A 57671-nucleotide genomic window follows, 5' to 3' on the forward strand; every position below is an offset into this window, starting at 1 on the left:
CACAACCAGCGTACCGGCTGCGGCATACGCGAGCAGCACGGCAGGACCTGCCTCGGCAATCGCATGGCCTGAACCTACGAACAGGCCTGCGCCGATCACACCGGCAATCGACAGCATCGTGATGTGTCGAGGTTTCAGCCCCTGTTCGAGCCCGGAAGAGTTAGCGGTACTGCTCATAAAACCACCTTTTGCAAGACGAGCGATGCACACCGAAGCGCTCGTAAAAAGAAAGCAACGGTGCCGTTCTTTATTCTTTACGCAAAAACTGCGCCAAAATATTTCAAAAGCGACGTCGCATAGAGAACAGAGGGCTCGCAGCCCTGAAAGTGCGGAAATGCCAGGAAGGATTTTTTATCAAGCCTGCAAGTTTTGTTACCTAACACCTCAGGACATACCCATATTGGCGCACCGAAAACACACACCAAAAACCAGACAAGCTCGCATATGGTGCGCAAGACCGTAAAAGCTACTTCCAACACCCAGCCAAAGCTGGCAACATCGCGCCCTTTTCGCGCATTCAGGCTATAAAGCGGGCATCAAACAGACGCATCCATTGCCTTGCGGCGACAGTCTGCTGCGATGATGCGACACCCCGCCGCATAACACTGCCCGCCAGACCTGACGCTGTTGGTTGTCTTTCGAGCCCTGTGCTAGCTTGGCGCTCGCCCCACTCGAAGGGCGTACAAAATATATGAGGTCCCCCCACATGGCCGAGGCCACGCCCGCCCTGGAAATCCGCAATCTGCACAAGCGCTATGGAAAGCTGGACGTGCTCAAAGGCATCTCGCTGACTGCTCGTGACGGTGATGTGATATCAATCCTGGGCTCATCCGGTTCCGGCAAGTCCACGCTGCTTCGCTGCATCAACCTGCTGGAAAACCCTCATCAGGGGCAGATTCTGGTGGCAGGCGAAGAGCTGAAACTCAAAGCCGCCAAGAATGGCGAGCTGGTCGCCGCCGACAACCGGCAGATCAATCGCATGCGCAGCGAGATCGGTTTTGTCTTTCAGAACTTCAATCTGTGGCCGCACATGAGCGTGCTCGACAACATCATCGAAGCACCGCGCCGTGTGCTGGGCCAAAGCAAGGCCGAAGCCATCGAAGTCGCTGAAGCGCTATTGGCCAAGGTTGGCATCGCCGATAAACGACACGCTTATCCGGCACAGCTTTCCGGTGGTCAGCAACAACGCGCTGCCATCGCACGCACTCTGGCAATGCAGCCTAAAGTGATTCTGTTCGATGAGCCCACCTCCGCGCTGGACCCGGAAATGGTCCAGGAAGTGCTCAACGTCATCCGCGCACTGGCCGAAGAAGGCCGGACTATGCTGCTGGTGACCCACGAAATGAGTTTTGCACGACAAGTTTCCAGTGAAGTCGTCTTTTTGCATCAGGGACAGGTCGAAGAACAGGGCACACCACAGCAAGTATTCGAGAACCCGCTGTCGGTAAGGTGTAAACAATTCATGTCGAGCAACCGCTAACGGAGCAACCCCCATGCAGATGTACAAGAAGTTCCTGCTGGCAGCCGCTGTCACTGTCGCATTCACCAGCAGCGCTTTTGCTGAAACCCTGAAAATGGGCATCGAGGCCGCTTACCCACCGTTCAACAACAAGGACGCCAGCGGGCAAGTCGTCGGCTTCGACTACGAAATCGGTCAGGCCCTGTGCGCCAAGATGAAAGCCGAGTGCTCCGTCGTCACCTCTGACTGGGACGGCATCATTCCGGCGCTCAACTCCAGAAAGTTCGACTTCCTGATCTCGTCGCTGTCGATCACCGAAGAGCGCAAGCAGGCTGTGGACTTCACCGACCCGTACTACTCCAACAAGCTGCAGTTCATTGCGCCGAAAGACTCGCAGATCAACACCGAAAACGTCGAAGCCGCCAAGGCATCGCTCAAGGGCAAGATCATCGGAGCCCAGCGCGCTACGTTGTCCGGTACCTGGCTTGAAGACAAGCTGGGCGACAGCGTGACCGTCAAACTCTACGACACCCAGGAAAACGCCTACCTCGACCTGGCATCCGGCCGTGTCGACGCCATGCTGGCCGACAAATACGTCAGCTATGAATGGCTGAAAAGCGATGCAGGCAAAGGTTTCGAGTTCAAAGGCGATCCCGTCGAGCAGAACGACAAGATCGGCATCGCTGTGCGCAAGGGTGACCCGCTGCGCGAAAGGCTGAATGATGCACTGAAAGAAATCATCGCTGACGGCACCTACAAGAAGATCAACGACAAGTACTTCCCGTTCAGCATTCTCTGATCTGCCTGACGTGACCGTCGCGCCCTCTCTGAAGGCGTGACGGTCCGTCCCTAGCAAAGCCTGCCCATGAATATTGACCTCCAAGGATTCGGCCCGGCCCTTGCGGCTGGTGCGCTGATGACTGTTCAGCTTGCCCTTTCGGCCCTGTGTCTGGGCCTGATACTGGGGCTGCTCGGCGCCCTGGCAAAAACGTCGCCTTACAAGCCACTGCAATGGCTGGGCGGTACTTACTCGACGCTGGTGCGCGGTATTCCTGAATTGCTCTGGGTGTTGCTGATCTACTTCGGCACCGTCAACGGCATGCGCGCCCTGGGCGAAATGCTGGGTATCCCCGGCCTTGAACTCAACGCCTTTGCCGCGGGCGTCATAGCCCTTGGCCTGTGCTTCGGCGCCTATGCGACCGAGGTCTTTCGCGGTGCCATCCTGGCCATCCCCAAAGGCCACCGCGAAGCGGGTCTGGCGTTGGGCATGTCGCGTTCGCGCATCCTCTTCAAACTCATCCTGCCGCAGATGTGGCGCATCGCGCTGCCCGGCCTTGGCAACCTGTTCATGATTCTGATGAAAGACACCGCACTGGTTTCGGTGATCGGCCTGGAAGAAATCATGCGCCACTCGCAGATTGCCGTCAGTGTCACCAAGGAAGCCTTCGTGTTCTATCTGGTCGCAGCCTTCATGTACCTGGGCCTGACGATACTGGCCATGGTCGGTATGCACTTCCTGGAAAAACGTGCCGCTCGCGGCTTTGTGAGGAGCGGGTCATGAACTGGGAAGTCATCATCAAGTGGCTGCCAAAGCTGGCACAGGGCGCAACCCTGACGCTGGAGCTGGTGGCGATTGCGGTCATCGCCGGCCTGATCATCGCCATCCCGCTGGGCATCGCACGTTCGTCAAAACATCTGCACGTACGCGCCCTGCCTTACGCCTACATCTTCTTCTTTCGCGGCACACCGTTACTGGTGCAGTTGTTCCTGGTCTATTACGGGCTGGCGCAATTCGAGGCCGTTCGCAAAGGGCCGCTCTGGCCGTATCTGCGCGACCCGTTCTGGTGTGCCGTCATCACCATGACCCTGCACACCGCCGCTTACATCGCCGAGATCCTGCGGGGCGCGATTCAGGCCGTACCGGTGGGTGAAGTCGAGGCGGCGCGGGCGCTGGGCATGTCCAAATGGAAAGCGCTGTTCTACATCATCCTGCCCCGCGCAGCACGCATCGGCCTGCCGGCCTACAGCAACGAAGTGATCCTGATGCTCAAGGCCAGTGCCCTGGCGAGCACCGTCACTCTGCTGGAACTGACCGGCATGGCACGAACCATCATTGCCCGCACTTACCTGCCGGTGGAGATTTTCTTCGCAGCGGGCATGTTCTACCTGGTCATGGCTTACGTGCTGGTCCAGGGGTTCAGATTGCTGGAACGGATATTGCGCGTAGACGCCAGCCAAGGGCGCTGATATGAAGGGGGCTGGCTTTCATATAGTCAGCCCCTCTACACGGTCACCATCATGCCCTCTGACACTTGCTTGCAGGATGAACACCTTCGCAGCCGCTTTCGGGCGCTGGACAGCTTTCTGTTCGCGTACCAGTCGTTGTGGCGACCAAAGCCTTTCACACAAGCGCACATGCCGTGGGAACAGCAATATTCGGAACTGGCCACATGGCTGCGCCAGCGCACGCTGGATCAAGCCGAAACCGCGCACAATCACCCCGAACGTCTCGATGCGCCCTACCCCTTCAAGCAACTGGCGGACGAAGCCTTTGAGCTGGGGCAACTCGGCGAACTGCCAGCCTATCCGCTAGAGCCGGTGGAGCCACGCCAGAGCGTCGATGTGCCGGGGCGTAAATGGCAACAGATCGAAGCCTTTGCCAGCCATCTGCAATTCCGGCAAAGCGCCACCCATTGGCTCGACTGGTGCTCGGGTAAAGGGCATCTGGGCCGTCGCCTGACACAAAGCGGACAGAAAGTGACCTGTCTGGAGCGCGATCCGGCCCTGATCGAGGCCGGTCGTAAACTCAGCGCACGCCAACAAATCGAAGCTGAGCATGTGGAACAGGATGTCATGGCAGATGACACCTGGCGCCACCTCAAGCCCGAACACTCGCCCGTCGCCCTGCACGCCTGCGGCGATCTGCATGTGCAGTTGATGCAGGCCGCCAGCCAGACAGGCTGCATACAAATGGCCATCGCCCCGTGCTGTTACAACCGCACGCGGTTCGACGAGTATCAGGCACTTTCCAGCGAAGGCCGCAGCTCAGCCTTGAAGCTGTCGCGGGACGAACTGGGCCTCCCACTGAGCGAAACCGTTACAGCAGGCGCTCGTGTCCGCCGCCAGCGCGACACATCCATGGCCCGGCGACTTGGGTTTGACCTGCTGCAACGCCAGTTGCGCGGCATTGATGAATATTTGCCCACACCCTCGCTGCCTGTCAGTTGGCTGGACAAACCCTACAGCGATTACTGCCACGAACTGGCAGACCTGAAAAACCTTCCAGATCCGGGCCAGCAGGACTGGGCAGAACTGGAGGCCGCAGGCTGGAAGCGACTGGCCGAGGTGCGCAATCTGGAACTGGTGCGCAACCTGTTCCGTCGACCTCTGGAGTTATGGCTGGTCCTGGATCGAGCCATGTACGTGCAAGAGCATGGTTACAGCGTCAGCGTCGGCACTTTTTGCGACAGCCAACTCACCCCGCGCAACCTGCTGGTTCTGGCACAAAAGCAATGACTCGAATCAACGGAACATCCTGTGGATAACTCTGTTGATGAAAATTCAGACAAGCGTTCTAAAACCTTAGTGCGCCAGTTACTGAAGCGCCTTGTTTTTTCCTGACACCCCGGTCAGAAGCCGCAGAAAACGGCACTTCGCGACAAAACGCGAACATCCGCACGGATCGGCGGAAAAATCGTTTTCATTCTGAACGGGTTGTGCATAAAGGCTCTGGGACGAGGTGTTTTTGAAGACGGCCTTCCCGAGCAAGCTCCCTCCCACAGTCTCAATATGAGGGGCTTGCTCGCGAAAGATCGTGCATCAACTCGCTTCCACACACTCCAGTGATCGCTCCACCATCACTTTGGCCATTTCTGCCATATGCATGGCGGCAAAAGCCAGGTCGCGCTGCGAACCATTCAGATCGTCTCCCAGCTCATAGGCCGTTGCCGATGCACATCGCAGAAAATCCATCGCATGCAGCAACGTCGCCTCGAGACTCATGAAATCAAATCCTTTGTCGTCTCCTTTTGGCGGACGACTTGTCGGCAGATAACAGGCCATGGCCCGCTTGACGACTGATTGATCGAAAACCGGCGCAGTGGACGCCTCGTTGAAAGGTGGATCAGGGGTAATCTTGACCATGCGTTTAGCTCTCCATTATGGAGCTGCCAACAGATCGCTACTAAACGAAAGGGTGGCAGCTGTACGCGAGTTAGTAGACCGGTGAGCTAAGAACCGGCGCACCCGGAGGTGCCAAGCGCACAGCCGCCATAACAGGCAGGCATGAAACGCCTGACAGAATGCGGTTGTGTTACGCCTTAACCCACTGGGCTACTAAACCCGATCGCTGATAAGCAGCGACCGACGCAGACTAGAAGCACAAACAGAGAGGCGCAAGCGGGCTGGGATTCTCTCGGAAATGTCTGTCAAAAGAAAGGGAACGGACCTGCAAGTTCAGGCCAAAAACGTTGCAAGGCATCACAAGACAGGCGATGAGGGGTGGCAGCCGTACACAGGTTAGTCGACCGGTGAGCTAAGAACCGGCGCACCCGAAGGTGCCCTGCGTACAGCCGCCATCAAGGAGTGAGCAGCGAGGTTTTATCTGCGCGCCAGTTCATGTTTGACGCATTGTTCATAGTAGGTTTGCTTGATGGCAGCGGGTTTGAGGCGAGACGAGCTTTTATAGGTCTGTTCCGTGATGCCCATGGCGGTCATGCGCATCCAGGGTTGAGGGAACTTGCGGGTCTGTAGTTTGTTGCGAGCACCATAGAGAGAAACCCCGGCAAGCTTCGACTCCTGAGCCCCCGCCGCAATACCCGAACCCCATGTGCATATCGAGCGAGTGCTCTTGGTCAACTCCTTGGCCTGAACCCCGAGCGAAACGCCGGCCAGGACAAACACCGCAACGGTCAATGCAAAACTCCGCATAGCGCCAGCACCCAAGCTTCTGAAAGGAAAGCGAGTTTGCCAACGAAACAGAAATCAAAGGGCCAGCTATGTGCTTCTTTTCAGGGATGTTTTTTGAATGTGGCGCTGGTTCGCGAATGAATTCGCTCCTACGGACAAACAGGGTGGCTGGGCTCCCACAAGAGCCCACTTCCAAGGCCTCAAAACCTTGGTTTGACGGTCTTCCAGTCCGGCTTGTAACGCTGCATCTGTTTCACATCATCGCGCTGACGGATGCCGCAGCTCAGGTATTGGTCGTGTAGCTTGCCCAACTGGTCGTAATCCAGCTCCAGCCCAAGGCCCGGGGCGCGGGTGATTTTTACGCAACCGTCGACAATGGGTAGCTTGCCGCCTTTTATCACCTCTTCATCCGGCTCCTGCCAGGGGTAATGGGTGTCGCAGGCGTAATCCAGATTGGGGACCGAAGCGGCGACATGGGCCATGGCCATCAGGCTGATGCCCAAGTGCGAGTTGGAATGCATGGATACGCCAAGGCCAAAGGTCTGGCACATCTTCGACAATGCCTGGGTATCGCGCAGGCCGCCCCAGTAATGGTGGTCGGCCAGAACGATCTGCACGCTGTTCAGCGCCACGCTACGGCGGAACTCATCGAAGTCGGTCACGACCATATTGGTGGCCAACGGCAGACCGGTACGTTTGTGCAACTCGGACATGCCTTCAAGCGTTGGCGTCGGGTCTTCGTAATATTGCAGATCATCGCCCAGCAATTCGGCCATGCGAATGGAGGTTTCCAGCGACCAGTTGGCATTGGGGTCGATACGCAGCGGGTAACCGGGGAATGCCCTCTTCAGGGCCTTGATACAGGCGACTTCATGCTCAGGTTCCAGCGCACCGGCCTTGAGCTTGATGCTCTTGAAGCCATACGCCTCGATCATGCGCCGGGCCTGGGCGACGATCTGCTCTTCGTTCAGGGCTTCGCCCCAATTGTCCGGCTTGTAGGGCGAATCGATGTGCTGCGCGTACTTGAAGAACAGATAGGCGCTGAACGGCACTTCATCACGAATCGCGCCGCCCAACAGATCCACCAGCGGCACATTCAGGTAATGGGCCTGAAGGTCCAGAAACGCGACCTCAAATGCCGAGTAAGCGTTGCTGACCGCCTTGCTGGCATGGGAGCCGGGCGCCAGTTCCGCACCGGCCAGGCTGTCGGTCTTGTTGGCGGCTACAGTGGCCTGCACGATGGCGCGCAACTGGTTGAGATTGAACGGATCAAGGCCGATCAACTGGTCTTTCACACGCTCCTGAATCGCCAGCGCCGGAGCGTCACCATAGCTCTCGCCCAAACCTATATAGCCGTTGTCGCTCTCGATCTCGATGATCGAGCGCAGCGCAAAGGGTTCGTGAATGCCGCTGGCATTGAGCAGCGGCGGATCGCGAAAGGCGATGGGGGTCACGGTCACTCTTTTGATTTTCAAGGTAAGGCTCCTGATCCTGGTATCAGTGTGTTGCCGCGCGCTCAGGCACGGCCGCTTCGACGGGTTTGCCATGGCGGCTGACGGGCGTTGTGCGAGCAAAGAAGATCACTACGGCGGCCAACAGCGAGGTCGCTGCCAATCCGTACAGGCCACCCTCGATCGAGCCGGTGGTCTGCTCCAGAATTCCGAACGTCGTAGGCGCGACGAAACCGCCAAGATTGCCGATGGAGTTGATAAGCGCGATCACCGCTGCCGCGATGCGAGCGTCCAGATAGCTTTGCGGGATCGGCCAGAACAGCGCGGATGCAGCCTTGAAGCCGATGGCGGCAAAGCAGATCGCGACGAAGGCAAAAACAGGCCCGCCGGTTGTCGACATGAACATGCCAAACGAAGCGATAACCAGCGTCAGCGCAACCCAGGCCTGTTGAAACTTCCATTTGCTGGCCATGGCAGCAAAGCCGTACATCGCCACGATGGAGATGATCCAGGGCACCGAGTTGAACAGCCCGACCTGGAAGTCGCCCAGGCTGCCCATTTTCTTGATCATGCTGGGCAACCAGAAGGTCGCGCCGTAGATCGTCAGGGCGATGGAGAAGTAGATGAAGCAGAACAGCGCGATCTGCCGGTCAGCCAGCAGTTTGAACATGGAGGGTTTGGCGATCTGTACCGACTCACGCTCGCGCTGCTCTTGGGCAATCGCGGCAATCAGTACGCTTTTCTCTTCCTCTCTCAGCCATTTAGCTTCACTCGGATGGGATTGCAGCCAGAACCAGACAAAACCGCAGAGCAGAACGGAGGCAAAGCCTTCGATCAGAAACATCCACTGCCAGCCATGCAGGCCGAGCCCCGAAATATGCAATAGCGCGCCGGAAACCGGCCCGGAAATCACCGAAGCGATGGCCGAACCACTGAGGAAAACCGCCATGGTCTTGCCACGCTCGGAAGACGGCAGCCATTGGGTGAAGTAGTAAATGATGCCGGGGAAAAACCCGGCTTCGGCCGCACCGAGGATAAAGCGCAGGACATAGAAACTGGTTTCGCCACGCACAAAGGCCATGGCCATGGCCGCTGCGCCCCAGGTGAACATGATGCGCGTCAGCCAGACGCGCGCACCGTAGCGTTGCAGCAGCATGTTGGAGGGCACTTCAAACAATGCGTAGCCCACAAAGAACAATCCGGCACCCAGCCCGTAGGCTGCGGCGCCAATACCCAGGTCGGTTTCCAGATGGCTGCGCACAAAGCCGATGTTGACGCGGTCGATGTAATTGACGATGAACATCACCACGAACAACGGCAGCACATGACGTTTGACTTTGGCCGCTGCCCGGGCAAGCACATCGGCATCAGTGGGGCTCTGGAGGCTCTTCAAGATACGACTCCCGTTCATTGTTTTTTTAGGGACGAGTCGATCATGGACGCGGTGATTGTTCCCGTCTAATCTAACTTGGCATTCCATTGATACCCGGATTAGATCAATGTTCGAGCTTACTCAACTGCGCTGTTTCACCACTGTCGCGACTGAACTCAACTTCCGCCGCGCCGCCGAACGGCTGAACATGACCCAGCCGCCGCTCAGTCGGCAGATTCAGTTGCTGGAACATCACCTGGGGGTCGACCTGTTTACCCGTAACACCCGCAATGTCGCCTTGACCGCAGCAGGCCGCGCCTTCTTTGTCGAAGCCCAGAACCTGCTGGAGCGCGCCCAACAGGCTGCCGCCACGGCCAGGCGATTCGCCGAAGGTGATATCGGCTCAGTGAATATCAGCTTCGTCGGCAGTGCGGTGTATGAGTTTCTGCCCAAGGTCATCGCAGAAGCGCGACTCAAGCAGCCCCACGTCAGAATCAACTTGTCGGAAATGAACACTTATCAGCAACACGAAGCCCTTCGTGCGCGCCGCATCGACCTGGGCATCGTGCGCACCCCGCTGCTGGAACCCGGTTACGCCACTGAATGCCTGGTGCGCGAACCCTTCGTGCTGGCCGTGCCTTGCAGTCATCGTCTGGCCGACAGCAAAAGCGTGTCGGTCCAGGACCTCGATGCGCAGCCGTTCCTGATGTACTCCCACTCAGCCTACCCGCCGTTCAACGAACTGCTGACCGGCATGCTCCGCTCTGCCCGCGTTGCTCCGGAATATGTGCAGTGGCTTGGCTCGTCACTGACCATCCTGGCGCTGGTCAATGCGGGAATGGGGCTGGCGCTGGTCCCGCGCTGCGCAACCAGCGTGGTATTCAAGAACGTGGTGTTTCGGAATATCGATCTGGGGGAAGGTGTACAGAGCGAACTGCACCTGATCTGGACCGAAAACAACGACAACCCGGCCTTTGCGATGCTGCTGGAGGGGATCCGCAAAGCTGTGCGCGAAGGATGGGGCGACAGCAGTCATTAGGGTTTACGTACCGGACGAGGGCTTATAGGATAGCCGCGCTAGTTTTTTCTGTTAGTTCCCTTGGACAATAACCGCAATTGCCTGGCTATTGAGTCAATAGCCATAGCGTATGTCTGTGGGAGCCAATCAGGAAACATAAAGAAACAATTAAATACGAGTACGCTTCCTTGCGCGCGTTTCCAAGCGATTACTGAGTACATGACGATGAGCAATCCTGATTCTGTATCTGATAAAACACCTACCTTCAGCATTGCCATAGTCAATTACAAGACTCTCGAAATCACCAAGATTTGTCTGGATCTGCTGCAACAGCACCTGGGCGGCACCCCGAATCAGGTCTGGGTAGTGGACAACGATTCAGCCGATGACAGCACCGAATACCTGCGCACTCTGGACTGGATCAACCTGATCGAGCGTAAAAGCCCTGGCCCGGAAAGCGGCCATATCGCCCACGGCAAAGCCCTCGATATGATCCTTGAGCGGGTCGAAACCGATTACCTTTTCCTGCTGCACACCGATACATTCATTTTCGACAAACACGTATTTTCGATGATGCTGGACAAGATCATCCAGAACCCGAAAGTTGCGGCTGTTGGCTGTGTAGAGCAACTAAATCGTGGCACCGCCAGAACCATCTGGCGCTTCAGCTCCCGACTGTTCAAACACCACTTCCGCCGCCTGAAACTCTCTCTGGGCCTGCGCTCCAAACAGCCCAAGCCTTATCGCGAAGAACACCTGAAAAGCTTCTGCACCCTCTGGAACACCAAGCTCATGAAGCAGCACGGCCTGCACTTCCAGATGGATGATCGGGTACCGGGTTATACCCTGCAGGACACCATGGTCGAGCTCGGCTATGACATCGAGTTTCTGTCGCCACGCAAGATATTCAGCTACCTGGACCATATCCAGGCAGGTACTGTCTCGGCAGCCGGTGGTTATGACACGACCCATCGACGGGTCAAGATGTACAACGATATCCTGCGACGTATCAACAAGAGCAATGCCAACGGGCAAAGCGCGTCGACAATGAACACGTGATGACTTTCCAACTATTGGAGCGGCAATGACTGCAACTCAACAAACACTGCCGATCACCTTGGCTCCAGAGCTTGATTTTGACCTGGCTGCCGCTGGCGAGCTGGGTCAGTCGCTGACCGATACCTATACCCAGGCTGCACCCTTTGCGCATATCGTCCTCGACGACTTTTTACCGCAAGACCTGATCGCCAGCATCTGCGAGCACTTCCCCGCCGAGCCGACCGACAACGAAATGCTCTACGAGCGCGGCTACAAAGGGCAGCACAAAAGGCAGATCAGCCCCAATGAATGCGACCCTCATCTGAAGAAAGTCTTCAACGCCTTCAACTCGGCGCCCATGCTGCACTTTCTTGAAAAGCTCACCGGCATCGAAGGCCTGATACCTGACCCGTATTTCACAGGCGGCGGCCTGCATGAAACCAAAAAGGGCGGCTTCCTGGGCGTGCATTCGGATTTTCGGCTGAACAAAAAGCTCAATGTCGATCGCCGGATCAACGCCATCATTTACCTCAACCCGGACTGGAAAGAGGAATACGGCGGCAACCTGGAACTCTGGGATGTGGACATGCGCACATGCCTGAAAAAAGTCCTGCCCATCTACAACCGCTGCGTGATCTTCAACACCGACGCCGACAGCAACCACGGCCACCCGGAACCCCTGACGACGCCCGAGCACATCACCCGCCGCTCAATCGCGCTTTATTACTACACCGCCTCAAAAGGGCCGGTCGACCCCACGCAAAGAAACAAGACCCACTACAAGCCAAGACCCAAAGACCTGCTAAGCCCCAGGTACTACCTGAACAAACTCATCAGAAAGAAAAACTGAGGGGGGCGTCGCCAAGGTCAAAACTGATCGTTTCTCAGATTGGAAAACTGCGCATTGCGATTCTGTAGCTTGCGCAGTGTCAGTTTGTAGACGCTGGATTTGACCTGGCTGCCCATCGGCGTTTCTTCGAGCAGGATCCGGTTCGAGGCATAGGCACAGCCCGTGCTGAGCATCTTGTACTTGAGCTGGTACAGGCCGGCATCCATCTTGGAGAACGCGAACACCGCACCGGCCGGGATGAATGCATGCCGAAAGGCATTACGGCCCACTGCATCCGTGACCTTGGCGTAAACCGCCGACTCACCGCCCGTATTGTCGATAATGATCTGCGACCAGCCGTTGTCCTTGCGCAGCGGCATATCCTTCACATAACCCGCCTTCTGCGGCCATGCAGCGCCCATTGGATCGAGATCCGGTATCACGCAGTCGGGCTGTGCCGGGTCCACCAGCTTGATCGGACTCCCCACTGGCGCATCCACTGGAGCAGGCGCTGGCTTGACCCACGTGTGAGCAACCGGCAAGGCCTCGGTAGGCACGTAGGCTTTGCCTGCATCCGGGTCATATCCCATCCAGACACCGGCCCCGCAAAAAATCATGAACACCAACGCCCAGCGCAGCACGCTACGCCGACGTTTACGGCCTGTTGGCCTGGATGGCGGCGGGCTCGCCTGAGCCGCCCGAGGCGGCGGAGAAGCAGGCTGAGGCCTGTGGGCAGGACCTGCGGCCGCATAAGCGCTGGCAGCGCGCGCACCACTGGTCTGAAGCTGCCGACTCCGGATATAGGCTTCCCTGGCCTTCTGTTCCTCATAAGCGAGCTGCGCGTCATAAGCCGCGCGCTTTGCAGCATCTGCCAACACATCATGAGATGCATTGATAATGCACATCAGATCCGAAGCGTCGGGAGCCGGGTTTCTGTCCGGATGCAGCTGCTGCGCCAGCTTGCGATAAGCCTTCTTGATCTGTTCAGGAGAGGCATCGCGAGCGACCTTGAGCTGCTCGTAATGAGTAAGTGTTCTTTGCATATGTCTTGCAATCCATGGCGGCATGCCATTTAACAAGCTCTATATCGGCAAGATTTCCTCTTACATCAGTCTCATGTGGCCAGCGGACAGACTGAAATGCCCGGATCCTTGGATCCGGGCATTTTTGAAGCATTAGTTCAGATTAAAAATGACCACTTTCCAGACAACCCCCGACCAGCGGTTTACTGCACTACCGTAGCCAGGTCTCGATCCCTCGAATACCAACGACAATCCTTGTCTTGTCGGCTGAAAAGCCAACAACCCTTTCCGTTACTGCCAGTGGTCCGGGCCGTTGAAACCAAGCTTATGCAAGCCCCGGCAGCCCCGCAAACGGTGGCAAATGGCCGATCTCTATCCCGAGAGGAATACCAGTCCGAATGGCCACTATTCCTCAAGTACCTGATTCAAAAGGCCTACTCAAAAAGTCCGAATACCACACAAGCATCAGCCACCCGCCAAAGCGCCCAAGACAACGCCCACCCTCCTCACTTTCAACACCACCCTCCAGCCCCATCGCCCAGCAACCGGGGAAATCGCCTACGCACCGACCTCCAGCTATCCTGCATTCAGGCCATGAGCCACAAGGGTTTTCAGTTTTTTTCAACCGAATCAGACAGCTAGGCTTTACAAGCGCAACAGACTCTATATACTCGCAGCCCATTACGCCGGTATAGCTCAGTTGGTAGAGCAACTGACTTGTAATCAGTAGGTCCCGGGTTCGACTCCTGGTGCCGGCACCATACGAAGTACCAAGAAAGGCTCACCGAAAGGTGGGCCTTTTTTGTTTGTGGCGCAGTTTGTGGGAGGGAGCTTGCTCGCGACGGGGCCAGTGAAACTCTCGACCCCATCAGCCCAGACTTTCACCAGCTGTAGGACTCTTCTGAACTTCGAGGATACCCGCAGCAACCGCTTGTAGATGCCTGACGCCGCGACTACCTTCCTGCCTGTCGCGAAACCAGCGACCGGGTTTAGTCGCCCGAACATCGTCAAGCCAGAATGCGCCCCTATCCCGCGCCCGCATCCTTGAGACCGGCGTGATGTTTTATGGTGGCTATGCACGGGGCACCTTCGGGTGCGCCGGGTGCTTGACGTCCCGGTCGACTAACCCGCGCATAGCCGCCACCTTTCGTTTAGTCGCGAAACGTGATGGCTCAACCACGTCAAGGAGTCACCATGATCAGCACTACGCCACACCCACCTCGCGACATTAGCGTCGGCCTGTTCAACGTAAAGCCAGGCATCAAGATTGAAGATGCTCTGGTGCTTGCCTCTGAATATCTACTTTGCGCAGGGGCAACCGCTTACGAGACTGTGGATAACAGCACAAAGGAGTTTCGGCCATTGGCCCAGGCAGTGGTGCATCAGATAGAGGCAGCGCGGGCATTGGTTCAGGCGGCGGTGGCGGAGTTGGAAGGTAGGAAGAAGGCGGTATGAAAGTCTGTATGAGTTCGTGCCCTGTGATGGATATCTACTTTTAACAGGGTCTTCCCTTCCTAGGTGCCCTGAGGCACCTATCAGCTTGGCCATTTCTTGCGCCAACCTTCGCCCGTCTCTTTCTTCAGGAAAAAGACGGGCGCTCCTACTGCTGCAGCCCAACTCGTATGAGGCTTTGCGGCATTCCCCCTCGTAACAATCGGCGTGACAAACACCGATGTCACCAACAACAGCGCTGTAGATGATGGTGCCGCAGACCAGGGAATGGACTGCACCTGACTGACAGTCAGGCATGCCCCGGTCATCGCAGTGCTGCGCTCACCCGGCTCAGGATCTTCAGGCGCTGGTCTCGTCAGCCAGTGCTGCCTCCACCCGCCCACCGGTAACGGTGCTCAGGAGGCCAGATCATGAGATGCCCAAGCTCCCGGTCGTAAGGAGCCGCAAGTCCCGCGTTAGTGGACAACCCTCACAGGTCGCAGGGGCCTTGATCCCTGATAACACTCAACATTCTTGGCGGGATGACGTGGGGCGAGGATCGGAGAACGGAAGATGAGGTGACCGATATGGCATTGGTGGGTAGACGCGATGGCCGTAATTTCGGCTATGGCAGGCAATTGAGCTACGCAGGACCGCAAACGCTGAAAGACATGTTCGGTGGCGATCATTACGGCACTGTGAAGGCACACTGTGATCGTTGATTAGCATTCGTGAAGTGGTGCCGCTCCGAACAGGGGCCTGGTATCAATGATGCCAGGGAGATTGATCGGAAGGTGTTGGCCGATTATGCGGCGTATCTGAGCGACGTGGTTAGGCGCGGTGAGCTTGCTGTCAGCACCGCACAAAACCGGCTAACCAGCGTTAACAGAACCATGGCGGCGCTTCGCGGTGATCAGTGCGTGAAATTGTCCAGCCCGAGCAAGGCGTTGGGCATGCAGCGCACTGGCGTTCGCGAATCGGTGCCGCAAGGCCAAGACCGCGAACAGGTTCAGCAGATCGCCCATGCGCTTCGCCTCCATCATCAGCAACGGGCCGCCGCGATTGTTCTGCTTGCGCGAGCCACCGGCATGCGTTTGCGTGAGGCCATCTTGGCGGATCTGCCACGACTAAGCCGTGAGGCTAATAACCTAGGCAAGATCAATATTCAGGATGGCACCAAAGGCGGCCGCGCCGGGGCCTCAGCGCCCCGTTGGATTACGGTGAACGACCATGTCCGCGAGGCGCTTGGGTTTGCACAACAGGTTTCGCCTGCGGGTAGCCGCAACATGATTGCGCCAGACGAAAGCTATCTGAATGTTCTGCAGGGAATCATCCGCCCAGCGCGGGACACCCTGCATGCACTCAATCTCAAGGGCCTCCACGAGCTACGTGCGGCGTACGCATGTGAACGCTATGAGCAAATCACCCAACACCCCGCGCCTATCAACGGCGGCCAATGTTGCCAGGTAGATAAGACCCTTGATCGTGAGGCCCGAAGGCAAATCAGCTATGAGTTGGGCCACGGTCGGATCGATGTGGTCGCGGCCTATATTGGAGGACGCAAATGAGTAAGCCATTCGATATGGAGCTGTTCATGGCTGGCGTTCTGACTGGTTCGCACACGACACGACAACGACACCTGCGGCAGGCGAAGATTATTCAGAATGAAATTGCAGAGCGCTGGCAGCGAACGACACCCTGGGCTTGGCAGCAGAAGCATTTGGTTTGGTTTCTTGTGGCCTATCTCGGCAACTGCGATGAGCAGACGCGGTATTACTATCTGCTCACTGTCCGGCTACTCGCTCGACGCCTGAAAGCTCCATGGGTTTTCAATCTATGACTGACACCAGATCTTGGCAGTTACCCTGGCGACGCCGTGGGGCATGCCCCAGTTCTGGATGGATCCTCCCCTCAGCCACCTCAGAGCGTGGAAGCTAGAGTTTGGAACAGATGGGAAATGAGACAACGAATACCATCCCGACCTGATGCATGTGCCACTGCCCAAATGTAAACCAGAAACCACTCCGTGATGATCCGAGGGCGCTCTCCCTACAACGGCATGAATTGAGATTTTCGCGGCTCACTCCTCAGAATGATGGCCCTGTGATACCTTCATTGATCTGTAGGAATTTTCCGAGGGATAGGAGAGTCGCGTGCAAAGACCAACACGATTTCAAGTAATAGGTCTATTTGGTGGGCGTGATATTGATCTACCAATAGATTCAGATGCCTTAATATTGGTAGGACCAAATGGGATCGGCAAAAGCTGCGTAACAAATATTTTTTATTTTTTCATATCCAGACAGTGGGCTAGACTCGTTGAGTATGACTTCACAGAGGTAGCCCTATGGTTTGGCGATGAAGAAATCAGAGCAGCGCACGTAGATATCTCTGGACTTTCTCAAATGGAGAAAGTTCTGAAAGATTTCAACCCAAACTCACGGACAAGTGTTTTACTGGAAAGACTTCGCATATCGGGACTACTTGAAGATTTTATGCGAGCCAGGCCTTCAGTAAAATTACGTGAGAAGGTTGCGATCACACTAGGGGTGGCACCTGAAGAAGTCCGACAGCTCCAATACTCTATCCAACGTCGAATTTCGGCTGTTGGAGAAGAAGATCTGTTTTCCTCCCCCAGAGGCGATATTGACAAAAAAATAGCAAGTAAATTCCCTGGAAGGGCGCTTTACTTACCAACTTACCGGCGCATTGAAAAAGACCTTAGGGATATTTTCCCAGAGTTAGAGGATCGAGTCAGACCTACTGGTCACAGCTCCGGTCACTTAAGGCATTCACGCTCGGCAAGCCACTACGTCGACCTCGTCAGCTTCGGTATGGAAGATGTGAGAGCGAACATTGATGCAAAAACACGATTCTTACGCGATTACTCTCTCGCACAGTTTAATGATTTATCGGGCCTGTATCTACGCGACGTAATCAAGGGAACAGCGGATCAATATTCCCCCTCTCAAATTTCAAATTTAGACGAAAACGCTTTGGCAGTTATTCTAGGAAGGGTCAGCGAGCAAGTTCTGTCAGCCGAAGAAAAAAGCCTTTTACGTTCTAAAATCCTGGACATGAAAGGAAAACAAAGAGCGCAGCTCGAGGTTAACGATCTCTATTTAGCCCACTACTTCTCTCGACTGATGAGTGCTAGCGCTGATATTTCCCTTCAAGAAGCTGAGATAATATCTTTCGTTGAGGTCTGCAACGCATATTTGAACCCAGGCAAGCAATTAGTTTATGACGATACAAAGTTCACTGTCCAAATTATAGACAACGCTGGCCGTCCTATTGACTTAAGCATGCTTTCATCCGGAGAGAAGCAAGTAGTCTCTCTATTCTCGCATTTATACCTCGATGATACTGAGGAGCAAATAGTAATAATAGATGAACCCGAGCTATCTTTGTCAGTACCATGGCAAAAAAGATTCCTCACCGACATATTGAACTCAGGGCGATGCGGATTCGTCTTCTCGGTAACGCACAGTCCGTTTATTTATCAAAACGGCCTGCGTACTTCGGCAGTAGATTTGCGTCTAAAAACTTCGAGCTCCGCTGAGATTGGATGACATGGAAGATTACGCCGCTTATCTCGCAGAAGAAGCCAAGTCGGACATCGCAGCAATGCATCAATTCAGGATTTTATACGACCCTGCGCAAGGAGCTTATCATTTCTTCTTTGAGGGAGAAGAAGACAGTTTATTTTATATGCCGGAGGCAAGGCGGCGCATTTCACAGAAAGAAGCCCACATATATGATTGCGGCGGAAAGAAGAATGTAATAGAGGTTAGAGATGCTATTAAGGCTGACGGCTATCAGCTTGATGGGTGTCTTTTCTTTGTTGATAGGGACTATGATGACCTACTAGGCACTCAGATAGGAGTGGATCAGTATACCTATCTTACAGACAATTATTCCGTAGAGAATGACCTATCATCAATAAGCGCAGCTCGCATATTACTCATGGATGTATTACGCCTATCTCGCGCCGATCCTGAATTCGCAAGAATTGAAAGCCGTATCCTCTCATCTTATCAATTATTTTATAAAGAGATCCGTTCTCTTGTGAGCTGGATTCTCGCGGCAAAAGAAGAGAGCTGCAAGCCGAATCTAAGGAATACCAACGGTTTAAAAGGTATTGTCTCAATGATTAACGGCGCCCCCACCCTAACAAGAAGTGGTTTTATAGAGTTCAAGAAGAAAGTTTCATCGGGTGAAAAACTACCTAATTTGGCCACAGTGATCAGGTGGCGGCGCAAGCTAGACTTGGCCAACGCGGGCCAATGGGCTCGCGGAAAGTATGATTTATGGTTCTTCCACACGATCTTACTTGTAGCTCTGGAAGAAGCGAACCTACGCCGAGCAGCAGCAGGAGGTAGAGCAATATCAATTCCTGCATCGCTTAAAGAGGGGCGTTTTTTTGAAATCCTGGGCGGCAGAATAACACCCCCTGCATCTTTGCAAACTTTCTACACAGCTCGCTTGCACTAGTAGCCTCAATTTTATGCGGACATGTTACAAATGTCCGCTTTTGGCTTTCCACTTATTCCATCTACACAAAATCTGACCAACTTAAGGATATTTTTAGAGATACAGGACTTTTATCGCACTAAAAAACCTATGAAAAACATAGTGTTATGAGAAATTTCGACTCCTGGTGCCCATACGAAGTACCAAGAAAGGCTCACCGAAAGGTGGGCCTTTTTTGTTTGTGTGCAGTTTGTGGGAGGGAGCTTACTCGCGACGGGGCCAGTGAAGCTCTCGACCCCATCAGCCCAGACTTCCACCAGTTGTAGGACTCTTCTGAACTTCGAGGATACCCGCAGCAACCGCTTGTAGATGCCTGACGCCGCGACTACCTTCCTGCCTGTCGCGAAACCAGGACCGAGTCCTTGAAACCGGCATGATGCTCTATGGTGGCTGTGCATGGGGCACATTCGTGTGCGCCAGGTTCCTTGATTCCTGGTCTGTCAACCCGCGTACAGTCGCCGCCCATTCTGATTGACAGCAGAAGGTGTCGGCTGCGGCAATTCATTTTCATGCACATGCATAGGGAGGGGCTGTTCTATTAAAAAATTTGCTTTTGTGAATGAAGCCGCAGCGCGCGAGTACAAGGATCTGCCGGAATGGGTACAAGATGAGTTCGGCAAGGATCTGAGGCGCATTCAGTATGGCGCTGAGCCAGCACTTGCTATCAAACACTTAACGAACTCTGTTGGTCCTGGCGCAGTGGAGCTGATTATCAACGGGAGCCCAGCCTTTCGATGCGTCTACATCGTCAAGTATGAGGATACTGTGATTGTGCTCCACTCATTTGTGAAGACCACAAACGGTACAGATCAACAGGCGATGAAAGTAGCAGAGCAGAGGCTTACGGATTTCAAAATTGAGCTCCGTAAGCAAGGAATCAAATGCTAGAACGCTGGGAAATCACGATCTTAGCTTCATCACCCGCAACTTCGCTGGGTAGGGTGAAATTGATCTGAAAGCCTAATTTATCGAGCATGTCCATCATGGCGTCGATTGTGAATTTTTCTATTTTTCCCGTAGCTAGCTCTGAAACACGGGATTGAGCAACGTTTAGCCTCTCAGCGGCCTCACTCTGTTTGAGGCCCATTTTTTTGATGCAATCTGTGATGAAAATGGACAGATCCATTTTCACCGCCATTTTGCTTGCCGTTTCGGCATCGTGCGTTGCGTGGAACGGGCTATCAAAGAACTGGAGTGCCATTTTTCCTTTACCCTCGCATCGGGGGGATTATCTATAATTTACGATAATCAGGTTAGCCACAGGTCAATTTTGATGCAACCGTTATTTACGGTCAGCGTACAGTCGCCACCCTTCAGATTGGCAGCAGAGGGTGGCAGCCCAACCAATCAGGAAACAACAACCCTCTCAACCTTGGCCTCATCAATTGCATCAACCGCAGCAGCACTCGTACCCGCCGACTTCCGTTTCCGTGCATCGCGAAGCTGCATCCAGAGCAGGCTTGCGGCGAGGGAGGCGGCAACGGTGAGGGTCAGCCACAACACGATCAGCAGGTTGAAGGAAACGCCATTGTTCAGTTCGCGGAAGATGCCGAGTGCAAATGCGGTGTACCAGGAGATCGCGGACAGAGCGCCTGAAACCAGGAATATGGCGATACGGCTACGCGAAACGCCATCGAGGATCGGTCGGCTCATGTCGCGCAACACGACGGGCAATACGAAGACATGGATAAGCATGCCATTGAGTGTCAGGGCCGAGACGATGCATATCTTTGCCCAGAGTTTTGGGTTGCCGAGCTTTTCCGGGGATTCAAGGCTGTAGAGGGCGAGAAACCCAAGGCCGGAAAGCCAAAGAAGGCCAAGGCCTATGGCGACCACGGTGCTGATGAAGGTGAAAGTGCTCTTTATTTCAGCCGGCAAACTGCCCTTGCGCATCCAGCGAAGGATCCAGTAATCCAGCATGGTCGCGCCGCCCAGGCCGAAGCACAGGCCAAGAAGGTGAAGGCCCACCAGAACCGTCAGTACGCGCACGTGCGGGAGCGGGTCCGGTAAGTCGATCCGCAGTTCACGTGTGTCTGCCAGAGCGGGCTCAGAGACAATTATTGCCAATGTGGCAGCCATTAAAGGCATGACTAAATCAAGCGGGCGAGCAGTTCGTTTATGCATTGTCATTACCCCGGCCAAGCAGACCTTATCCGTAAGAAAACCAAATCCTTGCCGAAGAATAATGAATAGCAGCTAAAAGAATAATTAAAATTCTATATTGTTGAGTTTGAAAAATATTACTTGATTTTTATTGCCGACAAATGAGTAATTGGAAGTTTTTTACTTTTTCTTCACAAACTATCGATACCGAAATATTTTCTTACAAATCCTGTATCAATCTTTAGCTTTTTACCCATACTTACTCTGACGTAAGTACTTTAAATCTTCTGAAAACAAATTAACAGTTTCATTTTTCAAATGTCCTGAATTTCCGATTGGGCATGGCCACCCTGCTTGCTTGCTGGCGACGCAGGCGGGCATGGGTGCGGCCATCCCATAAATGACTGTGTGCAGAGGAAACCTTTGCGCCGGGAGCGGCATATGACCGCATTCATATAAATCCGTTCGCGGCTACCGCATGTGTAAAGATTTTTATCACTTACATCAATTATGAAGGCTTTTATAACGATTGTTATCTAGCCTCTTCAAACCTCTGCCAGATCAAGCAGCACCCGAGAGAATCGGGTCGGGCAAGTCGAAGAAACGACAGCCTGAAGTTTCAATTGATTCACAAGGCACGCTACGAGTGATGCAAAACTTCCAGCAAACCGACGAAAAGCGGAATAACTGGCGTTTAATGATGTGAATAATGAATTAACAGGCACTTGGGAGTCAGCCATTCGCGTCCTCCCGGATGCGTATCCCAGTGCTGCTGAAGATCCGTCGCAATGCCAAATGGGTGCTGGAAACCCCACCTCTTCACATGCCTGACAGATCAATACGCTGCCGCGCCCGAGCTTTGCCATGTAGCCGAGCAGGTAGAGGGCGTGGACAAAAACCGTATCCAAACCATGATCACTGATACCCATTCAGCATCACCGAAATATTAAGAAACATTCCCTGCGACCGATATAGCGTTATTACTCCAATCGTCTTGGCTCTCACGAGAATACAAAAATGTCGTTACGGAACCTGGGTATCGCATCAAGGGCCACTCTGGGGTTTGCGCTGATCGCTCTGATCGTGGTGCTGCTCGGGCTGTTGAGCTTGCAGAAATTGCAGTCGTTGAATAAATCGAGCAGTGATATCGGCAAGATCTGGCTAACCAGTACACGCTTGCTCGGCGAGATGGCTGACACCACGACTCGCTTTCGTACCATGTCATATTTCATCCTGGTCAATCGCTCCAAGGCTGATGTCGACAAGGCCGAGGCTCGGCTCAATACGCTGACGCAAAAGGCCAATCAGATTGCAGACAGCTACACATCGTTGATCAGCTCCCCGGAAGAAGCTGAGACGTTCAAGCAGTTCAAGGGTGCCTTGCAAAGTTATCTGCAAGCGCAAGACCGCCTGCGCAAGATTTCGTTGGCGGGTGAAACCGATCAGATCAATGGCTTGATTGTCGGCGATCTGAAGGTCTACTCGGACCAGATGGCACCGCTCCTCGAAAAACTGATTGCCTTGAATACCGCCGGCGCCAACACGGCCGTGGAAGATGCCAGTAATCAGTACCAGAATTCTCGCTTCATCATTGCCGGGGTGATTATCGCAGCAGCCTTGCTGACGGCTCTGCTGGCGGTGTTGCTGACTCGCAGTATCGTGCGTCCGCTCAAGGATGCAGTCCAGGTGGCGGAAGATGTGGCTGCGGGCGACCTGAGCAAAGACGTTGTAGTGCAAGGCAACGACGAGATCTCGCGCTTGCAGCAGGCCTTGAGCGGGATGCAGCTCAATCTGCGCAAGACCATCCAGCAGATTTCCGGGTCAGCCACACAACTGGCGTCTGCGGCAGAGGAGCTGGATGCCGTGACCAATGAGAGCAGCCGCGGGCTTCAGCAGCAGAATAACGAGATCGAGCAGGCAGCCACCGCGGTCAATGAAATGACGGCGGCAGTTGAGGAAGTGGCGCGTAATGCGGTGTCGACCTCCGAGGCTTCGCGGCTTTCCAGTCATTCGGCGCTGGAAGGACGTAACCGGGTCAGTGAAACCCTGTCATCCATTCAACAAATGACACGGGATGTGGCGGTGACGTCCGATCAGGTCCGTTCGCTGGCTCAGCAATCCCAAGCGATTGGCAAAGTGCTGGATGTGATTCAGGCCATTGCGCAGCAAACCAACCTGCTGGCTCTGAACGCGGCCATCGAGGCTGCGCGTGCCGGTGAGGCAGGCCGTGGGTTTGCGGTAGTGGCCGATGAGGTTCGGGCACTGGCGCATCGTACCCAGACATCGGCTCAGGAAATCGAAGTCATGGTGGGCGGCATCCAGAACGATACCGAACAGGCTGTGATATCGATGCAGAACAGCAGTTCCAAGGCCGAAGCGACTCTGGATGTTGCCCAAAGCGCGGGGCAGGCGCTGGAAGAAATCACCAAGGCCATCAATGAAATTTCCGAACGCAACCTGGTCATTGCCAGTGCCGCCGAGGAGCAGGCACAAGTGGCGCGTGAGGTTGATCGCAACCTGGTGAACATTCGCGACCTCTCGTTGCAGAGCACGACCGGTGCCGATCAAACCACCACTGCCAGCCATGAGCTGTCACGCCTGGCAGTGGATCTGAACAAGATGGTGACCCGCTTCAAGGTTTCATGAAGCGTCAGGGGATGAGGATGACCTTCTCTCCCCTGCCCTCGTTCACTTCGGCATAACGCGCCAGCCCTTCGCTCAAGGGCGACTCAAGCAACCCGCTCGGCAATTCCAGCAACCCTTGATCGAAGAACTGCCCGAACTGGTTGAGCATCCCGGCACAGGCCTGGCAGTCGTAGAGCAGCGAGTTGATGCCGACCACTGAACCGCCCTTGCGATACAGCGCCAGGGCTGGCAGTTGCACATGCCCGTCGACAGGCGCGGCGATGATTGCGATGCGGCCGAAGGTGGCCAGCGCCGGTACGGCAGCGGGCAACCAGAAGCCGGTGGTGTCGAAGATCACGTCTGCGCCACCCTTGAAGGTTTCGTTGACCTGGCTGACCAGGCCTTGCGGCGTGTCGAGCAGAATCCCGTCGAAACCTGCGGCTTGCAGGTTTTCCAGATGCTCGGGACGACGCACCGCACCCAGCACCTGAGCGCCAAGTATCTTGCCCAGTGCCATGGCCGCGCTGCCGACCGCGCCGTTCGCTCCAATCACCAGCAAACTGGTATCGCGCGCCACAAGGCTGCGTTGCAGTGCGTCCCATGCGGTGGTGTAAGGCACGCCGAGGCTGGCGGCCTGAACAAAGCTCAGGGCCTTGGGTTTCAAGGCAACGCCTTGGGCGGGCAAGGTCAGAAACTCGGCGTGGGAGCCATCCCGAAAAAATCCCGGTTCCTTGCCGGTTCCCCAGACTTCCTGGCCCAGCAGCGCTTGAGGGCCTTCGATAACCACTCCGGCGAAGTCGCGTCCCGGGATACGTGGCAGTGTGGTGTAGGGGAAACGTCCCAGTACGTTCTTCACATCGCTGGGGTTCAGGCCTGCGGCTTTCACCTGGATCAGGACTTCGCCTTCACCGGCTACGGGCTTGGGCAGTTCGACGAACTCCAGGGCCGCGAGGTCGCCGGTTCGGGAAAATTGCAGGGCTTTCATGGGTGTCTCCGCTCAAACGTATGGAATGCGCAGAGTGTAGGGAAAGGTTGAGGGGGCTATCGGCCAAGGGCTTCTGGCTATCGGTCAGGTAGACATATTTATGTCTTTCATAGAATCGCGCTTACAGATAGCGCGAAGGTGCCATGCCCAGCTCGCGACGGAACATGTCGCTGAAGCTGCTGGGTGTATAGCCCAGGGACCGAGCGATACGGCTGACCGGCACACCCTGAATGATTTCCGCCACGGAGGTCGCCAGTTGCACTTGTCTGCGCCATTCAGCGAAGCCCATGCCCAGCACGCCTTGAAACAGACGGGCCAGAGTCCGGACGCTGGCACCAGCGTTTGCAGCGTGTTGCTCGAACGGGATATCCAGCGATGGTTCGCTCATGACTGCCTGGCAGATATTCATAAGACGCCGGTCGGAGCCGTCGGGCATCGGGACTTTCAATAGTGATCGCTTGGCTCGCTTGAGTTCCAGCAAGGCCAGATTGACGAGCGCATCGTAGTAGTGCGGCTCACGATCACGATCCAGTGCGACGAGACTGAGGATAAGCTCACGCAACAAACCTCCGGCCTCGAAAACCTGGACCGTACTGTCCAGTGTCCGGGCCAGGGCCGGTTGCAGGTAGAGGGTGCGCATTTCCAGTTCGGACACCACGCGGATGCCATGCTCGACACCCGGCGGTAACCACACAGCCCGCTGTGGCGGTACGACCAGCGCTTCCAGCGGTGTCTCGACCCACATCACCCCGGACATCGCATACAGCACCTGACCCCATACATGTTGATGCGGCTCGGTGTAATGCCCACGTGGATAGGTGCGCGCCAGAGGTTGCACGGGAATGTCGGTATCGGTGAGGTCGGGAGGTACGGCGAGGGCCATGGGCTTGACCGGCTGGTGCGGGAGTCGGTGCATGGTAGCCGACAATGTTGATCGGCCCCCCATAAAAAATGCCCCGATCCAGAGACCGGGGCATTTTCAGACAGCGGTTACACAATCACGTCATTAGAAAACGTTGATTGGGTAGTCGACGAAGATACGAACTTCGTTACCTTCGCTGTTGTAAGCCTGAGCGTCAGCGGAAACACGCAGGATCGAGCTACGCAGGCGAACGGACAAGTCCTTGGCCGGGCCGCCTTGTACAACGTAGGTCAGCTGGTTGAAGAACTCACGCTCTGTACCATTGCCGCTACCAACGGTGCCGTCGTCGATGTTGTCACCGCGAACGTAGGCAGTCTTGTAGCTCAGACCTGGAGTGATCAGGCTGGACAGGTCGACGCCGTAGGCAACTTGCCACGAACGCTCGTCCTTGCCGTTGAAGTCAGACCAGTAGGAGTTGGCCAGGTAGATGGTGTTGCCGCCATCACCGAAACCACCGGCATTTTTATAGCCGCCGTAGTTGTAGGCAGTCTCGCCGCTGCTGCGTTGGTGAGCCAGGGTGAAGGAGTGAATACCCACTGCCCAGGTCGCCGCCAGGCTCCAGATCTTGTTGTCACGTGCGCCAGCGGCTGCAGCAGCCGAGTAGTCCTTGTCCAGCTTGGTCTTGTAGCCGTTGAAGTCCAGAGTCAGAGACTGGTCTTGTGGCAGAGCGAAGACGTAGTTCAGGTTCAGGTACTGCTTCTTGAAGACATCTTCGTTGTCGGAAGCATAAGCCGCAGCGCTGAACGCGTCAGTGAACTTGTAGCTACCACCGAACACGTTGATGCTCTTCAAGCCACCGCTGTCACGACCTTCAGCACTCTTGCGAGCTTCCTGAGTGAAACGGCCAGCAACGACTTCCAGACCCTCGATCTCTTTGGAAGTGATCATGGTGCCGGTGTAACTTTCTGGTAACAGGCGCGAGTTATCGTAGCTCAGCACTGGCAGCTGAGGCATTTGATCGCCGTACTTGAGCACAGTGTTGGAAACGCGGAATTTTACCGCTGCGCCAGCACGTGTCAGGTTGTGGTTCGATGAGGTAGGAATATTGTTGCCATTGGCGTCAACGCCATCGCTACCTGGTTTGAAGAAGTCGATACCGCCAGCGCCGCTACGACCGTTACCACCGTCCAGACGCAGGCCGTACAGGCCGAATGCATCAACGCCCACACCCACTGTGCCCTGGGTGAAGCCGGACGTGAAGTTACCGATGAATGCCTGGCCCCATTCAGCCTTGTCTTGCTGCCTGTTCTTGTAATCGCGGTTGATGTAAGCGTTGCGCAGATTGATGGTCAAGTGGCTGTCGTCAATGAAGCCCTTGGATTCTGCTTGCCCCTGCGCCATTGCCTGGCTGGCGCTGATAATGCCCAGAGCGAGCAAACCGATACGTTTATTAAACATCTTATTTTCCTTCATTACGGATTTACACGCGCCGTGGCGGCTTCCCTAAGGTTGACCGTGGATTCTAACTTTGGGCAAAAGTATAGAGACCGAACGAAATCATCGCAGTGGACTACAGATGGACGTACATGGCTTATAGCCACAAGCGGTGGGACGTGAATCCTAGTCCCAAGGCTTGAGGGGTGTCAAACACGGAGATGGCCGCTGTGCGAGGGCCCACACAATAGTCAATCTTTTAGCACGCCTAGCAGAGCTTCCAGTTCTGCATCATTAAACAGGCCGGCTGGATATCGCTGCAAAAGCATTGCACGCACATCCGGTCGGGGTTTCGGGAGTTTGGTCGTCCTTAACCAATCCGCCATCATCTGACGAGCCTCGTTACTAGCAGACAAACCACGAGCATGATGCTGGTTGATACCTGCGTTCATAATGACAACCTCTTGAGCCATGAGGGGCTAAATCTACGGACGCTTTGTGACAGAAAAACGAAAAAAACCTCCCGTTATTTACCCGCCGTCGGGCCAGCCTCAAGGTAATTGCTACAAAGCGTTACCCAAAAAAAAGCCCATCGGTGGATGGGCTTAGTGCAGCAAAAAAAGGACCATTTGCCAGTTACGCATGTAAGCAAATGTTACCGAATTGATTTCCGGGGCGCAGGCTGCTGCTGCGTCAGGCAGTGAATATTGCCTCCACCCAGCAGCAATTCACGGCCAGGAGCCATTACCACTTCATGCTCCGGGAAAAGCCGTTGCAGGATTTCACGGGCCTTTTCGTCCATCGGGTCGTCGAAACTCGGTGCAATGATGCCGCCGTTGACGATCAGGAAGTTCACATAAGAGCCTGCCAAACGCACCGAAGGGTCGCGTTCCTGACTACCGTGCACCTTATCAACGCCTGCGCATTCTTCTTCGGTCGCGAACAAAGGACCGGGAATGGGCATTTTATGAACGATGATTTCGCGGCCTCTGGCATCCCGAGTGTTTTCCAAAATACTCAACGCTGAGTGACAACGTGTGTAGTTGGGGTCTTTGGGATCATCGGTCCAGGCCAGCAAAACTTCACCGGGACGCACATAGCAACAGAAGTTATCCACATGCCCGTCGGTTTCGTCGTTGAACAGGCCGTCTGGCAACCAGATAACCTTGTCCACCGCCAGGTTATCGCTGAGTACCGCCTCGATCTGCTCCCGGGAAAGGTGCGGGTTACGGTTGCGATTGAGCAGGCATTCTTCAGTGGTAATCAGCGTGCCTTCGCCATCGACATGGATCGAGCCGCCTTCCAGCACGAAACCTTCGGTCACGTAACGCGGGCAACGCTCGATTTCCAGGACCTTGCTCGCCAGTTGCGAGTCCAGATTCCACGGTGAATACAGGCCACCGTCAAAACCGCCCCAGGCATTGAAGTCCCAGTCCACGCCGCGCACTTCGCCTTGGTCATTGATGACGAAGGTCGGGCCGGTATCACGCACCCAGGCATCGTTGTTGCTGATTTCAACCACGCGAATGTTGGGCATGTCGAGGTGCGCACGAGCGTTGTCATACTGGCTGGCCGAAACCGCGACCGTGACCGGCTCGAAACGGGCAATCGCCTTGGCGATGGCGACGTGTGCAGCCTGCGCGGGCTTGCCGCCCAGGCGCCAGTTATCAGGACGCTCAGGCCAGACCATCCAGACCTGACTCTGAGGCGCCCATTCAGCGGGCATGTGGAAGCCGTCAGCGCGCGGCGTGCTCTTGAGCGTCGTCATGGCGATCAGGACTCCAGCGAGCCGTCGAGGGTCTTGATCGCGCCGTACAGGTTCGGGCGGCGGTCACGGAAAGAACCCCAGGCGCTACGAATGTGCTCCAGTTCGTCCAAGTCGAAGGTGTGGACCAGCACGCCTTCTTCGGTTTCGTCGAGTTCAGCGACTTTCTCACCGAACTGGTTGGCAATGAACGACGAGCCGTAGAAGGTGATGTCGTAACCGTCCTGCTCTTCGTTGCCGATGCGGTTGCTGGCAATCAGCGGCATCAGGTTGGCGCCGGCATGGCCTTGTTGCACACGCTGCCAGTGATCGCGGGAGCTGATGGTCTTGTCATGCGGCTCGCTGCCGATGGCGGTCGGGTAGAACAGGATTTCCGCGCCTTGCAACGCCATGCTGCGGGCGCACTCCGGGAACCACTGGTCCCAGCAGATGCCCACGCCGATTTTCGCGTAACGGGTCTGCCAGACCTTGAAGCCGGTATCGCCCGGGTTGAAGTAATACTTTTCGTGATAACCGGGACCGTCCGGGATATGGCTCTTGCGGTAGATGCCCAGGTTGGTGCCGTCCGCATCGATGATCGCGATGGTGTTGAAGCGCGCACGCCCGGCCAGCTCGAAGAAGCTGATGGGCAGGACGACTTGCAGCTCCTTGGCGATCTTCTGGAAGTGCTTGATGGCAACGTTGGATTCCACGCTGGTCGCCAACTGCAGATAGTCCGGGTTAGGCTTCTGGCAGAAGTACGGCATCTCGAACAGTTCCTGGATCAGGATGATCTGCGCACCCTTGGCCGCAGCCTCACGCACCAGCTTCTCGGCGGTTTCGATATTGGCTTCCAGATCCCAGGAACAAGCCATCTGGGTGGCGGCGACGGTGACGATACGGCTCATGGAAATGCCTCCTGGGCGGGCTCATGACAATCATGGATGACGTAAAAACTGCGTAGGAGCGAATTCATTCGCGAATGAGCGGAACGCCGCCCGATTCGCTCCTACGGATATCAGTAAACAGTTGCCGTTTTATAACGGATAAAAATCGGCTTTTAAAGTGGATAACGGCTCAAAACAAAATAAAAACTCAATTTAAGCCGATACCAATCGAATTTATTCCAGCTCGCTCAACACTTTGGACACACTCTCGACAAAAAATTCCACACTTTGCCGGGTGGTACACATCGGCGGTTTGATCTTGAGAATGTTCAGGTAATCGCCGGTCGGCTGCATGAAAATGCCCAGTTCGCGCAGGCGGTCACACAGTTGTGCGGTTTCTTCGGTGGCAGGCTCCAGAGTCTGGCGATCCCGGACAAACTCGACGCCCAGATAAAACCCCATGCCATGCACCGCGCCCACCAACGGATGTTTATCGGCCAATGCTTGCAGGCGCGCCTTGAAGTGGTCGCCGACCTGCCGGGCGTTTTCCCACAGGTTTTCTTCCTCCATCACATCCAGCACCGCCATGCCGATACGGCAACTGACCGGGCTGCCGCCGGATGACGAGAAGAAATACCCCTCAGCCTCCAGCGCTTCGGCAATTTCGCGGCGGGTAATGACGGCACCCAGAGGGTGCCCATTGCCCATGCCTTTGGCCATGGTGATGATGTCCGGCACCACGCTCTGCTCTTCAAAACCCCAGAAGTAATGGCCCAGGCGTCCGTAACCCACCTGAACTTCATCCGCAATGCACACGCCGCCCTGCTCACGGACTTTCCGATAAACCTGTTGCAGATAACCCGGCGGCAGGGAAATCCCTCCGGCATTGCCGTACACCGGCTCGCAGATGAACCCCGCTACCTGCCGCTGCTGCCCGGCCAGTTTCGCCAGCGTCTGATCGACACTGCGCACATAGTCCGGCGTGCTGTCGCTGCCACGATAAGGACCGCGGTAGGTATTGGGGGCCGTCACCGGATGTACCCAGTCCGGACGGGTGCTGAGCGCCTGCGGGTTGTCGGCAATAGAGGTGGAGATGGCATCGGTGGCCACCGACCAGCCGTGATAGGCCTCCAGCACGCTGAGCATGTCGCGCCCGCCGCTGTAGGCCCAGGCCAGACGAATCGCCAGATCATTGGCCTCGGTGCCGCTGTTGACCAGGAACACACGATCCATTCCTTCGGGTGCCAGCTTGAGCAGGCGCTCCGAAAACTCGACGATGGAAGCGTAATGAAAACGGGAGTTGGTGTTGAGCAACGACCACTGGCGAGCGGCTTCGTGTGCCATGCGCGGGTGACCATGGCCCAGCACTGCCACGTTATTGAGCATGTCCAGGTAGGAACGGCCCTGCATGTCGATCAAGTGATTGCGCCAGCCCCGTTCGATCTGCGGCGGGGCCTGGTAATAATGCTTCTGGGAACGGGCGAAACTGGCATCGCGACGGACCAGCAGTTGAGGGGCATCCTGGACAACAGGCGCATCACAGTCGAACCCCAGCAAGGTCGCGGGTGACGGGCTCAACACCCGCCACGCAGCGGCACGGGACGCGGTAGTAAACAGCGGGGGGCTCAGCTCGGCATCGGTGCAGAGTTGCAGCAGCAGGGAGCCACCGCCCTGCCCGATCACATCTCCGGCCGCAACGAGGCTGCCCGGCTTCAAGTCTGTCGTTGCACCCCACAACCTCAAGCTCAGCGTATCGCCGACCAGCCATAGCGCCGCATCGGCCGTCAGACGCAGGGTTGCGTTAAAAGGCGCATGCAGAGGCGTCTCGACCGGGATGTGCAGTTCAACGTGCAGAGCAAAGGTGTCAGGCTCTATGGCGCTATCGGGCAAGGTTCGTGACAAGCGATATTCGCCAAAACGGCTTGAGGCCTGCCCGGCCTGAGCAGCGGCTTCCATCAGCAAGCGTTCGTCGATGCCGCTTTGCTCCCAGTTCCCGGCGACAAAGTGCTCGCTGAGCACACTCAGATCGACACTCTGGAACTCACGACCAGCCAGGCTGGGCAGCAAGGGGAAATAGACCGGCTGCGCGACTGTCGGCGGCTCGACCCCGACCGCCTGCAGGATCGCCACTTCCATCAGGCTCATCGGCACCGAAGTCGCAGCCTCGAAAATACCCCATTCACCTTCGAGGTTGGCCTGGATATAGGCGTTGTCCGGCTCGATGCTGACCTGTTGTTCACTGCTGAGTACCAGCACCGCAGAGCGGGCGACGATCAGTGGCCACAAGGCCTGCAACTCTGCAACCTTCAGCGGGTTGATGGCGTGATAAGCGCGAATCGCAGGCAGGATGTAGAACGGATCACCCTCGGCATGGTGCAACAGCGCAGCACACGTGACCGACAGATCCGCAATCCGCCAGGTTGTAACCAGATCACCGAAATCAATCAGGCCCTGCAATTGCCAGCGCCGCTCTGCGTCACGTGCCCAGACGACGTTGTGCTCGGTGATATCCAGATGAACAGCCTGGACCGGCAGTTCCGGGATCAGTGGCCGCAATCGCTGGTGCGCCTGTTCGGCCGCTTCCATGAGGCAGGTGCGCTCATTGGCATTCGAGATGACCGGCAACAGATGCTTGATCAAGGCATGGGCATGCCTGGGGTCCCATTGCAGGATACGTTCAAGGCCGGGATGCTCGAACGCCGCCAGGGCCTGATCGACCTGGGCGCACAGCTCACCCAGCCCGGAAACGACTTCATGGCTCAGATGCTGAACATGGCCCAGAGACTGACCATCGATAAACTCCAGCAAACGCACATGAACGGCCCGGCCATCGACATCCAGAGACAGCAATTGTTCGGTGCTGTTGGCGCGAATCACGCCCGGCACGCGCACCGCTGAATGGCTTGCCAGATGCTGTAGCGCCGCATGCTGGGCGTCCAGTTCCACAGTGGAGTAATCGCCGTGGCAGATTTTCAGCACGTAGCGGCGCTGCCCGGCGTCGAGCAGAAAGTTGCGATCCTGCTGGCTGCCCAGCTCTTTCAGTGACCCGCTCAACCCGTAATGCTGCCCAAGCAGTTGCAGGGCCTGGTCAACATCGACCTGCGGGCAAGGCAGGCTGGATCGGCGGATAAGCGTAGCGAGCGGCATGTCACAACCTCGTTCTTGTTATGATCCCCGGCCAGCTCAGCCGAGGCACTCCAATCGAGCAACTATAGGGTGCCTGATCCACGTCACCAACCTCTGTTCAGTGACCGGGCGGCAGTTTTATGGCGATGGGGCGCTGATCTATCAATTTATTTCATTACGTCTACACCTGATATTGCCCGATGCTGTCGGCATGCCGTGCGTCGTAATGCGACAGGCTATGCTGCATAACGATCAAGACCTACTACAGAGAAGACCCGATCATGCGAATACTCGTGACCGGTGGAGCAGGCTTTATCGGCTCTGCATTGATCCGACATCTGGTACAGAACACAGAGCACGAAGTACTGAACTTCGACAAGCTGACCTATGCGGGCAATCTTGAATCACTGACAGGCATCGCGACCAACACACGCTATGAGTTCGTGCAGGCCGATATCTGTGATCAGGCCAGGGTAAACGCCGTGCTTGAGCGATTCGAGCCCCACGCAATCATGCATCTGGCTGCCGAATCCCATGTGGATCGCTCCATCGATGGCCCAGGCGATTTCATCCAGACCAATATTGTCGGCACCTACAGTCTGCTGGAAGCTGCTCGCGGCTATTGGCTGACATTGCCCGAGGCCGAGCGCCGGGTCTTTCGCTTCCATCACATCTCCACCGATGAAGTGTATGGCGACCTGCATGGCGTCGATGACCTGTTCACCGAAACCACGCCCTATGCGCCAAGCTCGCCCTACTCCGCCAGCAAGGCGGCTTCGGACCATCTGGTTCGAGCCTGGCATCGCACCTACGGACTGCCGGTGGTCGTGACCAACTGCTCGAACAATTACGGGCCGTTTCATTTCCCCGAAAAACTGATCCCGCTGATGATTCTCAACGCACTGGCGGGCAAACCACTGCCGGTGTACGGCGACGGTCTGCAAGTGCGGGACTGGCTGTACGTCGAAGATCACGCCCGAGCGCTGCTCAAGGTGGTGACCGAGGGCGCGGTCGGCGAGACCTACAATATCGGCGGGCATAACGAGCAGAAGAATATCGATGTGGTACGCGGTATCTGTGCCCTGCTGGAAGAACTGGCCCCGGCTCGCCCCACGGGTGTGGAGCACTTCAGCGACCTGATCACTTACGTGGTCGACCGTCCCGGCCACGATCAACGCTACGCCATCGATGCCGGCAAGATCGAAAACGAACTGGGCTGGACGCCTGTCGAAACCTTCGACTCAGGGCTGCGCAAGACCGTGCAATGGTATCTGGATAACCTGGACTGGTGCCGCAGGGTTCAGGATGGCAGTTATCAAGGAGAACGACTGGGCTTCACTGACCATAAGGATCTGATCGCATGACCAAGGGAATCGTACTGGCCGGGGGCTCTGGCTCACGCCTGCACCCCATCACACTGGGTATCTCCAAGCAACTGTTGCCGGTCTATGACAAACCTATGATCTACTACCCGATCTCGGTGCTGATGCTGGCCGGAATCCGGGAAATCCTTATTATCTCGACACCCCTGGATTTGCCGCAGTATCGCAAGCTGCTGGGCGACGGCAGCCAGTTCGGCGTAAGCTTTCATTACGCCGAGCAGCCCAGGCCCGATGGTTTGGCCCAGGCGTTTCTGATCGGGGAAGAGTTCATCGGCAATGACTCGGTGTGTCTGATATTGGGTGACAATATCTTTCACGGTCAGCATTTCAGCGAACAATTGCAAAAAGCCGCGGCCAGTACCAAGGGGGCAACGGTATTCGGCTACTGGGTCAAAGACCCGGAGCGCTTCGGAGTCATCGACTTCGACGATGAAGGCCGTGCGCTGACCATCGAGGAAAAACCCAAGGCTCCAAAATCCAACTACGCGGTCACAGGTTTGTATTTCTACGATAACGAAGTGGTTCAGATCGCCAGAGACGTCAAGCCGTCACCACGCGGCGAGCTGGAAATCACCGATGTGAACAATGCTTATCTGCAGCGCGGCGAGCTGCGGGTCGAACGTTTCGGACGAGGCTTTGCCTGGCTCGATACCGGCACCCATGACAGCCTGCTCGATGCCTCGGCGTATGTGCAGACCATCGAGCATCGACAAGGCCTGAAGGTCGCTTGCCTTGAAGAAATCGCCTATCAGAATGACTGGATAGACCGTAAACATTTACTGCACCGTGCCGACTACTTTGGCAAGACCGGTTACGGTCAGTATCTGTTCCAACTTGCAGGGGAACGTAAGTGAAAGTGATTGCCACAGAGTTGCCAGACGTCTTGATCATCGAACCCAAAGTGTTTGGCGATGAACGCGGCTTCTTTTATGAAAGCTACAACGCTAAAGCCTTCTACGAAGCGACCGGCCTCAAGCCGGACTTCGTTCAGGACAACCACTCACGCTCGCAGAAAGGCGTACTGCGTGGCCTGCATTACCAGATCGAACACAGCCAGGACAAACTGGTGCGCGTCACCGCAGGCGAAGTCCTGGATATGGCCGTGGATATTCGTCGCAGCTCCCCGACATTCGGCAAATGGGTAGGCGTCAGGCTGTCGGCTGAAAACAATCGCCAATTGTGGGTCCCCAAAGGTTTTGCCCATGGTTTCGTGGTGCTGAGTGACTACGCGGAGTTCCTGTACAAGACCACCGACTATTACACCCCGTCCGCCGAGCGCTGCATTCGCTGGGATGACGCTGACCTGGCAATCGACTGGGAACTTGCCGGAGCACCGCAATTGTCGGCCAAGGATCAGCAAGGCAAGAGCCTGAAGGAAGCAGATCTGTTTGCATGAGTGCCTGTCGGTTCAGCGGCAGGCATAATGCTGCTTACTGAGACGCCTGCTCTGACGCGATCGTGAGGTTCGCGAATGAATTCGCTCCTACGCACGGTAGAAGCCATTCATTCGCGAAAGACAGGCCCGCAACCCCTTCGGCCATCGCCCAGACATGACTACCAAAGCTGCTATTCCACAACGCCCTCGCTGGCGCAGTCTCGCCCTTCTGGCCTTGTGCCTGGCACCGATGCTGTGGCCCCTTGAGCACCTTGCCGAACGCTACTATCGAAGCGAACTGGCCAGCCAGAATCGACAGACGCTTGATCTGTACGTTGCCAGCCTGCTGGGCACCCTGCATCGCTACGAAACCCTGCCACAGATTCTCGCCGACCTGCCGGCCCTGCATGAGGTGCTGGCCCAGCCTCGCGATCAGGCAACACAGCAGCACGCCAATCAGTTGCTCAAGGATATCGTTCGACAGACCGGCGCGGACGTCATGTACCTGATGGACCGCCACGGCCTGACCATAGCAGCCTCCAATTCGGATCAGCACGACAGCTTCGTGGGCCGCAACTTCTCGTTCCGCCCTTACTTCAGCGATGCGCTGGCCGGAAAACTGGGGCGCTTTTTCGGCCTGGGTACAACCTCGGTCAAGCGCGGCTACTTTTTCGCCGCGCCCGTCAGTGACAACGGGGTAGTCACCGGAGTGCTCGTGGTCAAAGTCGATCTGGACCACACCGAAACCCTGTGGGGCAAGACGCCCGAGCAATTGCTGCTCACGGACCAGAACGGCGTGGTGATCCTGACTTCCAACCCTGAATGGCGATTCCGCTCGACCCGTGAATTGAGCGAAAAGGAAAAGGAGGCCATTGTCGCCATACAGCCTTATCCAACCCGTGATCCCCGCCCGCTAAAGCTCGATGAACGCTCCTGGCTGATCCAGACCCGTTCGATTGCGGAAACCGACTGGAGCGTGAGCATCCTTGCGCCGCGTGTCCTGGTCGACCGGCAGGTTCGTACTGTCGTGGCGATTGGTGGTGCCGGCTTGCTGGTGCTGATGTCGCTGCTGGGCCTCATGATGCAGCGCCGCCGCCACTATCTGGAACGCATCGCCTTTGAGGCAAAAGCCAGACGTGAACTCGAAATGCGCGTCATCGAACGCACCAGCGATCTGGAAGGCCTCAACAGCCGGCTCAAGCAGGAAGTTCTGGAGCGCGAGCAGGCTCAACAAGAGCTGGTGCGTGCTCAGGATGAACTGGTCCAGGCAGGCAAGCTCTCGGCGCTGGGTACCATGTCGGCCAGTATCAGCCACGAACTCAACCAGCCTCTGGCGGCAATCCGCAGTTATGCCGAAAACGCCGAAGTGCTGCTCGACCATCAACGTACCGAAGACGCGCGCGGTAACCTGAAACTGATCAGCGAACTGACCGGGCGCATGGCTTCAATCATCGCCCACTTGCGCGCCTTCGCCCGGCGGGATCGGCATGCGCCGGAAAGCGTTGCGCTGCAACCGGCGCTGGACGACGCTCTGGCGCTGCTGGCCAAGCGGCGACGCGCCATGGAAGTCGAACTGATCCGTGATCTGCCGGACGCCACGCTATGGGTTCAGGCTGGCGAAACCCGTCTGCGCCAGGTACTGGGCAACCTTCTGGCCAATGCGCTGGATGCCCTGACCGAAAAAGGTCCACCCCGCAGGCTGTGGATAAGTGCCGAAGCCACCGATGAGGGCGTCAACCTGTACATTCGCGACAATGGACCGGGCTTTACCCAGGAAGCACTGGCACGAGCACGCGAACCGTTTTTCACCACCAAGACCCGCACCCAGGGCCTTGGGCTCGGGCTGGCGATCTGCGATACGCTGATGCGCGCTCTGGGGGGCGAGCTGCTGTTCGCCAATCACCCGACCGGAGGCGCATTACTCACCTTGCGCCTGCGCGCCGGCTCTTCAGGGGCCAACCTTCAACCGCCAGAGGATCTCTCCGCATGAGTTCGGATACCGCCATCGACAGCCAGATTCAAGTGGTGCTGATCGACGACGACTCGCACCTGCGCCAGGCATTGAGCCAGACGCTCGACCTGGCGGGCCTGAAAGTCCTGCCTCTGGCCGAAGCCAGCGGGCTGGCCAACCGCATCGGGCGCGACTGGCCGGGCGTCATCGTCAGCGATATCCGCATGCCAGGCATGGATGGACTAGAGTTACTGAGCCACCTGCATAGCCAGGACCCCGAACTGCCGGTGCTGCTGATTACCGGCCATGGCGATGTCCCGCTGGCCGTTCAGGCCATGCGCGCCGGAGCCTATGACTTTCTCGAAAAGCCTTTCGCCAGCGATGCCTTGCTCGATAGCGTACGCCGGGCCCTGGCCTTGCGCCGGCTGGTACTGGATAACCGAAGCCTGCGGCTGGCCTTGAGTGATCGTCAGCAATTGAGTACCCGGCTGGTCGGCCAGTCCACGCCGATGTTGCGGCTGCGCGAACAGATCGGTGCCCTGGCCGCAACACGGGCCGACGTGTTGATACTCGGTGAAACCGGCGCAGGCAAGGAAGTGGTTGCCAGAGCCTTGCATGACCTGTCCAACCGCCGCAACGGCCCGTTCGTGGCGATCAACGCCGGGGCCTTGGCCGAGTCGGTGGTGGAAAGCGAGTTGTTCGGCCATGAGCCCGGCGCTTTCACCGGTGCGCAAAAGCGCCGTATCGGCAAATTCGAGTTCGCCAACGGCGGCACGCTGTTCCTCGACGAAATCGAAAGCATGAGCATGGATGTGCAGGTCAAACTGCTGCGTCTGTTGCAGGAGCGCGTGGTCGAGCGCATGGGCAGCAACCAGCAGATCCCGCTGGATATCCGCGTGATCGCCGCCACCAAGGAAGACTTGCGTCAGGCCGCCGATCAAGGGCGTTTCCGTGCGGACTTGTATTACCGGCTGAATGTCGCCTCGCTGCGCATCCCGCCGCTGCGTGAGCGAGGCGAAGACGCGCTGATGCTGTTCGAGCATTACGCCGATGCCGCCAGCATGCGCCACGGCATTCCCAAGCATGAACTCACACCGGGCCAGCGCGCTCTTTTGCTGCGCCACAACTGGCCGGGTAACGTGCGCGAACTGCAAAACGCCGCCGAACGCTTTGCCCTGGGGCTGGAACTGGAGCTGGAAGGCAGCACCACGCCGGAAGCCGCACCGGTCAGTGGCGGCTTGAGCGATCAGGTGGAGAGTTTCGAGCGCGCCCTCATTGCTGCCGAACTGGCTCGCCCGCACAGCTCGGTCCGTAGTCTGGCCGAAGCGCTGGGGCTGCCACGCAAGACCTTGCACGACAAGCTGCGCAAGCACGGCCTGAGTTTTGGCGATAGCAACGGAGCCTCCGATGACCTCGAATGAACATGACTCGGCAGCACAAGCGCTGGAACACGTCCTGCACCACGACATCCCGCTGACTCGTGAAATGGGCATGCGGGTTATCGACTGGCAAAATCGCAGACTGCGCCTGCACCTGCCGCTGGCACCCAATATCAACCACAAAAGCACGCTGTTCGGCGGCAGCCTTTATTGCGGCGCGGTACTGGCGGGTTGGGGCTGGCTGCATCTGAGGCTGCAAGAAGTCGGGATCGACGATGGGCATATCGTGATTCAGGACGGGCAGATCAGTTATCCGCTACCGGTTCGTGGCGACGCCATTGCCTTGTGCGATGCACCGGATGATGCCCAGTGGGACAAGTTCATCACTACCTACCAACGCCGAGGCCGAGCGCGCCTGACCTTGCAGACCCGCATCACGGCTCAGGACAGCGAAGCGGATGCCGTGAGGTTTACCGGGCAGTTTGTACTGCATCGGTGAACCGGCATTCTGTGGGAGCGAATCGGGCGGCGCTCCGCTTATTCGCGAATGAATTCGCTCCTACAGAGTGCCAGCAGTTTCTCGCGCCATGTCGCCTTGGCAGGCAAGGCCAGGAAAAACGGGTTGAGCAAGGATTCGCGGGGCGGATAGCTGAACGGTTCGCCGTCGAGTTGCAGCACTTCGCCGCCAGCGCCTTCAAGTACACCTTGGGCTGCGGCAGTATCCCACTGAGAAGTCGGAGCCAGACGCGGGTAGCAATCGGCTGCGCCCTCGGCCACCAGACAGAACTTCAATGAGCTGCCGATGCTGGTCAGTTGCAACTCGCCCAGGCCAGCGGACAATCCTGCCAGCAGGCGCTCCTGCTCGGGGCTGGAGTGGCGGCGACTGGCGACAACGGTGAATTCCTGGCCGGCACCCGGCTCGTTACGCACCGCGATGGGCGCAATGTGGCTGTCATTGTCGCTGCGCCAGGCGCCCAGGCCGGCACCGCCGAAATAACAGCGGTTGTTGGTGGGCATGGAAACCACACCAAACACCACACGCCCGCGCTCGATCAGCGCGACATTGACCGTGAACTCTTCGCTGCCAGAGATGAACTCCTTGGTGCCGTCCAGCGGGTCAACCAGCCACCAGCGCTCCCAACCAGCGCGCTCGCTCTGGGGGATATCGGCATCTTCTTCGGACAACACATGAATCGAAGGATCGAGTGCCTGCAAGCCCTCGACCAATACCTGATGAGCCGCCAGATCGGCAGCGGTCACGGGGGAGTCATCGGCCTTGGCGGTCACGGCAACGCCCGAGCGCCAGAACGGCAGGATCGCCTCACCCGCCAGCCGGACAAGACCGATCACGGGAGCAAGGAGCGGATGCGGCAGGTTGCCGAACACATCAGTCATGGCAGAAAAAATCCACGTTGGGTTAACAGGTCGCGTGCCAGATAGAGAGCCGCCAGGGCGCGGCCCTCGGTGAACTGGGCGTTCTGGGCCAGGTTGGCCAACTCCCGCAGGTTGACCTGGTCTACACGAATCGGCTCAGGCTCATCACCTTCAAGACGCTCTTCGTACAGGTCGGTAGCGAGCACCACCTGAATCTTCTGGTTCATGTAACCGGGCGACAAGGACAGCTCGGTCAAGTGTTCCAGTTGGCGGGCACCGAAGCCTGCTTCTTCCTTGAGTTCGCGATTGGCGGCCGCCAGCACATCTTCGCCTGGCTCGATCAGCCCCTTGGGCAAGGACAATTCATACTCGTCCGTGCCGCCGCAATATTCTTCGATCAATAGCGCATGGTCGGCATCGATCATGGCAACAATCATTACCGCGCCATATCCCGCGCCCCTGCCCACCAGCCTCTCGTAAGTACGCTCGACCCCGTTGGCAAAGCGCAATTGCAGCTCTTCAACTCGGAACAAGCGACTACTGGCGACGATTTCGCGGGCGAGTACGGTAGGTTTCTGGCGCATGACAGGCTCCTTTGCGGTGACAGGGTACTATACCGTGGCTTTTCCGATTGTCTGTGTCGGATATGCTTACATCCGCCATCAATTCCCTGAAGAGGCCAGAATGCTTTCAATGCCCTGGAGCACTATCGATACCGTCCTGCTGGATATGGACGGCACTCTGCTCGACCTGCATTACGACGACCACTTCTGGATGCAGCACTTGCCCCAGCGCTATGCAGAGCTGCATGGAGTCAGTCTGGCCATGGCCTTGATGGAGATGCAGCCGCTGTTCGAGAGCCATGCGGGGACGCTCAACTGGTACTGCCTGGACTTCTGGAGCAAGGAGTTGAAGCTGTCGGTGCGCGACCTGAAACTCGAAACCGCACACCTGATCGCCTTGCGACCCGACGCTCAGACCTTTCTGGCTGCGCTCCAGAAAGCCGGCAAGCGCGTGATCATGATCACCAACGCCCATCGCGATTCGCTGTCATTGAAGCTGGAGAGGATCGAACTGGCGCCCTACTTCGAGCGCCTCATCAGTTCCCATGACTACGGTTTCCCCAAGGAAAACCAGCAATTCTGGGACGCTTTGCAGGCCGACACCGCGTTCGACCCGGCGCGCAGCCTGTTCATCGACGATACCCTGCCGATCCTGCGCAGTGCCCGACGCTTTGGTGTGGCGCATTTGCTGGCAGTCAGCGAACCCAATAGCCAGAAAGGCCCCAAGAACACTGAAGAGTTCGAGGCGGTAAGGGATTATCTGGAGTTGATCAAGGGTTTGTAGGAGCGAATTCATTCGCGAAGTGGCCTCTTCGCGAATGAATTCGCTCCGAAAACTCCATTTGAAAACCTAGTCAGGAATCCTCAACTGCTGCCCCGGATAGATATGGTTCACATCCTTGAGCATCGGTTTGTTGGCCTCGAAGATTTTCTGATACTGGTTGGGGTCGCCATATACACGCTTCGAGATGGCGCTCAAGGTATCGCCCTTTTCCACTGTGACGAATCGGGCCGCGGCTGTCGCCGGAGCACCGGCCGCGAGGGTCAGTTGATCGTCCACTGTATCGACACGCGAGATATTGCCCAACGCGAGCAAGATCTTTTCCTTTTCTTCCTGACTGGATACTTCTCCTGTCACGGTGACCTTGCTGCCGTCCAGTGTGATCTGAACATTGGGATTACCCAGCCCGACCTCGGAAATATGCTTTTTCAGGACTTCGTCGGCATTGGCATTGCCCGGTGTCAGCGCATCGAGGATGTTTTTACCTGCATCTTTCAAGAAACTGAAAAGACTCATTGCCTATTCTCCTTCACGGTTGTTGCCACGCCCGCAAGGATTAACCATAGCTCCCGTAACCGTGGGTTTGCGGAGTTCCGACCAACGTTGCCCATCCCATCGTCATCGTTGAGCGCGTAGAATCGATTCCCTGCCTCGCCTATCGGAGTGAAGATGGACATCAAGCAACTGAAATTCCTGATCGCGCTCGACGAGACCCGTCACTTCGGCCAGGCCGCAGCACGCTGCAATATCACCCAGCCCACTCTGTCCATGCGTCTGCGCAATCTTGAAGAAGAACTGGGGTTGCCGCTGGTCATGCGCGGGCAGCGCTTTGAAGGTTTTACAGCTCCCGGTGAGCGAGTACTGGCCTGGGCCAGGACAGTCCTCTCGGCTTATGACGGCCTGCAGGCCGAAGCAGCGGCCTGCCGTGGGCATCTGGTCGGGACCCTGCGCCTGGGCGTGGTGCCCCTTTCGAGCTTCGACCCGCTCTCGCTGCTGCACCGGCTGCATCAGATCCACCCCAACCTGCGCTTTGAACTGTCATCGCTCAGCTCCGAGCAGGTTCTGGAACAACTGGCGAGCAATCGCATCGATCTGGGCGTCTCGTATCTGGAGCGCCTGGATAACGAACGCTTCGACACCCTGACTCTCGACGAAACCCGCATGGGCCTGCTGTATGACCGACGCTACTTCAGTTTTGGCGAGCAACCGCTGAGCTGGAGCGAACTGATCGGGTTGCCGCTGGGCACGCTGACCAGCGGCATGCATTTTCGCCAGTCCATCGATCACAACTTCCACAGTCGCGGCCTGCATCCACAACCCTTGCTGCAAACCGATGCCGTTCACCAGTTGATGCAAGCCGTACATGGCGGTTTCTGCTGCACCATCATGCCGCTGGATGGCGGTCTGGACATGCTCACCGAACACCTGGGCCTGCACCCCATCGAAGACGCACGCACACTCGCCCCCATAGGCTTGATCATGCGCCGCAGCGCACCGCGCTCGGCGCTGGCGGAGGCCTGCTTCACGCTGCTAGCAGAAAATCATTAAAGATTATTGATCGACGTCATCTATCAGAGCATTGGAACTAGCGATTAGACGATACCCGACAAGAGGCCTAGGCTAAGGGCTATCAAATTGCCGGTAATCCAGCTCATGCACGCCAAGCGCACGGCCAGCGCGGCGCCCGCTCTTCAGGCGCACGCGCCTCAAGCAAGCCAGTTCTACAGCTACTCGAATCTCGAGGGCGATGAATCGGCACAGACAGCACTTGCCGAAGAAGTGGCGCTTGCCATTGCCTATAACGGCATCAGCCAGGCAGTGATGCTGGTCAGCCCGACTGATCTGGAAGACTTCATTGTCGGTTTCAGCCTGGGCAGCGGCATCATTGCCTCAACGGATGAAATCTACGACTTCAAGCTCAGCGGTTGCGGGTCGGCCATGCAGGCCGAGGTCGAGATCGCCAGCCGTGCCTTCTGGAACCTCAAGCAGCAACGTCGGCAACTGGCCGGTACCAGCGGTTGCGGGCTGTGCGGCGTTGAAGCGGTCGAACAGGCCCTGCCGGAACTGAATGTATTGCCCGGCGCGCCGCTGCCTCCGGCCGAATGGCTGCAAGGCCTGCGTCAGCGCATCGGCGAATTCCAGCCACTGGGCCAACATTGCGGTGCCGTGCATGCCGCATTGTTCATGGACAGCAACGGCCAATTGTTGCTGGGACGTGAAGATATCGGGCGCCACAACGCCCTGGACAAGCTGATCGGCGCGCTTGTCCGCCAGAACATTGGCCTGACAGGCGGTATCGCCATCGTCACCAGCCGCTGCAGTCTGGAGTTGATCCAGAAGGTCTTGCGTGCCGGTATCCAGACGCTGGTCAGCCTGTCATCGCCCACTGGCCTGGCCCTGCAATGGGCACGCCGTCATAACCTCAATCTAATTCACCTGCCGCAGCACAGTGCGCCGCGGGTCTATAGCCCTGCGATGGAGATTCAAGCGTGAGCACTCATCACCAAGCCGACAAAACACCGACGCCTCGCTACAAGCCTTACAAAGGCCCGGCGGGTGGCTGGGGCGCACTGATCAGCGTGACACAGGCCTGGTTGGGCAGTGACAACGCGCTGAAAAACCTGCGCATGATGCTCAAGACCAACCAGAACGGCGGCTTCGACTGCCCTGGCTGCGCATGGGGCGACTCGCCGGAAAGCGGCATGGTGAAGTTCTGCGAGAACGGCGCCAAGGCGGTCAACTGGGAAGCCACCAAGCGCCGCGTGGACGCTTCGTTCTTCGCTCGCTACAGCGTCAGCTCGCTGCTGGAGCAAAGCGATTATTGGCTGGAATATCAGGGCCGCCTGACAGAGCCGATGGTTTATGACAAAGAAAGCGACCGTTACAAACCCATCAGTTGGGACGATGCCTTCGCGCTGATCGCCAAACACCTGAACAACCTGCCAAGCCCGAACATGGCAGAGTTCTACACCTCGGGTCGTGCCAGCAACGAAGCGGCTTATCTGTATCAGTTGTTCGTGCGCGCCTACGGCACCAACAACTTCCCTGACTGCTCGAACATGTGCCACGAAGCCAGCGGTGTGGCTCTGTCGCAAAGCGTGGGCGTGGGTAAAGGCACGGTGACGTTCGATGACTTTGAACACGCCGACGCGATTTTCGTACTGGGCCAGAATCCGGGTACCAACCACCCGCGCATGCTTGATCCGCTGCGCGATGCGGTGAAACGCGGTGCTCAGGTGGTCTGCGTCAACCCGCTCAAGGAGCGTGGTCTTGAGCGCTTCCAGCATCCACAGCACGCGATGGAAATGCTCACCAACGGTGATCGCCCGACCAACACAGCGTATTTCCGTCCAGCATTGGGCGGCGATATGGCGCTGCTGCGCGGCATGGCCAAGTTCCTGCTGCAATGGGAGCGCGAGGCCCAACTCAACAATGCGCCAGCCGTTTTCGATCACGCTTTCCTCAACGAACACACCCAAGGTGTTCTGGACTACCTGGCGGCCATCGACGAAACCTCATGGGAAGAAATCCTTGAGCAATCCGGCCTGCCGCTGAGCGATATCGAACAGTCGGCCCGGATGTATGCCAAAGGCCAGAACGTCATCATGTGCTGGGCCATGGGCATCACCCAGCATCGCCACTCGGTAGCGACCATTCAGGAAATTGCCAACCTGATGATGCTGCGCGGCAATATCGGCAAACCGGGCGCAGGCCTGTGCCCGGTACGCGGCCACAGTAACGTTCAGGGCGACCGGACCATGGGCATCAACGAACGCCCACCGGTGTTCCTGCTCGACGCGCTGGAAAAACGCTTCCAGTTCAAGGTCCCTCGCGAAAACGGCCATAACGTGGTCGAAGCCATTCATGCCATGGCCGATGGCCGCTCCAAAGTGTTCATCGCGCTGGGCGGCAACTTCGCTCAGGCGACGCCGGACAGCCCGCGCACTGCGGCGGCACTGAGCAACTGCGACCTGACCGTACAGATCAGCACCAAGCTCAATCGCAGCCACCTGTTCCATGGCAAGGAAGCGCTGATCCTGCCGTGCTTCGGTCGTACCGACATCGACATTCAGGCCAACGGTCCGCAAGCGGTCACCGTGGAAGACTCGTTCAGCATGGTCCATGCCTCCAACGGGCAGTTGCAGCCATCCTCGTCGCTGATGCGCTCGGAGCCTGCAATCATCGCCGGTATCGCCAACGCGACCGTAGGCAAGCAGCCCGTGGACTGGCTATGGCTGATCGAAGACTACAGCCGCATTCGCGACCTGATTGCCGACACCATCCCCGGCTTCAAGGACTTCAACGAGCGCGTGAAGAATCCTGGCGGTTTCTATCTGGGCAATGCCGCAGGTGCCCGACGCTGGAACACGGCGTCGACACGCGCCAACTTCAAGCCCAATGCATTGCCGCTCAAGCTGATTCATGAAGGCATCAGCTCCACGGGCCAGACCCCGGACCTGATCATGCAGTCCATGCGCTCCCACGATCAGTACAACACCACCATTTATGGCCTGGATGACCGCTATCGCGGCGTGAAAGGACAACGTGACGTGCTGTTCGTCAATGAAGCCGACATTATCCGTCTGGGCTTCCAGCCGGGTCAGAAAGCGGACCTTGTCTCGATCTGGAGCGATAACCACGAGCGTCGCGTCAAGGGCTTCACTCTGCTGCCATTTGATATTCCTGCGGGGCAGGCGGCAGCCTACTATCCAGAGGTCAACCCGCTGGTGCCACTGGAAAGCGTCGGAGAAGGCAGCCATACGCCAACGTCGAAGTTCGTGGCGATTCGTCTGGAGCGCTCGAGCGAGTCGGCGCGGATTATCTGATTCTGCGTTGACCGCTTCGCCAGCAACCTGCCACAGATTTGTGGCCATGAAAAAGGCCCGAATTCGTAAGAATCGGGCCTGCATCAAGTGAACTCAGACTGCATTAAATAACTTAAGTTCCATATGTAAAACAATAAGTTAGCTATTTGTGTTGCAGTCGTGTTACTCGTCGGATTCTCATTGCGACATTTCCTGCGCCACATCAGGATCGCCTCGTCATCCCTATGAGATTCCATACATGAAGTATTCCTCGATTCTGTTGTTGTCTCTTACTCTCGCAAGCGGCTTCGCCTCAGCAGGCGGAACTGTGGAAGCAGGCGTAGGCGGTGCATTAGGTGGGGTACTCGGTTCGGTCGTCGGCCAACAGATCGGCGGCAGCACAGGTTCAGCGATTGGCGCAGGCCTGGGCGGCGCAGCCGGCGGTGCGGTTGGTGCGGATCGTCGCAACCGTACAGAAGCAGCCATTGGTGGCGGTCTGGGCGCGGCGGGCGGTAACGTGATCGGCCGTAGCGTAGGCGGCAACACTGGCAGCCTCATCGGCGCAGCCGCTGGCGGCGGTGCAGGCGGCGCACTCGGTAACTACATGGGTAACGAGAGCCGCGAAGACGACCGTCGTTACCGTAACGGTCGCGATGATCGTCGCGACTACCGCGGCGGCCATGGCCACCGCAAGCACTACGGTCATCGTAAACACGGTCGTGACTGGCGTCATCGCTGATCAATCTGCGCAATACCTGACTGGCCGCCCTGAAAAGCGGCCAGTTTTCGTTCAGGCAATAAAAAACAGAAAAAAGCACTTTAGAAATCCAGCCCTCTGCCGAAACGCCGTCTAGAAAAACTGCGCGTTGCCTACCGACCAGCACTCAAGGAGCAGGGATGGATTCCACCAAGCCACAGGATGACGACGGGATCATTCGCATTCAGCGCCTTGTCCCCGGCCAGGTCGATGTGGTGCTCGGCTCGCATCCGGGCAAACAGCGAATCGTTCGCCCCCGCAAATCATCACGTCGTTATGTATTGGCCCTGCTCTGCCTGAGCATTTTCGCTGTGCTGGCAGTGGGGCTGTATTCGCGTGCTTACTCGCCCAAGCCTGTACCGCTGATCGCTCTCGAACAGCCAGAACCTGCAACTGCGCCAGAGCCCGTCGATGAGGCTCCTGTCCAGGTCGTCAGCGAGCTTGCACGCCCGACCTTGCGAGTGGAGCCCTACATCGTTCCGACGCCTGTCGCACAGGGCTCGGCCCCCGTTGCGCAGCCGTTGGATAACTGCATCAAGGACGGCAATGTCATTGATGAAAGTGTTCTGAACTGCCGCTTCGGCCAGGCTTCGCGCCCTGCTCAGACTGCTCCCGCCACAGGCATGGTGTCTGCCAGCTACATGGCTGACTTCAAGTCAGACGCCTCGCGCAAAGCCCCCGCACGCCAGCAAAAACCTCATACAGTCGCCACCGTGTCGATTCGAGAGTGGGACGGCAATGGCCGCTATCGTGCGCAATGGCGTCTCTATGACAACCGTATCGACGGCGACAGCGTTTGCGAGAATTTTCTCAATCGCTCAGTGGAAAGGCGCGAGTGCCGCCTCTCTGCCCAAGTGCATTTCAAGGAAGAATGCCGGGAATGGACCAAGCGTTCGGCGCGGGATCGCAATGAAGAAAGCAAAAATACAGCGCAGCGGTATTGTGAAGCCACCACGACCTTTACCCCTTGAAGGCCTATATGAGATTAAATCTCAATCTCATGTATAGCCAAAGGCTTACACGCCGTAGCGGCATTTGGCTCTTTTTACCCTCTGACAACCCCCGTACTATTGGATCCAACAAGTGGCGAACAAGGAGTTCGCCAGGATCAGGGATGATCGACCATCGCCGGGAAGGCAGCCGACAGGGAGTTGGAATGGTCTTGGAAAAACCCGCTTCGGCGGGTTTTTTGTTGTCTCGCAAAAATGAGAAAGCCTACCGGGATGCGGATGCAAAACCTCCGCGATTCTCCCTATTTGGGGCATTCGTGTAGAATTGCGCCATTTCAGGCTCTGCACGATGTACATAATCAATGAAAGCAATTGAACTCTTTTCAGGGATTGGCGGATTTAGAATAGCGTGCGACTCGCTAGGTATCGAAACCATCTGGGCCAACGATATAAATACCAAAGCAGCTGCCGTTTATCGCGCCAACTTCGGATCTGAGAGTTTTCATGAGGGTGATATAAACCTCTTGCTGGATACCATACCCGATCACGATATATTGACCGGGGGCTTTCCATGCCAGCCTTTTTCCAGCGCCGGGAAAAAACTGGGCATCGAAGACATGCGCGGCACACTGTTTGAAAAAATCGTTGATATTCTCAAGAAAAAAAGCCCACGATACTTTGTACTTGAGAATGTAAAACGGCTGTTATCCATGGATAACGGAAAGCACTTCGCAACCATTCTGGATGCACTTTCAAAAGTGGGTTATCTCGTTGAGTGGCGCGTGCTCAATGCCATTGATTTTGGTCTTGCCCAAAACCGTGAGCGTATTGTTATCATCGGCAGAAAAGACCAAACGCCAAACTCTCACCTGTGCAATCAGGAAGATATCTCCGAGCTGACACCCGCACAGATCAGACAAGCCGCTGACTTTTCAAGCTGGAAAAACATTGAAGACCACGGAGCAAAGTTCAACACGTGGGGGCTCGCGCTACACGGAAAATTCTTTCATGCAAAACTCAATCGCTTTTCGGAAAAACAGAAAGACGTAAAGCTTTATGACATTCTGGAAACCCGGCCTGACGCCAGGTTCTTTTTCACAGAAGATACGCTTGAAAGAATAAAGAATAGCGACGAGGTCAACAGATACTATAGCGGCGTGGAAATCCTGTATAACCAGAAAGGCGGTGCCCGCATGGGCTACTCCATTTTCGGGATCAATGGCGTCGCCCCCACACTCACCTGCACCGCCAGCCGTCATTATGAGCGCTATAAGGTAGGCAACGAATATCGAAGGCTGACAAACGTCGAATATGCACGGATTCAGGGGTTTCCTGACCAGCATTGCAATACAGCCTCGGTCTACGACCAGTACACCCTTTATGGCAACGCCGTACCGCCAGTGCTTGTCGAGTGGGCCTTGCGCAAAGTCATCAACCACGAGGGTACTTCTTTTCAAAGCGCTCTGAATACAGCGGCTAACACCACGATTGAAAGGCAAATGGACTTAATATGATTCATAACTCACATCTGCGCGACCACATAAAAAACAACTTACAGAGTATTGTTTATCAGCTGAACAGCTACCTGCGCGGGGAAAATGTTGCCAATATTCAAGGAACTCTCCAACGCATCGGGCGAGGGGGTAAGCTACCTCATTGGTATGAGCTGCTGTTGACAGGGCAATCAATGCCCAATCTTGATGGCAAGACGATCGGCAGTGTTATTGAAATGACGTTGATCGGTGTGCTTGAAAAACACACATTGAACGCCTTTGACATTCCTGCCCTGGTAGTCAACCCGGCAAAAGGCGTCGATATTCCTCTCTTGAATCTCGGGGTCAAATCTCCGTCCGAAAACTTTTGCACAAGTGAACCGTTCTTCTCTGCCTATGAGCGAGTACTCGGTAATGAAAGTGATGCAATAATCCTGCTTACCGACTACCAGACCGCTAAACGAAACCCACCGCCCGTTCGTATCCAGATCATCAACGCAGCCTATCTTCGTGGTAGTGAAATCGCGGACAGAAACCTCTGCGCGATTGCCAAACGAAACAAGGACGAACTGTTTCACAGAAACGAAGCCGCCTGCAAAAAGATGCTTCAATTCCTCTGCCACGTTAACCAGCAGGACTGGCGCGCCAAAGCACTGCTCAGGCTGGTTTACTCGCTATTCGAAACGGATGATATTCTTCTTGGTTTGCTGGACGGTATCGAAAAAGATTTTGATAAAAAGCAGGCAATTGATCTGCGCAAAGGCATTGAGCCGCTTGATAGAAGCGAGTTGGAAAAGGTGCTGGAAATCCGGCTCTCTAACTATAAGGCTTCGGCAATCATCAATGCGTGCAGTGACTGGGTTATCGACAACCACAAAGACTTCGCCCGCCTTCCCAATGATAATGAATGGCAACGTTTCCTGCGCAGTGACCTTGATGGAAAGATTGGCATGAGTTTCGCGCTCCAGTGGCGTTATAACTTCGGCAATCTCTTCAACTCGATGGACATCATCCCTGCACTGCCCACCCTGGACCCACAAGATCTGGTTGCACTGGAAGACGGAAGCGAGCTTTTTTAAAGACGGCCTCGCAGGAGTCACTTCATTGTCAGATCAGGACTGCGGGCAGCGCAGTCCTGACGCAATGGAGACACACCTCACTACTGACTCAACGCACCCACTTTGACCATGACAGTTGCCAGGAACTGTTGCAGGGTCATTTTCTGGCCGTTGAAGTCGACCATACCGTTGGCGTAGTGCAAGTTGGAAAAGATGGTGTCGCCCTCTACCTTGGCCAGTTGCAGCATGACGGCCATGGCGCTGAGCATGTCGCTGGCGGCAGTGGCCTGATCGGCAATCGCCTGAGCATCGGTCTGCCCGTTAAAGCCTGCCTGCAGGGTCGCGACGTCCTTGATCATCGGCTTGGACAGAAGTACCTGGGCCTTGAGCTGGCTAATGGTTTTTACCGCCGTATCGCTGCCAGGCTGATCGAGAGGACCTGGATCGGTCAGATCAACGGCAAGACTCATGTGGCTTTCGCCATTGGCGGTCTTGAGCGAGAGTTTTTCCAGCTCGATATGAGGTTTGCCTGCCAGAAACTTGCTCAGCTCGCTCTTCATCAATTGCTCGTCAGCCGGGCTGAGCTTCAATTGGAACGGGCGTTTGGCCTGTGCTGCGGCCTGTTGCTGTGGCAGAACCTGCTCCTGATAGAACTGATACAAGGTCTTGGTCGACAGCGCATTGAAACCGGAAAGCTTGAAGCCCAGATGTGAAGAGCCAATATCCTTGCCGCTGTAGGAAATCATGCCCAGGTCATAGTTGATCTGCATGGCCAGATTACCGCCCTCTTCCTGCGCAAGGTTGGTATTGGCGAAGTTCTTGATCAGCACAGGCTGCTTGCCGACTATCTGGAAGCCGGTACTGTCGATTTTCAGGTTGCTGTGGCCCAGATACAGGCCGGACTGGCCCTTGGTACCACCGGTGTCGAAGGTCAGGCCCTTGATATCGATGCTCACAGGCCCTTCTTGTGAAGCCACATTGAGCTGCAGGTTATCCAGCTTGCCCGTGACCTTGATCTTCTCGGCGTCGGCAGATGCTTCGGCATTGATGTCGAGGCCGGAGAATTTGAACGTCCCGTCCGCATCGACCATTTCCAGAGGCGACATTTTCAGCCAGCCACTGGTGGAGCGGTCATAGCCAATGCTGGCCTGTCCCTTGAGGGGCGTAGCATCGCCGCTCATGGCGAACCATTTTTCCGAGGTGGTGTTCTTCTCCATCTCGAAATTGCTCTGGGCCATGACCGGCATGAGCTTCAGGGTTTTCAGACGCGACAGCGGAATCGGCCCGTGCTCAATGTGATCGACGAACACGAACTGCGGATCCTGGCCATTGCGGCTCAAATCCGGGCCTTTCAGATCAACGCGATAATGGGCGGTGCTGCTGAAGAAATGACGCTCCAGCGAAACCAGTTGCAGGGTAATGCTGTTGTCAGTGCCGTCGAGAGACTTCTTGAGCTCCTGATTGGCGGCCTGGATCGAGTCGTTGAGCACGCCGCCCAGTTGATTGCCGGTGTACCAGGCGCCAGCACTTGCCAATGCACCGGCCACAACAATGACGCCTACCGCGATACCTGCTGATTTATTCATAGCGACTTGAAGATGTCCGTTCCGATAATTGAAAAAGCCTTCCCTGCGCCCACGACGGGCTTCAGACACACGCCTTGAATAGCGGGGTTGGCGTAGCACACGCCACTGCCGAAAAAGTCGCGAGAGATTAGCATTGTGCGTTTGTTATCGCCCTCTTGTTTCGTTTATTTCGTTTATTGTGATTTTCGTTTATTTCGATTAGGCTCGGGACCCAGTAACAATTTCAGAAGGACTGCCATCGTGACCGCTACAGCTTTGTCGAAAACACATCTTCCTCTCGACAGGGAAGTCAAAGCAGCCGAACAGGGCCAGCGTGAATTGGCTGCCTTTCTGTCAACGAAATTTGAAACGCAGCGTATTGAAATCTTCGATAACGAAAACAAGGCGCACCCCATCGAGTTGCCCACCTCAGCACTACGGCTGCTTGTAGATATTCTTGGCGAACTGGCTATTGGTAATGCTGTCAGGGTTGTGCCGATTCACGCCGAACTGACCAGCCAGGAAGCCGCTGACTTGCTCAACGTTTCTCGACCACATCTAGTGAAATTGCTGGAGGCTGGAGAATTACCTTTTCACAAGACCGGCAGGCATCGCCGGGTTTTATTCTCCGATTTGACGGCGTTCAAACAGCGTCGAGACATGGCTAGCCAGGATGCGATGGAAGCATTGGCTAGGCAGGCACAAGAGCTTGGGATGGGCTACGAGTGAGGCATTCGCCATTTACAGCCGTTTATGATGCCTGCGTCCTTTATCCCGCCCCCTTGCGCGATCTGCTGATGTGGCTGGGTCTTTCAGGGTTGTATAGGGCTCGCTGGAGTGCACAGATTCATGATGAGTGGACACGCAATGTGCTGAAAAACCGGCCAGACCTGACAATGGAGCAATTGGCCCGCACAGTCCAACTGATGGATAAGGCAGTGCCGGGGGCCTTGGTGACGGGCCATGAAATGCTTTGCGCGGATTTGAACCTACCTGATCCTGATGATCGGCATGTGCTTGCAGCAGCGATACGTTGCAAGGCAGAAGTCATTGTGACGTTCAACCTGAAAGACTTTCCTGATGCGGCACTTGAGGCTTTCGATATCGAGCCCCAGCACCCGGACGAATTCATTATTGACCTCTGGGATCTGGATCAGGCGGCAGTCCTCACGGCAGTACAGAAACACCGAGGCACATTAAAAGCGCCGCCCATGGATGTTCAGCAGTATCTCGACATGATGCTCCGCCAGGGAGTCCCTCAAACAGTCAAAGCGCTTAAGCCTTACGAGTTAATTTTATAAAGCATGGATGCCATGTATTAGCCACTGGTTTGTCGCAGCAACCCTATAGGTTAGGCTGACATCGAATTTGAAAACGGGATCTGATGACATGAGTGCACAGCAAGGTGAGCGAGGCCCGATCAAGGCCGTGATTTTCGATATGGATGGTTTGTTGCTGGACACGGAAGGGGTCTACACCGAAGTCACCCATCTGATTGCCAGCCGTTATGGAAAAACCTTCGACTGGTCAATCAAGCAGCACACCATTGGCCGTGGCGCCCGTGACTTTTCAGGCTACGTTATCCAGGCGCTGGAGCTGCCTATTTCCATTGACGAGTTCCTGGAAATACGCGAGCCGATGCTTGATGAACGCTTCCCGCTTGCTCCGGCAATGCCGGGCGCAGAAGCACTGGTGCGGCATCTGGCGGCGAACAACATTCCCATCGCAGTCGGGACCAGCTCTTCGATCCATTACTTCGAGGCCAAGACCACCTCGCATCGGGCATGGTTCGAGCTGTTTGAAACCGTCGTGACTGCCGATGACCCAGAGGTCGGAGCTGCCAAGCCTGCACCGGATATTTTTCTGGTAGCGGCACGCCGTCTGGGGGTTTCGCCAAAGGATTGCCTGGTGTTCGAGGACTCGCCATTCGGCGTCACTGCGGCCAAGGCTGCGGGTATGTATGCCGTGGCGGTTCCAGACTCGCACATGCCGGTCGAACAGTACGAACATGCCGATCTGATCCTGACCTCGCTGGAAGATTTCCCGCTCGAGGCATGGGGCCTGCCGAAGAAAGCCTAACAAGCTGAGGCCCTGCGCCATGCAGGGCCTTCAGGACCGGACGTCAGCCCGTGGGTGCAACCGAATTGCCACCTGTCATCACACGAAGCTAGAATGCGATCAATTCTTAATTACATCCAGCAAGGACGCCTGGAGCGCTTCTGTGATTTCTATGTCCTCAGGTGATCGTTCGCTCAATCTGGATATCCATAACCTCTACTGCGAGCATCACGGCTGGCTGCAGGGTTGGCTCGGCCGCAAGTTGGGAAACAGCAGCGATGCGGCGGATCTGGCGCACGATACGTTCATGCGCCTGCTCACGCGCCAGACGCTGCGCAACCCAGGCAGCGAACCTCGTGCCTTGCTGACTCACATCGCCAAGGGCCTGGTGATTGACCGTTGGCGGCGGCAGGATGTCGAGCGAGCGTATCTGGAAACCATCGCTCATTTGCCTGAACCGCAAGTCCCGTCACCGGAAACACGTCTGCTGATTCTGGAAACCCTGTATCGGGTCGAAGCCATGCTGCGCGACTTGCCTGACAGGACGCGCCAGGCATTTCTGATGTCGCAGATCGACGGGCTGACCTACGCGCAGATCGCCACGGAACTCGATGTCTCGCTGATCAGCGTCAAACGCTACATGCGCGACGCTTTCGTTGCCTGTCTGAGCGTGGCCTGATGAGCCAGCAGATCGACCCGCAGATCCTTGGCGAAGCCGCCGACTGGATGGTGCAACTGCAATCGGGCGTTGCAACCGAAGAAGACCATCGCGCCGTGCAGAACTGGCGCAATCGCAGCCCTCAACACGCGCAAGCCTGGCAACGGGCAGAAGCGATTCTGGGAGACTTCCGGACGTTGCCCGCAGCGATTGCCACCGAGACATTCAAGCGGGTCAGCCACAACAAAGGAATCGGTCGGCGTCAGGCGCTCACTCGTCTGGGCATTCTATTGCTGGCAGGGCCGACGGCATGGCTGGCCTGGCAAAACACGCCATGGCGGCAATGGACGGCAGATCATCACACGGCCATCGGCGAGCAGAAAAACCTGACATTGCCCGACGGCACCCGCGTACTGCTCAACACCGCCAGCTCCATGAACATTGCCTTCAGCGCTCACGAACGGCGTATCCAGTTGCTGACTGGCGAAATATTGATCACCACCGCGAAAGACTCCGCTTCCAGCTCGCGTCCCTTTTACGTCCAGACTGAACAGGGTACGGCTCAGGCACTAGGCACACGTTTCAGTGTCCGCATCGACGGCGAACGCAGCCTGGTCGCGGTGCAGGAAGGCTCGGTACACATGCAGCCGAATGCTGGCCAGAGTCTGGTGATAAAAGCCGGCGAGCAAAGTGCGTTCAGTCGTACGACCGTCATGCCGGTCGCGCCACTGGCGGCAGGTACGTTGACTTGGGAAAACGGCATGCTGCTCGCTCAGGACATGCGCCTGGCCGACTTGCTCGATGAACTGGGCCGCTATCGTTCCGGGGTATTGCGCTGCCATGCGGCTGTCGCCGATCTGCGAGTGTCCGGGGCATTTCCTCTGCGCGACACCGATGCCAGCCTGCGCTTGCTGCATGACTCCCTGCCGATCACGGTCAGCAGCCTGACGCGCTACTGGGTCGCCGTCGAACCGCGTTAACGCTCACCTTTCACTGATACCTTTTTGCTTGTCGTTCGGTAAGCAGATAAATCCTCACTTTATCTGCGCCGACAGGAATACCGAATGACTTCCAGGCCGTTTCAGCCCTCCTTCAAAAACAGCACGGCTCGTTTCCGCTTCGCGGCGCTGAGCATGGCGATTGCACTGACAACGCTGACTCCAGCGCAGACTACGCTGGCTGCTGAAACCGCCGATAGCAGCGTAACCCGGGTCTTTGCCATTGCTCCCGGCCCGTTGAGCCAGGTGCTGGCGCAGTTCGCCGCCATCAGTGGCGTGCCGTTGTCATTCGATCCCGCGCTGCTGAACAACCGCCAGAGCGCGGGTTTGCAGGGCAGCTATACCGTGCAGGCAGGTTTCCAGCAGTTGCTGGCGGGCAGCGGCTATACGCTTTTGAGTACCGGCAACCATGGCTACACATTGGCGCCTCAAGTCGAAGCGGGCGATGCAGTGGAACTGGGCGCGACCACTGTCAACGGTGAAGCGAGCCGTTCGACCGAAACCTATGAGGGCGGACAAGTCGCGCGCAGCGCGCGCCTGGGCATGCTCGGTAATCGTGAGATCAAGGATGTGCCGTTCAGCGTGACGAGTTACACCGCTGAAGTCATCAAGGACAAACAAGCCCGGACAGTAGGCGATGTATTGCTCAATGATGCCTCCGTACGGCAGTCGGCGGGCTTCGGTAACTTTTCTCAAGTCTTCACCATCCGTGGCTTGCCGCTACAGACCGACGACATTTCCTTCAACGGTCTGTACGGAGTTCTGCCGCGCCAGATCATCACCACCGAAGCACTGGAGCGCGTCGAACTGTTCAAAGGCCCGAATGCATTCCTCAATGGCATTTCACCTCAAGGCAGTGGCATTGGCGGCAGTGTGAATCTGGTGCCCAAGCGCGCTCAGGATACGCCGACACGCAGTGCAACACTGGATTACACCAGCGACAGCCAGGTTGGCGGGCATCTGGATCTGGGGCAGCGTTTTGGCGAAGACAATCAGTTCGGCGCCCGGATCAATCTGGCGCAACACGAGGGCGATACCGCCATTGATGATGAATCCCAGCGCTCGGCACTGATCGCCATTGCGCTGGATTATCGCGGCGAACGGCTGCGTCTTTCTGCCGACCTGGGCTACCAGAAAGAACGCATCAATCAGGGCCGCGCCGTGGTGTACCCCACCGGCACCAGCGTGCCGAAAGCACCATCGGCCAAGCATAACTATGCACAGGACTGGACGTGGTCGGAGCTTGAAGACACTTACGGGATGCTCAATGGCGAGTACGACCTGAACGACAACTGGACGGCCTATGCAGGCGTCGGTGCCAAGCACACCCGCGAGAATGGTGTGTATTCTTCCCTGTATGTCAGCGATGCCAGCGGCACTGCACGCGGCGGCTTTCTTTACCCGCCCCATGACGAAGACAACAAAAGCGCCATGGGCGGGCTCAACGGCCATTTCGCGACCGGGCCGATCAGCCATCAGGTCAACTTCGGCTTGGCGGGTGTCTGGGGTGAACAGCGTTCGGCCTATGAAGCGCTGTATGTTGCCAACCGCTTCCCCAGCAACCTGTACAACCCGGTGCAAGCCACACGCCCGACTCCGCCTGCGACTTACTTCGGCAGCGACATCAATGATCCACGCATCGTTGGCAAGAACCGCATGAAAAGCGCTGCGGTTTCCGACACCCTTGGCTTTGTCGA

53 protein-coding genes, 1 tRNA gene and 2 pseudogenes (2 of these 56 cut by a window edge) are annotated in these 57671 nt (G+C 56.6%); 36 read left to right on the forward strand and 20 right to left on the reverse strand.

Features of this window, described 5'->3' with window-relative positions; all coding sequences use genetic code 11:
- Positions 1-177: the 5' portion of a GABA permease gene (gene gabP, locus ACODS3_RS06405; protein WP_304575746.1), read on the reverse strand. 1215 nt of this gene lie to the left of the window's left edge; the window shows 177 of its 1392 coding nt (coding positions 1-177); its start codon is at positions 175-177; its stop codon lies beyond the left edge, outside the window.
- A gap of 529 nt (positions 178-706) precedes the next feature.
- Between gabP and ACODS3_RS06410 the strand changes: the two genes are divergently transcribed.
- The 5 genes and pseudogenes from ACODS3_RS06410 (at position 707) to ACODS3_RS06430 (ending at position 4975) form a co-directional block, all read left to right on the forward strand.
- Positions 707-1480: an ABC transporter ATP-binding protein gene (locus ACODS3_RS06410; RefSeq protein ID WP_201004134.1), complete on the forward strand. Its 774-nt coding sequence runs from the start codon at positions 707-709 to the stop codon at positions 1478-1480.
- 13 nt (positions 1481-1493) lie between these two features.
- Positions 1494-2258: an ABC transporter substrate-binding protein gene (locus ACODS3_RS06415; protein ID WP_201004136.1), complete on the forward strand. Its 765-nt coding sequence runs from the start codon at positions 1494-1496 to the stop codon at positions 2256-2258.
- A gap of 66 nt (positions 2259-2324) precedes the next feature.
- Positions 2325-3020 (forward strand): ABC transporter permease, encoded by a 696-nt coding sequence (locus ACODS3_RS06420; RefSeq protein ID WP_201004138.1) that lies wholly within the window; start codon positions 2325-2327, stop codon positions 3018-3020.
- Complete coding sequence (locus tag ACODS3_RS06425; protein ID WP_201004139.1) at positions 3017-3706, forward strand: ABC transporter permease; 690 nt, start codon at positions 3017-3019, stop codon at positions 3704-3706. The genes ACODS3_RS06420 and ACODS3_RS06425 overlap by 4 nt, the downstream gene beginning before the upstream one ends.
- A gap of 1 nt (position 3707) precedes the next feature.
- A pseudogene (locus ACODS3_RS06430) lies at positions 3708-4975 on the forward strand (methyltransferase).
- A 303-nt stretch (positions 4976-5278) separates the two neighbouring features.
- On the opposite strand, the gene ACODS3_RS06435 reads toward ACODS3_RS06430, so the two are convergent.
- The 4 genes from ACODS3_RS06435 to ACODS3_RS06450 all read right to left on the reverse strand — a co-directional run bounded on the left by ACODS3_RS06435 (position 5279) and on the right by ACODS3_RS06450 (position 9211).
- On the reverse strand, positions 5279-5602 hold the full coding sequence (locus tag ACODS3_RS06435) for a DUF6124 family protein (protein WP_201018989.1): 324 nt from the start codon (positions 5600-5602) through the stop codon (positions 5279-5281).
- 456 nt (positions 5603-6058) lie between these two features.
- A complete protein-coding gene (locus ACODS3_RS06440; RefSeq protein WP_489033799.1) occupies positions 6059-6388 on the reverse strand; it encodes a hypothetical protein in 330 nt (109 codons plus the stop codon).
- A gap of 179 nt (positions 6389-6567) precedes the next feature.
- Positions 6568-7842: a glucarate dehydratase family protein gene (locus ACODS3_RS06445; RefSeq protein ID WP_489033801.1), complete on the reverse strand. Its 1275-nt coding sequence runs from the start codon at positions 7840-7842 to the stop codon at positions 6568-6570.
- A gap of 22 nt (positions 7843-7864) precedes the next feature.
- Positions 7865-9211 (reverse strand): MFS transporter, encoded by a 1347-nt coding sequence (locus tag ACODS3_RS06450; RefSeq protein WP_489033803.1) that lies wholly within the window; start codon positions 9209-9211, stop codon positions 7865-7867.
- A 106-nt stretch (positions 9212-9317) separates the two neighbouring features.
- Between ACODS3_RS06450 and ACODS3_RS06455 the strand changes: the two genes are divergently transcribed.
- The 3 genes from ACODS3_RS06455 (at position 9318) to ACODS3_RS06465 (ending at position 12096) form a co-directional block, all read left to right on the forward strand.
- Positions 9318-10229 (forward strand): LysR family transcriptional regulator, encoded by a 912-nt coding sequence (locus tag ACODS3_RS06455; RefSeq protein WP_489033805.1) that lies wholly within the window; start codon positions 9318-9320, stop codon positions 10227-10229.
- Between the two features lie 204 nt (positions 10230-10433).
- Complete coding sequence (locus ACODS3_RS06460) at positions 10434-11267, forward strand: glycosyltransferase (protein ID WP_489033807.1); 834 nt, start codon at positions 10434-10436, stop codon at positions 11265-11267.
- 25 nt (positions 11268-11292) lie between these two features.
- On the forward strand, positions 11293-12096 hold the full coding sequence (locus tag ACODS3_RS06465) for a 2OG-Fe(II) oxygenase (RefSeq protein ID WP_201004154.1): 804 nt from the start codon (positions 11293-11295) through the stop codon (positions 12094-12096).
- Between the two features lie 17 nt (positions 12097-12113).
- On the opposite strand, the gene ACODS3_RS06470 is transcribed toward ACODS3_RS06465, so the two are convergent.
- On the reverse strand, positions 12114-13118 hold the full coding sequence (locus ACODS3_RS06470) for a J domain-containing protein (protein WP_489033810.1): 1005 nt from the start codon (positions 13116-13118) through the stop codon (positions 12114-12116).
- A 664-nt stretch (positions 13119-13782) separates the two neighbouring features.
- Between ACODS3_RS06470 and ACODS3_RS06475 the strand changes: the two genes are divergently transcribed.
- From ACODS3_RS06475 to ACODS3_RS06505, 7 genes and pseudogenes are all read left to right on the forward strand, one after another.
- A tRNA-Thr gene (locus ACODS3_RS06475) sits at positions 13783-13858 on the forward strand.
- Positions 13859-14291: 433 nt separating this feature from the next.
- A complete protein-coding gene (locus tag ACODS3_RS06480) occupies positions 14292-14552 on the forward strand; it encodes a DUF6124 family protein (RefSeq protein ID WP_201004158.1) in 261 nt (86 codons plus the stop codon).
- A gap of 563 nt (positions 14553-15115) precedes the next feature.
- A pseudogene (locus ACODS3_RS06485) lies at positions 15116-16096 on the forward strand (integrase domain-containing protein).
- Positions 16093-16368, forward strand: coding sequence for a hypothetical protein (locus ACODS3_RS06490; RefSeq protein ID WP_489033812.1), 276 nt, complete (start codon positions 16093-16095; stop codon positions 16366-16368). Before ACODS3_RS06485 ends, ACODS3_RS06490 begins: the two are co-directional and overlap by 4 nt.
- A 313-nt stretch (positions 16369-16681) precedes the next feature.
- Complete coding sequence (locus tag ACODS3_RS06495) at positions 16682-18100, forward strand: AAA family ATPase (RefSeq protein WP_489033814.1); 1419 nt, start codon at positions 16682-16684, stop codon at positions 18098-18100.
- A 1-nt stretch (position 18101) separates the two neighbouring features.
- On the forward strand, positions 18102-19022 hold the full coding sequence (locus tag ACODS3_RS06500) for a DUF4435 domain-containing protein (RefSeq protein ID WP_489033815.1): 921 nt from the start codon (positions 18102-18104) through the stop codon (positions 19020-19022).
- Positions 19023-19598: 576 nt separating this feature from the next.
- On the forward strand, positions 19599-19949 hold the full coding sequence (locus tag ACODS3_RS06505) for a type II toxin-antitoxin system RelE/ParE family toxin (RefSeq protein ID WP_489033834.1): 351 nt from the start codon (positions 19599-19601) through the stop codon (positions 19947-19949).
- Here ACODS3_RS06505 and ACODS3_RS06510 read toward each other — a convergent pair.
- The 3 genes from ACODS3_RS06510 to ACODS3_RS06520 form a co-directional block, all read right to left on the reverse strand.
- Positions 19939-20262, reverse strand: a complete 324-nt coding sequence (locus ACODS3_RS06510; RefSeq protein ID WP_489033816.1) for a helix-turn-helix domain-containing protein — start codon at positions 20260-20262, stop codon at positions 19939-19941. The genes ACODS3_RS06505 and ACODS3_RS06510 overlap by 11 nt on opposite strands.
- A gap of 146 nt (positions 20263-20408) precedes the next feature.
- Entirely contained in the window at positions 20409-21203 is a 795-nt protein-coding gene (locus ACODS3_RS06515) for a hypothetical protein (RefSeq protein ID WP_489033817.1), read from the reverse strand.
- A 506-nt stretch (positions 21204-21709) separates the two neighbouring features.
- The gene (locus ACODS3_RS06520; RefSeq protein ID WP_489033818.1) at positions 21710-22093 is read right to left on the reverse strand and encodes a hypothetical protein; all 384 of its coding nucleotides are present in this window, start codon (positions 22091-22093) and stop codon (positions 21710-21712) included.
- 88 nt (positions 22094-22181) lie between these two features.
- Here ACODS3_RS06520 and ACODS3_RS06525 point away from each other — a divergent pair, with 88 nt between their 5' ends.
- Entirely contained in the window at positions 22182-23810 is a 1629-nt protein-coding gene (locus ACODS3_RS06525) for a methyl-accepting chemotaxis protein (protein WP_489033819.1), read from the forward strand.
- A 4-nt stretch (positions 23811-23814) separates the two neighbouring features.
- Here ACODS3_RS06525 and ACODS3_RS06530 read toward each other — a convergent pair whose 3' ends face one another.
- The 7 genes from ACODS3_RS06530 to ACODS3_RS06560 form a co-directional block, all read right to left on the reverse strand.
- Entirely contained in the window at positions 23815-24774 is a 960-nt protein-coding gene (locus ACODS3_RS06530) for a quinone oxidoreductase family protein (RefSeq protein ID WP_489033820.1), read from the reverse strand.
- Between the two features lie 121 nt (positions 24775-24895).
- Positions 24896-25657: an AraC family transcriptional regulator gene (locus tag ACODS3_RS06535; RefSeq protein WP_201004266.1), complete on the reverse strand. Its 762-nt coding sequence runs from the start codon at positions 25655-25657 to the stop codon at positions 24896-24898.
- Positions 25658-25780: 123 nt separating this feature from the next.
- Entirely contained in the window at positions 25781-27094 is a 1314-nt protein-coding gene (locus ACODS3_RS06540; protein WP_489033821.1) for an OprD family porin, read from the reverse strand.
- Between the two features lie 227 nt (positions 27095-27321).
- The gene (locus ACODS3_RS06545; RefSeq protein WP_201004183.1) at positions 27322-27522 is read right to left on the reverse strand and encodes a hypothetical protein; all 201 of its coding nucleotides are present in this window, start codon (positions 27520-27522) and stop codon (positions 27322-27324) included.
- Positions 27523-27725: 203 nt separating this feature from the next.
- The gene (aguA, locus tag ACODS3_RS06550; protein WP_201019007.1) at positions 27726-28838 is read right to left on the reverse strand and encodes an agmatine deiminase; all 1113 of its coding nucleotides are present in this window, start codon (positions 28836-28838) and stop codon (positions 27726-27728) included.
- A 5-nt stretch (positions 28839-28843) separates the two neighbouring features.
- Positions 28844-29722 carry an N-carbamoylputrescine amidase gene (gene aguB / locus ACODS3_RS06555; protein ID WP_201019008.1) on the reverse strand — a complete coding sequence of 293 codons (879 nt, stop codon included), beginning with the start codon at positions 29720-29722 and terminating at the stop codon, positions 28844-28846.
- Positions 29723-29935: 213 nt separating this feature from the next.
- On the reverse strand, positions 29936-32848 hold the full coding sequence (locus ACODS3_RS06560) for an aminotransferase (protein ID WP_489033822.1): 2913 nt from the start codon (positions 32846-32848) through the stop codon (positions 29936-29938).
- Positions 32849-33108: 260 nt separating this feature from the next.
- Between ACODS3_RS06560 and rfbB the strand changes: the two genes are divergently transcribed.
- The 6 genes from rfbB (at position 33109) to ACODS3_RS06590 (ending at position 39413) form a co-directional block, all read left to right on the forward strand.
- Positions 33109-34191, forward strand: coding sequence for a dTDP-glucose 4,6-dehydratase (gene rfbB / locus ACODS3_RS06565; RefSeq protein WP_489033823.1), 1083 nt, complete (start codon positions 33109-33111; stop codon positions 34189-34191).
- Positions 34188-35063, forward strand: a complete 876-nt coding sequence (rfbA, locus tag ACODS3_RS06570; protein ID WP_201004192.1) for a glucose-1-phosphate thymidylyltransferase RfbA — start codon at positions 34188-34190, stop codon at positions 35061-35063. The genes rfbB and rfbA overlap by 4 nt, the downstream gene beginning before the upstream one ends.
- Complete coding sequence (gene rfbC, locus ACODS3_RS06575; RefSeq protein WP_201004194.1) at positions 35060-35605, forward strand: dTDP-4-dehydrorhamnose 3,5-epimerase; 546 nt, start codon at positions 35060-35062, stop codon at positions 35603-35605. The genes rfbA and rfbC overlap by 4 nt, the downstream gene beginning before the upstream one ends.
- A gap of 154 nt (positions 35606-35759) precedes the next feature.
- Positions 35760-37574 carry a sensor histidine kinase gene (locus tag ACODS3_RS06580; protein WP_201004196.1) on the forward strand — a complete coding sequence of 605 codons (1815 nt, stop codon included), beginning with the start codon at positions 35760-35762 and terminating at the stop codon, positions 37572-37574.
- Complete coding sequence (locus ACODS3_RS06585; RefSeq protein WP_201004198.1) at positions 37571-38956, forward strand: sigma-54-dependent transcriptional regulator; 1386 nt, start codon at positions 37571-37573, stop codon at positions 38954-38956. Before ACODS3_RS06580 ends, ACODS3_RS06585 begins: the two co-directional genes overlap by 4 nt.
- Positions 38943-39413, forward strand: coding sequence for a YiiD C-terminal domain-containing protein (locus ACODS3_RS06590; protein ID WP_304575728.1), 471 nt, complete (start codon positions 38943-38945; stop codon positions 39411-39413). The genes ACODS3_RS06585 and ACODS3_RS06590 overlap by 14 nt, the downstream gene beginning before the upstream one ends.
- A gap of 38 nt (positions 39414-39451) precedes the next feature.
- Here the strand turns inward: ACODS3_RS06590 and cysQ are convergent, their stop codons facing one another.
- Positions 39452-40309 (reverse strand): 3'(2'),5'-bisphosphate nucleotidase CysQ, encoded by an 858-nt coding sequence (cysQ, locus tag ACODS3_RS06595; protein ID WP_201019014.1) that lies wholly within the window; start codon positions 40307-40309, stop codon positions 39452-39454.
- Positions 40306-40872 carry an ADP compounds hydrolase NudE gene (gene nudE, locus ACODS3_RS06600; RefSeq protein WP_198729196.1) on the reverse strand — a complete coding sequence of 189 codons (567 nt, stop codon included), beginning with the start codon at positions 40870-40872 and terminating at the stop codon, positions 40306-40308. The genes cysQ and nudE overlap by 4 nt, the downstream gene beginning before the upstream one ends.
- A gap of 100 nt (positions 40873-40972) precedes the next feature.
- Between nudE and yrfG the strand changes: the two genes are divergently transcribed.
- Entirely contained in the window at positions 40973-41635 is a 663-nt protein-coding gene (gene yrfG, locus ACODS3_RS06605; RefSeq protein ID WP_489033824.1) for a GMP/IMP nucleotidase, read from the forward strand.
- A gap of 66 nt (positions 41636-41701) precedes the next feature.
- On the opposite strand, the gene lysM is transcribed toward yrfG, so the two are convergent.
- Positions 41702-42148, reverse strand: coding sequence for a peptidoglycan-binding protein LysM (gene lysM, locus ACODS3_RS06610; protein WP_201004206.1), 447 nt, complete (start codon positions 42146-42148; stop codon positions 41702-41704).
- A gap of 153 nt (positions 42149-42301) precedes the next feature.
- Here lysM and ACODS3_RS06615 point away from each other — a divergent pair, with 153 nt between their 5' ends.
- The 7 genes from ACODS3_RS06615 to ACODS3_RS06645 all read left to right on the forward strand — a co-directional run bounded on the left by ACODS3_RS06615 (position 42302) and on the right by ACODS3_RS06645 (position 50716).
- Positions 42302-43180: a LysR family transcriptional regulator gene (locus ACODS3_RS06615; protein ID WP_122321598.1), complete on the forward strand. Its 879-nt coding sequence runs from the start codon at positions 42302-42304 to the stop codon at positions 43178-43180.
- A gap of 105 nt (positions 43181-43285) precedes the next feature.
- Positions 43286-44125 (forward strand): formate dehydrogenase accessory sulfurtransferase FdhD, encoded by an 840-nt coding sequence (fdhD, locus tag ACODS3_RS06620; RefSeq protein WP_122321596.1) that lies wholly within the window; start codon positions 43286-43288, stop codon positions 44123-44125.
- Positions 44122-46458, forward strand: coding sequence for an FdhF/YdeP family oxidoreductase (locus ACODS3_RS06625; RefSeq protein WP_201004212.1), 2337 nt, complete (start codon positions 44122-44124; stop codon positions 46456-46458). Before fdhD ends, ACODS3_RS06625 begins: the two co-directional genes overlap by 4 nt.
- 238 nt (positions 46459-46696) lie before the next feature.
- Positions 46697-47176, forward strand: a complete 480-nt coding sequence (locus tag ACODS3_RS06630) for a glycine zipper domain-containing protein (RefSeq protein WP_201004214.1) — start codon at positions 46697-46699, stop codon at positions 47174-47176.
- 158 nt (positions 47177-47334) lie between these two features.
- Positions 47335-48165: a hypothetical protein gene (locus ACODS3_RS06635; protein ID WP_489033825.1), complete on the forward strand. Its 831-nt coding sequence runs from the start codon at positions 47335-47337 to the stop codon at positions 48163-48165.
- Positions 48166-48506: 341 nt separating this feature from the next.
- Positions 48507-49658: a DNA cytosine methyltransferase gene (locus ACODS3_RS06640; protein ID WP_201019016.1), complete on the forward strand. Its 1152-nt coding sequence runs from the start codon at positions 48507-48509 to the stop codon at positions 49656-49658.
- A complete protein-coding gene (locus ACODS3_RS06645; RefSeq protein ID WP_201019017.1) occupies positions 49655-50716 on the forward strand; it encodes a hypothetical protein in 1062 nt (353 codons plus the stop codon). Before ACODS3_RS06640 ends, ACODS3_RS06645 begins: the two co-directional genes overlap by 4 nt.
- An 80-nt stretch (positions 50717-50796) precedes the next feature.
- Here the strand turns inward: ACODS3_RS06645 and ACODS3_RS06650 are convergent, their stop codons facing one another.
- Positions 50797-52281, reverse strand: coding sequence for a YdgA family protein (locus tag ACODS3_RS06650; RefSeq protein ID WP_304575725.1), 1485 nt, complete (start codon positions 52279-52281; stop codon positions 50797-50799).
- A 240-nt stretch (positions 52282-52521) separates the two neighbouring features.
- On the opposite strand from ACODS3_RS06650, the gene ACODS3_RS06655 reads away from it, so the two are divergent.
- The 6 genes from ACODS3_RS06655 to ACODS3_RS06680 all read left to right on the forward strand — a co-directional run.
- The gene (locus ACODS3_RS06655; RefSeq protein WP_489033826.1) at positions 52522-52989 is read left to right on the forward strand and encodes a helix-turn-helix domain-containing protein; all 468 of its coding nucleotides are present in this window, start codon (positions 52522-52524) and stop codon (positions 52987-52989) included.
- Positions 52986-53561: a PIN domain-containing protein gene (locus tag ACODS3_RS06660; protein ID WP_201019019.1), complete on the forward strand. Its 576-nt coding sequence runs from the start codon at positions 52986-52988 to the stop codon at positions 53559-53561. The genes ACODS3_RS06655 and ACODS3_RS06660 overlap by 4 nt, the downstream gene beginning before the upstream one ends.
- 88 nt (positions 53562-53649) lie before the next feature.
- Complete coding sequence (locus ACODS3_RS06665; protein WP_201004221.1) at positions 53650-54339, forward strand: HAD-IA family hydrolase; 690 nt, start codon at positions 53650-53652, stop codon at positions 54337-54339.
- A gap of 151 nt (positions 54340-54490) precedes the next feature.
- Positions 54491-54997, forward strand: a complete 507-nt coding sequence (locus ACODS3_RS06670) for a sigma-70 family RNA polymerase sigma factor (RefSeq protein ID WP_201019038.1) — start codon at positions 54491-54493, stop codon at positions 54995-54997.
- Positions 54997-55956 carry a FecR domain-containing protein gene (locus ACODS3_RS06675; RefSeq protein WP_489033827.1) on the forward strand — a complete coding sequence of 320 codons (960 nt, stop codon included), beginning with the start codon at positions 54997-54999 and terminating at the stop codon, positions 55954-55956. The genes ACODS3_RS06670 and ACODS3_RS06675 overlap by 1 nt, the downstream gene beginning before the upstream one ends.
- Before the next feature lie 84 nt (positions 55957-56040).
- Positions 56041-57671: the 5' portion of a TonB-dependent siderophore receptor gene (locus tag ACODS3_RS06680; RefSeq protein WP_489033828.1), read on the forward strand. 838 nt of this gene lie beyond the right edge of the window; the window shows 1631 of its 2469 coding nt (coding positions 1-1631); it begins with the start codon at positions 56041-56043; its stop codon lies off the right edge, out of view.

This window comes from Pseudomonas sp. FG43 (assembly GCF_057809175.1).

What these genes read in the sequence shown, in the direction of transcription:
- ACODS3_RS06410 (WP_201004134.1), top strand. Translation starts at nt 707, where the DNA reads ATGGCCGAGGCCACGCCCGCCCTGGAAATCCGCAATCTGCACAAGCGC.
- ACODS3_RS06415 (WP_201004136.1), top strand. Translation starts at nt 1,494, where the DNA reads ATGCAGATGTACAAGAAGTTCCTGCTGGCAGCCGCTGTCACTGTCGCA.
- ACODS3_RS06420 (WP_201004138.1), top strand. Translation starts at nt 2,325, where the DNA reads ATGAATATTGACCTCCAAGGATTCGGCCCGGCCCTTGCGGCTGGTGCG.
- ACODS3_RS06425 (WP_201004139.1), top strand. Translation starts at nt 3,017, where the DNA reads ATGAACTGGGAAGTCATCATCAAGTGGCTGCCAAAGCTGGCACAGGGC.
- ACODS3_RS06435 (WP_201018989.1), bottom strand. Translation starts at nt 5,602, where the DNA reads ATGGTCAAGATTACCCCTGATCCACCTTTCAACGAGGCGTCCACTGCG.
- ACODS3_RS06440 (WP_489033799.1), bottom strand. Translation starts at nt 6,388, where the DNA reads ATGCGGAGTTTTGCATTGACCGTTGCGGTGTTTGTCCTGGCCGGCGTT.
- ACODS3_RS06455 (WP_489033805.1), top strand. Translation starts at nt 9,318, where the DNA reads ATGTTCGAGCTTACTCAACTGCGCTGTTTCACCACTGTCGCGACTGAA.
- ACODS3_RS06460 (WP_489033807.1), top strand. Translation starts at nt 10,434, where the DNA reads ATGAGCAATCCTGATTCTGTATCTGATAAAACACCTACCTTCAGCATT.
- ACODS3_RS06465 (WP_201004154.1), top strand. Translation starts at nt 11,293, where the DNA reads ATGACTGCAACTCAACAAACACTGCCGATCACCTTGGCTCCAGAGCTT.
- ACODS3_RS06470 (WP_489033810.1), bottom strand. Translation starts at nt 13,118, where the DNA reads ATGCAAAGAACACTTACTCATTACGAGCAGCTCAAGGTCGCTCGCGAT.
- ACODS3_RS06480 (WP_201004158.1), top strand. Translation starts at nt 14,292, where the DNA reads ATGATCAGCACTACGCCACACCCACCTCGCGACATTAGCGTCGGCCTG.
- ACODS3_RS06490 (WP_489033812.1), top strand. Translation starts at nt 16,093, where the DNA reads ATGAGTAAGCCATTCGATATGGAGCTGTTCATGGCTGGCGTTCTGACT.
- ACODS3_RS06500 (WP_489033815.1), top strand. Translation starts at nt 18,102, where the DNA reads ATGGAAGATTACGCCGCTTATCTCGCAGAAGAAGCCAAGTCGGACATC.
- ACODS3_RS06510 (WP_489033816.1), bottom strand. Translation starts at nt 20,262, where the DNA reads ATGGCACTCCAGTTCTTTGATAGCCCGTTCCACGCAACGCACGATGCC.
- ACODS3_RS06520 (WP_489033818.1), bottom strand. Translation starts at nt 22,093, where the DNA reads ATGGGTATCAGTGATCATGGTTTGGATACGGTTTTTGTCCACGCCCTC.
- ACODS3_RS06525 (WP_489033819.1), top strand. Translation starts at nt 22,182, where the DNA reads ATGTCGTTACGGAACCTGGGTATCGCATCAAGGGCCACTCTGGGGTTT.
- ACODS3_RS06530 (WP_489033820.1), bottom strand. Translation starts at nt 24,774, where the DNA reads ATGAAAGCCCTGCAATTTTCCCGAACCGGCGACCTCGCGGCCCTGGAG.
- ACODS3_RS06535 (WP_201004266.1), bottom strand. Translation starts at nt 25,657, where the DNA reads ATGGCCCTCGCCGTACCTCCCGACCTCACCGATACCGACATTCCCGTG.
- ACODS3_RS06540 (WP_489033821.1), bottom strand. Translation starts at nt 27,094, where the DNA reads ATGTTTAATAAACGTATCGGTTTGCTCGCTCTGGGCATTATCAGCGCC.
- ACODS3_RS06545 (WP_201004183.1), bottom strand. Translation starts at nt 27,522, where the DNA reads ATGAACGCAGGTATCAACCAGCATCATGCTCGTGGTTTGTCTGCTAGT.
- aguA (WP_201019007.1), bottom strand. Translation starts at nt 28,838, where the DNA reads ATGACGACGCTCAAGAGCACGCCGCGCGCTGACGGCTTCCACATGCCC.
- aguB (WP_201019008.1), bottom strand. Translation starts at nt 29,722, where the DNA reads ATGAGCCGTATCGTCACCGTCGCCGCCACCCAGATGGCTTGTTCCTGG.
- ACODS3_RS06560 (WP_489033822.1), bottom strand. Translation starts at nt 32,848, where the DNA reads ATGCCGCTCGCTACGCTTATCCGCCGATCCAGCCTGCCTTGCCCGCAG.
- rfbB (WP_489033823.1), top strand. Translation starts at nt 33,109, where the DNA reads ATGCGAATACTCGTGACCGGTGGAGCAGGCTTTATCGGCTCTGCATTG.
- rfbA (WP_201004192.1), top strand. Translation starts at nt 34,188, where the DNA reads ATGACCAAGGGAATCGTACTGGCCGGGGGCTCTGGCTCACGCCTGCAC.
- ACODS3_RS06580 (WP_201004196.1), top strand. Translation starts at nt 35,760, where the DNA reads ATGACTACCAAAGCTGCTATTCCACAACGCCCTCGCTGGCGCAGTCTC.
- ACODS3_RS06585 (WP_201004198.1), top strand. Translation starts at nt 37,571, where the DNA reads ATGAGTTCGGATACCGCCATCGACAGCCAGATTCAAGTGGTGCTGATC.
- ACODS3_RS06590 (WP_304575728.1), top strand. Translation starts at nt 38,943, where the DNA reads ATGACCTCGAATGAACATGACTCGGCAGCACAAGCGCTGGAACACGTC.
- cysQ (WP_201019014.1), bottom strand. Translation starts at nt 40,309, where the DNA reads ATGACTGATGTGTTCGGCAACCTGCCGCATCCGCTCCTTGCTCCCGTG.
- nudE (WP_198729196.1), bottom strand. Translation starts at nt 40,872, where the DNA reads ATGCGCCAGAAACCTACCGTACTCGCCCGCGAAATCGTCGCCAGTAGT.
- yrfG (WP_489033824.1), top strand. Translation starts at nt 40,973, where the DNA reads ATGCTTTCAATGCCCTGGAGCACTATCGATACCGTCCTGCTGGATATG.
- lysM (WP_201004206.1), bottom strand. Translation starts at nt 42,148, where the DNA reads ATGAGTCTTTTCAGTTTCTTGAAAGATGCAGGTAAAAACATCCTCGAT.
- ACODS3_RS06615 (WP_122321598.1), top strand. Translation starts at nt 42,302, where the DNA reads ATGGACATCAAGCAACTGAAATTCCTGATCGCGCTCGACGAGACCCGT.
- fdhD (WP_122321596.1), top strand. Translation starts at nt 43,286, where the DNA reads ATGCACGCCAAGCGCACGGCCAGCGCGGCGCCCGCTCTTCAGGCGCAC.
- ACODS3_RS06630 (WP_201004214.1), top strand. Translation starts at nt 46,697, where the DNA reads ATGAAGTATTCCTCGATTCTGTTGTTGTCTCTTACTCTCGCAAGCGGC.
- ACODS3_RS06635 (WP_489033825.1), top strand. Translation starts at nt 47,335, where the DNA reads ATGGATTCCACCAAGCCACAGGATGACGACGGGATCATTCGCATTCAG.
- ACODS3_RS06640 (WP_201019016.1), top strand. Translation starts at nt 48,507, where the DNA reads ATGAAAGCAATTGAACTCTTTTCAGGGATTGGCGGATTTAGAATAGCG.
- ACODS3_RS06645 (WP_201019017.1), top strand. Translation starts at nt 49,655, where the DNA reads ATGATTCATAACTCACATCTGCGCGACCACATAAAAAACAACTTACAG.
- ACODS3_RS06650 (WP_304575725.1), bottom strand. Translation starts at nt 52,281, where the DNA reads ATGAATAAATCAGCAGGTATCGCGGTAGGCGTCATTGTTGTGGCCGGT.
- ACODS3_RS06665 (WP_201004221.1), top strand. Translation starts at nt 53,650, where the DNA reads ATGAGTGCACAGCAAGGTGAGCGAGGCCCGATCAAGGCCGTGATTTTC.
- ACODS3_RS06670 (WP_201019038.1), top strand. Translation starts at nt 54,491, where the DNA reads ATGTCCTCAGGTGATCGTTCGCTCAATCTGGATATCCATAACCTCTAC.
- ACODS3_RS06675 (WP_489033827.1), top strand. Translation starts at nt 54,997, where the DNA reads ATGAGCCAGCAGATCGACCCGCAGATCCTTGGCGAAGCCGCCGACTGG.